Raw genomic sequence first — 55,826 nt, forward strand, 5'->3', positions numbered from 1 at the left:
GTCAGGAGTGGCTGCCACGGAAGCGGCGAGGGTGGCGAGATGGCCGGCCATCCGCTCGATCCGCGCCCGATCGAACAGATCCGTCCGATACTCCAACACAGCTCGCAGGCCGTCCGACGACTCGACCGCGGTCAGCGTCAGGTCGAACTTGGCCACGCCCCGCTCGATTTCGACCGGCTCGACGGCCGTGTCCGCCAGCTCCCACCCGTCGCTGTCCGCGCTCCCCGGAGCCTGGAGGACGAACATGGTCTGGAACAACGGATTGCGTGACAGATCCCGCTCCGGCGCCAACTCCTCCACCAGCCGCTCGAACGGCAGGTCCTGGTGGTCGTAGGCGCCCAGTGCCGTGTCCTTGACCCGGTTGATCAGCTCGGCGAAGGTCGGGTCGCCGGACAGGTCCGTCCGCATCACCAGCGTATTGACGAAGAAGCCGACGACATCCTCGATCTCGGCCCGGTTGCGGCCCGCGATCGGGGTGCCCACCGCGATGTCGTCCTGGCGGCAATAGCGGGCCAGCACGATCTGGAACAGCGACAGCAGCGCCATGAACAGACTGCCTCCCTGCCGCCCCGCAGCCTCCCGCAACCGCTCCGCCACCTCGCTGGGCACCTCGAACGTGACCACGTCGCCGGCGCCGCTCGCGTGCGGCGGACGCTGGTGATCCGTGGGCAGCTCCAACGGGGTGGAGTGGACGAGGCGATCGCGCCAGTACCCGAGCTGCCGCTCCAGCGCGGGGCCCGTGAGCCGGTCACGCTGCCAGACAGCGAAGTCCGCGTACTGCACCGGAAGTTCCGGCAGCGACACCTCGCGCTCGGCCAGCGCCGCGGCGTACAGCTCACGCAGCTCGCGCGCCAGAATGCCGGAGGACCAGCCGTCAGAGACGATGTGATGCAGCGTCAGCAGCATGTACTGGTCGTCCTCGGCGATACGTACGACGTCCGCCCGCAGAGGCCGGCCCGTCGTGAGGTCGAAGGGGCGCTTCGCCTCAGTGCGCAGCACCTCGCGCCCTCGTACCTCGGCGTCCGCGTCTCCCCGCAGGTCGTGGACCGAAACGCCCACCCGCCACGGCGAGTTGATCTCCTGCCGCGGCGTGCCGTCGTCGCCCGCGGTGAAGGCCGTCCGCAGCACCTCGTGCCGTGCCACCAGGCCGGACAGCGCCGTCTCCAGCGCTGCGACGTCCAGCGGACCGCGTATGCGCAGCGCCGTCGGTACCAGGTAGTCGGGGCTCTCCGGGGTCAGGCGGTCCAGGAACCAGAGCCGCTGCTGTGCGAACGACAGCGGCAGCGGTCCGGTGGCGTTCCTGTCGCTCCGTGCGATGCGGTCCGCGTCCGCACGCCGCCGCATGCGGGACAGCAGCCGCGCCTCGATCGAGTTCTCGCCCATGATGATGCCTGTCCTCTACTCTTCGTGTGGGCAACGGGTCTCCGCGTGTGGGCAGAAGCCGCTGAATTCAGGAAGCCTGGTCCTGCACGTCGAACAATTCGATGAGCTGTTCTCTGACACCGGTGACCGTCGGCGCCTGGAAGAGCCGGCGCAGACCGATACGGACCCCGGTCGCCGCCTCTATGCGATTGACGAGCTGGATGGCGAGGAGGGAATGCCCGCCGATATCGAAGAAACGGTCGTGGATTCCGACCCTTTCGATTCCGAGCACTCCAGCCATGATGTCGGCGATCTCCGCCTCGATGTCGTCCCGGGGCGCCACGAACCCCGCCGTGATGTCAGCGTCGTCGGGGGCCGGCAGCGCCGCGTGGTCGACCTTGCCGTTCCGGTTGAGCGGGAGCTCCGGCAGTTCCATGAACGCGGACGGCATCATGGCCCGGGGCAGTCGCTCGGCCGCCCATCCCCGCAGCGCGCCCGTGTCCGCCGTACTGCCAGGTCCGGGCACGTAGTAGGCGACGAGCCGTTTGTCGCCCGGGGCGTCCTCGCGGACGGTCACCGCACACACCCCGACCGCGTCGTGGTTGAGCAACACTGCCTCGATCTCGGCCAGTTCGACCCGCACGCCGCGCAGTTTCACCTGCCGGTCGATACGTCCCAGCAGGTCGAGCCCGCCGTCGGGGGTGAAGCGGCCGACATCACCGGTGCGGTACATACGGCCGCCGGTGAACGGGTCCGGTACGAAGCGCTCCGCGGTGAGTTCGGGTCGCTTGTGGTAGCCGCGCCCCACGCTGTCGCCGCCGAGATACACCTCGCCCAGCACCCCCGCGGGTACGGGGCGGCGGTCCGGGTCGAGAACGTACACGGTCTGGTTCGCCATGGGCCGCCCCGCGAGGACCGGCCCGTGGGGGTCGGTGCGCGACGCCCGCCAGTACGTGGTGTCGACCGAGACCTCCGTCGCCCCGTACAGGTTGACCAGGTCTCCGGGAAAGCGGTCGAGGAAGCGCGCCACCAGGGTCGGCTGAAGGGGTTCGCCGCTCGCGAAGGCGTAGCGAAGGCCCACGCAGTCCTCGGGCCTCACCTCCGAGACGAACAGGTCCAGCAGGCTCGGGACGAAGTGCAGGCCGACCACCCGGTGGGTCCGCATCAGGCGTGACACCTCGGCCATGTCCAGCCGGTCGGAGCCGGGTACGAGCACGACCTTCGCCCCCTGCCACAACGGCCAGAAGATCTCGTAGGCCGACACGTCGAAGGACAGTGGCGTCGCCTGGAGGAAACCCTCGCCCGGGGCGATCGGGAACGCGTGCTGCATCCCGGCCAGGTAGTTCACCACGCCCCGGTGCTCGATGCGGACGCCCTTCGGCCGTCCGGTCGAGCCGCTGGTGTAGATCAGGTAGGAAAGGTCCCCGGGTCCGGCGACGGGCTCGGGGGCGGTGACCGGGAGGGTGTCCGGCAGGTCCGACGCGCGGTCGACGGCCAGCAGGCGCAGCCCCTCGGCCAGCAGGCCGGCGTGCGCGGTGTCGGTCACGACCAGGGGTGCACCGGAGTCCTCCACCAGGTACGCGAGCCGCTCCGCCGGATGTTCCGGGTCGAGCGGTACGTAGGCCGCACCGGCCTTCAAGATGCCGAGCAGCGTCCACACCAGGGCGGGGGAGCGCTCCAGGCAGACGCCCACCGGGACGTCCGGCCCGATCCCCGGCTCGGCGCGCAGCCGATGGGCCAACTGATTGGCCCTTTCGTCAAGTTCACGGTACGTCAGCTCGTCCGTGCCGCAGACGACGGCGACGGCGTCCGGGGTGAGCGCCGCACGTTCCTCGAACAACTGGTGCAGGGTGGCCGCGGCCGGGACCGGCGCCGAGGTGGCGTTCCACTCGGTCACGATCCGGTGGCGCTCGTCCGGGCCCAGCATCTCCAGCTCGGACAGCGCGGCACCCGGGCGCGCGGTGGCCGCGTCCAGCAGGTTGCCGAAGTGGTCCACGAGGCGTCGCGCGGTGGCCTCGGTGAACAGGTCGCCGGCGTAGACGATCGCGCCGTCCAGGGTGCCGTCGTCCGCCTCTGCGAGGTACATCGACAGGTCGAACTTCGCTTCGCGGACAGGGGACTCGATGGGCTCCGCCGTTAGCCCCGGCAGGCTCCACGCGTCCGCGCCGGGCGTGTTCTGGAGCGCGAACAGAGTCTGGAACAGTGGATTGCGGGACAGGTCGCGGTCGGGTGCCAGCTCTTCGACGAGGCGCTCGAAGGGCAGGTCCTGATGGTCGTACGCGCCCAGCGCCGTGTCCTTGACGCGGGCCAGGAGCTCGGTGAACGCCGGGTCGCCGGACAGGTCGGTGCGCAGGACGAGCGTGTTGACGAAGAAGCCGATCAGGTCCTCGGTCTCGGCCCGGTTGCGGCCGGCGATCGGGGTGCCCACCGTGACGTCCCGTTGTCCGCTGTGGCGGGCCAGCAGCAGCTGGAACACCGACAGCAGCGTCATGAACAGGCTCGCGCCGCCCTCGGCGGCCACCGCCTTGGCACGTGCGGCGACATCGGCGGGCACCGAGAACCGGACGACCTCGCCCTTGCCGGTGCGCTCCGCGGGGCGCACCTGGTCCGTCGGCAGCTCCAGCGGCTCCAGTCCCGCCAAACGCGTCCGCCAGTAGTCGAGTTGGCGCTCCAGCGGTTCGCCGGTCAGCCAGCCGCGCTGCCACAGCGCGTAGTCGGCGTACTGCACCGGCAGCGGAGCCGGGACCGGTCCCTTCTCCAAGGCCGTCGCGTACAGCGCGGACAGCTCACGTACCAGCACGCCGACCGACCAGCCGTCGAAGGCGATGTGATGCACGGTGACCGCCAGGACCGCTTCCTCGTCGGTCAGCCGCACCAGCACCACGCGCAGCACAGGGCCGACGGTGAGGTCCACCGGGCGCAGTGCGTCCTCGGCCAGGATCTCCGCACAGGCGTCGTCCCGGTCCTGGGCGTCGGCGACGGCACGCAGATCCCGGACCAGCACCGTCACCGGCTCCTCCGGCGAGATCGACTGGACCGGGGAGCCCGCGTCGTCCGTGCCGAACCGGGTGCGCAGGATCTCGTGGCGGGAGACCAGCGCGGTGAAGGCGGTGTCGAGGGCGTCCCCATCGATCAGGCCGTGGACGCGGAAGGCGAAGGGAAGCAGGTATTCGGCCCTGCCCGGCTCCAACTGGTCGAGGAACCAGAGGCGTTGCTGGGCGAAGCTCAGCGGCAGGGGGTTGCCGTCGCGCGGTACGGCGGGGATGCGGGAGATCCCGACGTCATCGAGGTCCGCCACCGCCGCGGCCAGCAGCGCTGGGGTCGGCGCGCTGAACAGGGTCCGTACGGGGATGTCGACGCCCAGCCGCCGGCGCAGCCGCGACACGACCTGCGTGGCCAGCAGCGAGTGGCCGCCCAGCGCGAAGAAGTCGTCGTCGACGCCGACCGTGTCGATGCCGAGCACCTGTGCCCAGACCTCGGTCACCGTCCGTTCCGTCCCGGTACGCGGGGCTGTGTACGCGGCGCCCAGCCCGGACCGGTCCGAGGCGGGCGCGGGCAGTGCGCGGCGGTCCGTCTTGCCGTTCGGGGTGAGCGGGATGCGGTCCAGGGGCACGAACGCGGCGGGAATCATGTAGTCCGGCAGATCGCGCTGGAGGTAGGCGCGCAGCGTGCCCGCCTCGACGGGCGAATCCGCGACGACGTACGCCACCAGCCGTGGGTCGCCCGGTACGTCCTCGCGCAGCAGGACGGTGGCGAGCGTGACCGAGGGGTGGGTGAGCAGCGCCGCCTCGATCTCACCGGGCTCGATGCGGTAGCCGCGCAGCTTGACCTGGCCGTCGCCCCGGCCGGTGAACTCCAGGTGCCCGTCCGGGTGCCACTTCGCGAGGTCACCGGTGCGGTACACGCGCCGTGGCGTGCCGTCCACGGTGACGACCGTGAACTTCTCGGCGGTCAGCTCCGGCCTGCCCAGATACCCTCGGGCCAGGCCGGGGCAACTGATCCACATCTCGCCCGGGACACCCACCGGGACCGGCCGGCCGTGGCGGTCCACCACGAACACCTTCGCGTTGGCGACCGGGCGCCCGATCGGCACATGGTCGCCGGGCCCGGTGATCCGCGCTGTCGCCGCCTCCTGTGCCGCCTCCGTCGGCCCGTAACCGTTGACGAGTGGCACCGAGGTGTGGCGGAACCACTGGCGTACCTGCTCCCGCGGGAGAGCCTCGCCGCCGAGACGCACCAGCCGCAGTTCCGGGCCGAGGGAATCCGGCCCGTCCAGCTGGGCGGCGAGCGCGCCGAACGCCGACGGAGTCAGCCAGGCCACCGTCACCTCGTTGGTGCGCAGCGCCTGCCCCAGCATCCCCGGGTCCCACGCGTCGTCGCGCAGCACCAGGGAAGCGCCCGAGACGAGCGGCGCGAACAACTGCCCCACCGAGGAGTCGAAGGAGATCGACGCGAACTGCAGTACCCGGTCCTCGCAGGTGAGGTCGAGCTGCCGCCGGGTCTCCCGCATCCGCGCGCGCAGGGCGCCGTGGGTGATCTGGACGCCCTTCGGTCGGCCCGTCGAACCGCTCGTGTAGATCACGTACGCCAGATCGTCCGGCCCCGCCTCGGGCGCGGAGCCGTCACCGGGGCGGGCGGGCGGATCCGACGGCCAGGAGTCCTCCAGCAGCAGGAGCGGCGCAGCGGCGGGCAGCCGCTCGGCGTGCGAGGACCGGGTGACGATCAGAGGGGCCCCGCTGTCCTCGACCATGTAGGCGAGCCGTTCGGTCGGATACGTCGGGTCCAACGGCACATACGCGGCGCCTGACTTGAGGATGCCGAGCAGCGCGCTCACCATGTCGGTGCCCCGGTCGAGGCAGATGGCGACCAGTGTCCCCGGACCGGCTCCGCGCTCGCGCAGCTGGGCGGCGATCCACTCGGCCCGCTCGTCCAGCTCGCGGTAGGTCAGATGATCCGAGCCGCAGGTGACCGCGGGGGAGTCGGGGCGCTCGGCGGCCCGGTCCTCGAAGAGCCGGTGCACGGTGACGGCGTCGGGGGCGTCGGTGTCCGCCCCGTTCCACGTGGTGAGGATGTCCCGCCGCTCCTGGGCCGTCAGCATCTCCAGGGCGGACAGCCGGGCGTCGGGAGCGTGAGCAGCGGCGCCGAGCAGGGTCTCGAAGTGCCCGGCGAGCCGTGCCATCGTGGCTTCGTCGAAGAGGTCGGTGGAGTAGACGATGGTGCCGTCCAGACCGCCGTCGGCGGCCTCCGTCGCGTAGAACGTGAAGTCGAACTTCGACTCCTGTGCGGCCACGTCCAGCTGACGGACACGGAGGCCGGGCAGCTCCCAGGAGTCGTTCTCAGGCGTGTTCTGGAGGACGAACATGGTCTGGAACAACGGATTCCGCGAGAGGTCCCGCTGCGGCGCCAGTTCCTCCACCAGCCGCTCGAAGGGCAGGTCCTGGTGGTCGTAGGCGCCGAGTGCGGTGTCCTTGACGCGGTCGATGAGTTCGGTGAACGTCGGGTCCCCCGACAGGTCGGTACGCATGACCAGCGTATTGACGAAGAAGCCGACCATGTCCTCGATCTCGGCCCGGTTGCGGCCCGCGATCGGGGTGCCCACCGCGATGTCCTCCTGGCCGCTGTAGCGCGACAGCACGACCTGGAACACGGCGAGCAGCGTCATGAACAGACTCGCGCCCGAGTCGTGCGCCAGCCTGCGGGCCCCGTCGGCGGTCGCGGCGGGGATACCGAAGGTGAGCATCGCCCCGTTGCCGCTGCGCCGCGCCGGGCGTCTGCGGTCGGTGGGCAGCTCCAGCGGTGCCGTGCCCGCCAGCAGTGAACGCCAATAGCCCAGTTGATCGGACAGCACATCGCCGGTGAGCCACGTTCGCTGCCATACCGCGAAGTCGGCGTACTGCAGAGGAGGTTCGGGCAGACCGGCGGCGACGCCCGTGACCCGTTCCGTGTACAGGGTGGTGAGCTCCCGCGAGAGCACTCCCGCCGACCAGCCGTCGAAGGCGATGTGATGGATCGTCAAGGAAAGGAGGTGATCCTCCTCATCCAGCCGGACCAGCAGGGCGCGGACCATCGGACCGGTGGCGAGATCCACCGGCCGGAAGCCCTCGGTGTCCACGAACGCGATGGCGGCCTCCTCCCGGGCACCGGCGTCCGTGACGGACCGCAGGTCGTGCACGGCCAGCGGCAGCGGCCGGGGCTCGTCGACGATCTGGCCGGGAGTGCCGTCCCCGTCGGTGACGAAGCGGGTCCGCAGCACCTCGTGCCGCGCCACCAGCTCCGACAGCGAAGCCTCCAGCGCCGGTACGTCCAGCTGACCGCTGATGCGCAGCCCCATGGGGATGAGGTATTCGGCACGGCCCGGCTCCAGCTGGTCCAGGAACCAGAGGCGGCGCTGCGCGAACGACAGCGGCAACGGCCGCCCGTCCCTGGCGGCGACGGGGATCGAGGCCGCGTCGTCGGGAGTGGACGGTGAGGCCAGATCAACCGCGTCCTCATCCATGCCCTCGTCGATGGACTCGAACAGCCGACGGGCCCGTCGCATGGCTTCGTCGGCGAGGAACGACGCCACGGTCCGTACGGTCAGAGGTTCCGGTGCCGAAGGGGCCTGGAATTCCGAGCCGAACTCCACCGCCACCCGGCGGGCCATTTCCGTCGACTGTTCCCCGGTGCCGCCCAGCCGGTAGAAGTCGCAATCGGCCGTCGTCACCTCGGTGCCGAGAACGGACCGCCACACGTCGGCTATGCGGGCCTCGGCCGGCGAGAACGGCTCACGTCCCGCTTCCCGGCCGGGTGCCGGCGCCGGTGGCACCATCGGATTCGTAGTCATGCGTCCACCAGTTCCTCGTCGTCGACCCGTAACGGAAGGCCCTCGGATGCTCAGCCGAACTCGATGCTGGCAGAGCGATCTTGACGAGATAACTGGTTACTTCTGCCCGCGGAACGTGGACACTTCTGCCCGCACGCGCAGCAGCCGAGGCAGGGTGCCCCGGCCGCCGCGCTCGTGCCGCGCCGTTCCCGCGCCGGTTCAGGCCCCGGCCGGGACCGAGGTCTCCTCCTGCGGCACGGCCTGCGCCGTCGCGTTCGAGGGACCCGCCCCGCTCGCGTCGTCGGCGGCGTCGGCGGAGGCGCGTTCGGACACCGTCCGCTTGCGCATCCCGGCCCATTCCCGGCTCATGCCGGGCACGCCGATGGCGACCAGGTACATCCCGCCGACGATCCACAGCGCCGTCGACGTGCCGGTCAGGGTCACCAGGCCCGCCCCCAGCAGTCCGCCGAACGGGATGCCCGCCCAGGTCACCGCCTGCGCCAGTGTCTTGACCCGGCCCAGCAGCGGTGTCGGGATCAGCTCGTACGTCACCGCGCCCACGATCGGGTTGACGAACCCGGACCCCAGGCCACCCACCGCGAGCACCGTCAGCACCAGCCACAGCGGCGCCCCCATCGCCATCGCGGCGAACCGGGGCAGACCGCCCAGGGAGAAGCCGATCAGGTAGACGGTGCGCCGTGGCAGCCGCTCGGCCACCCCGGCGGCCACCAGCGCGGCGATGATCGACGTCGCGGCGAAGACACTCACCACCAGGCCGATGGCCTCCGCGCCGTTCCCCGACTCCTTCGCCCACACCGGCAGCAGCACTGACATGAACGCCTGGTCCAGGAGGTTCGTTATCGCCAGCATGCCCACGATGGACCGCAGCAGCTTCGCGTCCCGCAGGAAGGCGGCACCCTGGCGCAGCTGAGAGAAGTAGCCGCCGCTCTCCTCGATCGGGATTTCGTGCGGCTCGGGCACCGGGTCGGTGAGGGTGGTCGAGACGATCAGCGCCGACAGCGCGAACAGTGCGGCGGTGATCCACAGAGCGGACAGGCTGCCGAACGCGGTGACGACCACACCCGCGAGGGCCGGCCCGACGGTGGTCGCGGTCCGTTCGACAGCGGCCGAAAGACCGGTGCCCCGCTCGATGGGTACGCGGGCGGCGCGGGTGGCCGACGGCACGAAGAGCCCCTTGGCGCCGTTGGCCGGCCCGTCGGCCGCGCCGACGACCGCGAGCAGGCCCAGCAGCAGGCCGAAGGGCAGGCTGCCCGTCAGGTAGAGCAGCGGGGCGGTGGCCATCGCGGCGGTGGACAGGAGGTCGCCCGCCACACTGATCCGCTTGGGGCCGATACGGTCGATGAGCGGGCCTGCCAGTGCCTGCGAGACCACGTACGGGACGATCTGGCAGAAGGCCACCAGGCCGGTCTTGCCGACGCTGCCCGTGGTCGTCAGGACGAACCAGGGCAGGGCGATGGACAACACCCGGTTGGCCGACAGGGCCGCCGCGTTGGCCGACAGCATGCCGACCAGACCGCGCAGGACCCTGGGGCCCGCGTCCGGCACCGTTGTCGGTGCGTCGTTGTCCGCCGCCGTCTCGGCGGCTGTGTGCTGAGTGGCCATCGGTCTACTCCATGTCGGTGGGCTGGGTGACGTGCCGGTCCTCGCTGGTCGGGAACAACTGGAACTGGAAGGAGACCCGTGCCGCGTCCTGCGGCGTCTGCGCGTCGGCGGCCGCCGCGGCGGACGTACGCCTGCGGAGCAGGGCGTGGATCTCTGCCGTCAACTCCGCGGCTTCGGCGGGGGTGAGGGTGAGCGCGTAGTCCCCGAAGTCCTGCGCGTCGCGCCACTCGGGCGTGAGCGAAGGGGTCGTCTCGATCGCGGCCGTCAGGGCGTCCGACCAGACCCGGCCGAGGGCCTGGAGGTAGGCGATGCCGAGCCCCTCGTTGCCGTCCAGCGCCTCGCTGTCGGGGGCGACGGTGTTCGCGTGCGACGCCTGCCACCACCGATCACGTCGGCCGCCCCGCGAGGGTGCCTCCGTGATGAAGCCGTACTCCGCGAGCTGGCGGAGGTGGTAGCTGGTCGCTCCGGTGTTCAGATTCAGCCGGCGAGCCACCGTGGTGGCCGTGGCCGGGCCTTCTGTCCGCAGGCTGGTGAGGATCTGAACCCGCAACGGATGCGCGATCCCGCGCAGATTACGGGCGGTCAGATGTACCTGGGAGGGCTGCTGCGGTAGTTCCATGAGGTTCAAGCTAGACCACACAGGACTCTGTGCATAGAAGTCTGTGCACAGAAGTCTGTGCAATGTTTCGGCGCGCAGCGTCGTGCAACTCGTCGGACATTGCTGCGGAGTTGGTTCTCAACCTTCGATGCGGGCCGTAGCCGTTCCCGTCCGGCGGGGTCTGTCCAGCCGGTCCCTGGCCTCCTACCAGCGCAGTACTCCCTCTCCTGCAGATGCAGGTAGGGGACCCGCGCTCTGCACCGAGAGCATCAGCGCTCGGTCACGGCGGGCGTACGACGACGCGGAGGGGGCCGGAGGCGAGCAGTTGCGGGCGGACCCGCGGAGATGACCGGCACGGGCATCGCCGCAGTCGTTCTGCTGATCACCTTCGGCTCTCTGGCCGCCGCGGGCCTGCCGTTGCTCACCGCCGTCATCGGGGTCGGCATATCCACGGCAGGAATCATCGCCCTGGGTGGTCTGCCGTCATCGGCGTGCCGTTGCTCACCGAGATGGGACTGTGCGCCGCGGGTGCCGTCGCCGTGGGAGTGCTGGTAGCACTCACTCTCGTGCCCGCCCTCCTGGGCATGTGGCCGGACACGGTGCTCTCACGTGGCGTCCGCAAGCGCCGGGCCAAGGCTCTGCGGAAGCAGAACGAGGAGAACGACGGCGGCTCGCTGGGCGCGGTTCGTGATGCCGGCAAGGACGTCACCGCCGAAGCGCTCCCCGTGGGCATCCGGACCGTCGCAGCGGGCGGCTCACTTCTCTCCGGTCGCCACCAGGTCCCTGATCAGCGGGTTCCTGTCCGCACCCGAGCCCCGGCTGTCCTCACCGGCAGGGAACGTGAAGTCATGGCCTGTCAAACCGGCCCCGTGAGCGCCCGTCCACCGAGCATCGCGAGGTGCGGTGCCGGACGGGCGAGCCCGGCATGAACGGAACGAGTGGCCTCAGCGTTTGATGCCCACGCCCGCCAGCAGGCTGATCTGTGCGTCCGGGATCTCCGCCCCGTGCGCGGCGGATTCGGTGGACCGCCAGCGGTGGCAGCAGCAGATGCCGGGGTCGACCAGGTCGACTCCCTCGAAGAAGCGACCGACATCGCTGTGTGAACGGAACTGCACCGGAGAGCCGGACTTCGTGTAGACCTCCGCGACCTTGTTCCAGGTGGGGGGATCGAAGTCGGGCGTGCAGTGGTTCATGGCGAGGGCGCTGCCCGCCGGGAGTGGGTCGAGCAGCCGGTGGACGATGGCGTACGGGTCGTGCGGGTCGGTGATGAAGTGCATCAGCGCGTTGAGGGAGAGGGCGATGGGCTGGTCGAAGTCCAGGACCCCCGAGTCCTCCACGGAGTTCATCAGCGCATCGGGGTCGGTGATGTCGCCCTCGACGTAGGCAGTGCGTCCCTGGGCCGTGCTGCGCATGAGGCGTTCGGCGTACTTGAGGACGAGCGGGTCGTTGTCCGCGTACACGACGCGGGCGTCGCGCGCGACGGACTGGGCCACCTGGTGCAGGTTGGGCTCGGTCGGTATGCCCGTGCCGATGTCGAGCCACTGGCGGATGCCGTGCTCCTGCGCCAGGACCCGGGTGGCCCGGTGCATGAACGCCCGGTTCTCGCGCGCGGTCACGTAGATGCCGGGGTGGGCCTGGGCGGCGACCAGGGCCGCTTTCTTGTCGATCTCGAAGTGGTCCTTGCCGCCGAGGAAGTAGTCGTACATCCGGGCCGAGTGCGCCTTGCTCGTGTCGAGACCGCGGCCGGCCTGCCTGGTGGTCATGTGCTCCCCTTCGTACACGCGTCTGTCGGCCCGCAGGCCAGGGACGGGACCGGTGCCGTCGTCCCTTCCGCTCGCCGCCGCATCATCCGGCGGCCAAGTGATCGGCCAGGCCCTCTTTGACCCCGCGGACGAACGCCGCGATCTCCTCCGGCGTGTAGATCAGCGCCGGCCCGGCCGGGTCCGTGGACTGGCGTACGGCCACGCGTCCGTCGGCGAGTTGCTTCGCCTCGACGCACTGACCGCCGTTCGGCCCGCTCCAGGGGCGTTCCCAGCCCTGTTCCCCGAGATTGCAGGCCGGCATGCCGTTGTAGACGCCCTCGTCGATGATCGTCATGAGTACTCCTTGCGCATGCGGTTCAAGAGCGCCCTGCTGTCTTCGGACGACGTCAGCAGCGCCATGCGGGAATGTGCCTCAAGATGGGAGACGACGTCCGCGCGCTGGTCCAGATAGACCGAGGCGGACAGGAGCTCGCTGTACACGATGTCGGGTAGTTCGGGTTCCTCGAACCGGAAATATGTGAACGGGGCGCACGCTCCGACGTGCGCGCCGGCGTCGAAGGGCAGGATGTCGACGCTGACGTGGGCGAGTTCGGAGACGTCCAGGAGCCGTTCGAGCTGCTCTCGCATCACATGAGGGCCGCCCACCACCCGGTGCAGTACGGCTTCCTCCATGACCACCCACAACGTGGGGGCGTCCTCCCGCTCCAGCAGGCTCTGGCGGCGCAGCCGCAGCTCCACCCGGCGAGCGACCTCCTCCTCGGTGCCGTTCGGTATCCCGCCGCGCAGCACGGCGTGCGCGTACTCGGGGGTCTGCAGGAGCCCGGTGACGTACTGGGGTTCATACGTGCGAAGGGTCTTGGCGTCGGACTCCAGGCTGACGTAGGCCGTGAACCAGCTGGGGACTGCATCGCGGTAGGAGTGCCACCAGCCGGGCTTGTTGGCCTGTTCGGCCAGATCGACGAACTCGTCGATCTCCTGGCGGTCCGCGCCGAAGGTCTCCAGGAGCTTCTCCACGTAGAGAGGCTTCAGTGCGACCTCGGCCTTCTCCAGCCGGCGGACCGTCAGTGTCTGCACGCGCAGAGCCTTCGCCGCGTCCTCCAGCGAGGCACCGGCGCCCAGCCGCATGTCCTGCAGCCGACGGCCGAGGATCATGCGCAGGACTGTCGGCGCGCTGGTGCTGGAACGGGCTTCGCTCACGCCCAACCTCCTGAGGAACCGTCAACATCAGCATTGTTACAGTGATTTGATGTTGACGCCAGCGTGATAACCGCGCTGCTGAAATTATCAGGGAGTCGGTTGCAGCGTGACCTCGATCACCCGCATAGTGGACGTGTGAGAGGTCAAGTCGCAGCAATGACGCAGGATCCGGTCCGGGGAAGGCGCGTGATGTCGATGGACGTCGTCGGCACCCCGCCGCCGGGCGTTTGCTTCGGCGTACGCCTCTCACCGCTCGAGTTGCAGCCCCGCATCCCCTCACCGCGCCCCGCCCCCCGGACGGCGCTGGAAGGCGACATCCGTGACTCTGTCCACCCCCTCGGCCTCGTCCTCGCCCCCCGCCTTAGTCAGGACCGTGCCGCGCCGGGAGTACTGGTTCGGCCTGCCCGCTCTGCGTACCAGCGCGAGAGCGGCCCGCGACACCGTGCGCGACCGGCTCTGTGCTTGGAAACTGCCCGGCGACACATGCTGTGACGCGGTGCTGCTGGTCTCCGAGCTGACCACGAACGCTGTACTGCACACCGCCAGCAGTCGCGTCCTGTGCGGCCTCATGCTGTCCGCTGACGAGCGGCGCCTGCGCATCGAACTTCACGACGAGGGCAGCACCCCGGTCCGCCCGCCCGAGCATCGCGCCGGCCCCGGGGAGGAGAGCGGGCGAGGGCTGTTCCTCGTCCAGCAACTCGCGGACAGCTGGGGCTCCGCACGCTCGACGCGGGCCGAAGGCAAGGTCGTCTGGGCAGAGTTGACGGCCCACTCCTGAGCCGAAGAAGCCGATGAAACCGGACGATGCCGAACACGGCGCCGGTCCCGGTTTCGGTCCCGGCAGCGACAGTCCGGATGGAGCGCGGCCAGGGCCGGCCGGCTGAGCGCCGGGCCCGTCGCGCCGGTCGGCGGCAGTGACCGCACAGCCCCCACTGCGTCCCTTCGCGGGGCGGGCTCCCCCTCCTCCTCGATCCGTCTGCAGAGGCGCATATGACTCCCCACGGTGAAACCGCTTCTCCCGTCGTGCTGTACGTATGCGCGGACCGAGCCCGGGGCGCGACCGGGGGAGCCACGGAGCGCGCGCAGGAGGAAGGCCGCGCGTTCGCCCGGGAGCGCGGACTGACGATCGCCGAGGTCGTGACCGACACGTTCGGTGAGCCCGACCCGGCCCAGCGCAGAGGGTGGCGGCGTGTGAGACAGCTGGCGAAGACGGGCGACGTCACCGCGGTGCTTGTCCGCTGGCCCAGCGCCATCGCCCCGGAGTCCGCACGCGAACTCCGGCACCGCGAGGCCGCTTGGCTCCAGGACCAGGGTGTGCACGTCCGCTACACCTGGGCGCCCTTGTCGTCGAAGGGCTGCGAGGCGGGTTGATCCCGACTGCGGCCCGGCGATTCACTGACCGCGTGACCGCGTGACCGCGTGACCGCCCGGCCATCGGTCCCGTCCGCCGAGTCGCGCTCCGCGATCTCCGCGGCCACGATCCCGGGCCGGGCTCCGTAGTGCCGCAGCAGGGTGCGCCGCGCCGTGGCGGCGAACCCGCGGTAGGTCCAACGCTGCTCGCGCAGGGCCACCACTTCCTTGCCGCCGGCCGAGCGGACCGCGCTGCCGAGTGGCCTTCTGAGGTGTATCGGGTTCTCTTGTCGAGCCGCGCCGGTGGTACCGGACGTGGCGACCGTGGCGACCGTGGCACAAAACTCTGAATGGTGGTTCACTTCTTGTATGGCCTACCGCAAGACCCCGGCTGAGATCAGCCGGCTCCAAGCCGCCAGGGAGCACCTCGTCGCCTGTGCCACCTCGGTGGTCACCGAAGTGGGCTGGGCGCAGACGTCCGTAACGGCCGTCGCCGACTCGGCGGGCATCGCCGCCGGTTCCGTCTACCAGCACTTCGCGTCGAAGACGGCACTGGCCGTCGAGGTGTTCCGGCGCGCCGCCGGACGCGAGGTCGACGTACTGGGTGAAGTGCTCCAAGGACCGGGAAACCCCGTCGAGCGGATCGGCCGCGGCGTCGAGGTCTTCGCCCGCCGCGCCCTGGAGAACCGCGGGCTGGCCCACGCACTGCTCGCCGCCCCGGCCGAGCCGGCGGTCGGCGCCGAACGCCTCGACTTCCGCCGCCGCTACCGGGCCCTGTTCGCCCAGGTCGTGCACGAGGGCATCGAGGACGGCCTGCTGCCCGCCCAGAACGGCGAGATCACCGCCGCCGCGCTCACCGGGGCGATCGGCGAGGTGCTCGTCGAACCGCTCGGCACCGGCGACGAGAGGGCCGCGGAGGAACTCCTCGCCGAACTCGTCGCCATGGCACTGCGCTGCGCGGGCGCCCCGCCTGCCGCCCGGCAGCCCTGACCCGGTCCGTGCGTGCCGGCCACTCGTCCCGTACTTCCGTTCCCCGTCACTCGTCCCCGACCTCCGTTCCCGGCCACTTCCCCGAAGCCCGTTCCCTTCCACCCGGAGGAATCCCGTGCCCGCGACCGAATCGCCCCGCAGCCACCCCACCGCCCTGACACACGAAGTGACCAACCAGCCGCCGCCCTTGACCGGTCATGACGTCGCCGAGGACGCGGTCCTGCTGGAGGGCGTGCACCGCGAGGGTGCGCAGTGGCACACCGAGGACCTCCACCGCCTCGGCCGTCTCGTCGGCGGCGAGGAGGCCCAGGAGTGGGCCGACCAGGCCAACCACCACGAACCCGTGCTGCGCACGCACGACCGCTACGGACACCGTGTCGACGAGGTCGACTTCCACCCCGCCTACCACCACCTCATGGACACCTCAGTGGGCGCGGGCCTGGCAGGCGCGGCGTGGGCCGACGAACGGCCGGGCGCCCACGTGGCCCGAGCCGCGGGCTTCATGCTGATGACGACGCTGGAGCCAGGACACCTGTGCCCCGTCTCCATGACGTACGCGGTCGTCCCGGCGCTGCGCCACTCACCCGACCTCGCCAAGACGTACGAACCCCTGCTCGCGAGCCGCGTCTACGAGGCCGGGCTGCGCACCCCCGCCGACAAGCGCGGCCTGCTCGCCGGAATGGGCATGACCGAGAAGCAGGGCGGCACCGACGTACGCGCCAACACCACCACGGCCACCGAGGCGGCGGACGGAACCTGGCGGCTGCGCGGACACAAGTGGTTCACCAGCGCACCGATGAACGACCTCTTCCTCGTGCTCGCCCAGGCACCCGGCGGACTCTCCTGCTTCCTCGTACCGCGTGTACTGCCGGACGGCAGCCGCAACACCTTCCGCATCCAGCGGCTCAAGGACAAGCTCGGCAACCGCGCCAACGCCAGCAGCGAACCCGAGTTCGACGACACGGTGGCCTGGCTCGTCGGCACCGAGGGCAAGGGCGTACGCACCATCATCGACATGGTGACCATGACCCGCCTGGACTGCGTCCTCGGCTCCGCGGCCGGTACCCGCGCCGCACTCGCCCAGGCCGCCCACCACGTACGCCACCGAGCGGTGTTCGGCACCAAACTGATCGACCAGCCCCTGATGCGCAACGTGATCGGCGACCTCTCCGTGGAGTCCGAGGCCGCCACCACGCTCGCGCTGCGCCTGGCCGGGGCCGCCGACCGGGCCCAGCGGGGCGACGCCGGGGAGCGTGCGTTCCTGCGGCTCGCCACGGCCGTCGGCAAGTACTGGGTGTGCAAGCGCCAGCCCGCCGCGGTGGCCGAGGCGCTGGAGTGCCTGGGCGGAAACGGCTATGACGAAGCGTCAGGAATGCCCCGCCTCTACCGGGAGGCGCCGCTCAACGGAATCTGGGAGGGCTCGGGCAACGTGAACGCGCTCGACCTGCTGCGGGCGCTGGCGCGCGAGCCCGAGTCCTTCGACGCCTTCCGCGCCGAGATCGAGGCGGCCTCGGGCGCCGACCGGCGACTGGACGCGGCCTGGCAGGAGTTGCGCGGCGAACTCGTCCTCACCGAGGACGCACCGCTGCGCGCCCGCCGTCTCATCGAGCGCGCGGCGCTCGTGCTCCAGGCCTCCCTCCTCGTCCGGCACGCGCCGGCCGCCGTCGCCGACGCGTTCTGCGCGTCCCGGCTGGACGGGGACCGGGGTCTGGCGTTCGGCACCCTCGCGCCGGGCACGGACTTCGCCGGGCTGCTGGAGCGGCTCCCCGCCTGACTCCGGCACCGTGAGGGGCTGTTACGCGGTCTGCGCCTCATCGGACTTCTCCGACGGCGGGTGTCCGGGCGGGCTCAGCGCGCCGGTGCCGGAGAGGTGCAGGCGTCGGCGACCGCCCCCGTGTCCCAGCAGAACGGACGGACCTCGGTGATCCGCCCGTCCTGGACCGTGACCGTTCGCAGGATCGGGAAGCCGAGTTCACGGCCGGTCGCACGGGCGCGCGCACGGACCTGGATCAGTACGACCGCGGTTTCACCGGTGGCGAGGAACTCCTGCTCGACCATGTCGAACGACTCCCACACCTGGGCCATCCGGAGGAAGAACTCCGTCATGCCGTCGTGCCCGCGCCACGTGCCCCCGTAGGGCAGAGCCGCTGCCTGGTGCAGTGTGACGTCCGGTGCTAAGAAGGGGGCGAGCAGGCCGAAGGAGGCCTCGCCGGGACCGCCGGCCGCCAGGTACTCGGCCTCGGCCGCGTACATGCCGGTGAGAACGGTCACGGAGTCGGTAGCTGATGACATCGTCATGCCGCCAGCATGATCACCGCGGTCCGGTCGTGCCAGCGGCAATCGGACGTCGTTGTCGAACGGCCTTTACTGGCACCTGTCCGGACGGGGGGAACAACGCCCGCACCAGTTCGTCGGCTCGGGGACAGGGGAACGGCGAGGGCGATCCGTTCCTCTCAGCTCCGCGGGACGTCCTTGACGAAGACGATCCCGTCGACTCCTGCCAGGTAGGCCGGGTCAAGTGGGGCGTAGCCGAAGTAGGGGGACACCCGAGGGCCGGGACGTGTGTCGCCGAGAGCGGTGGCCAGCCGGGGAGCGTCGACGACGCAGGGGTCGTCCGGGAGCGCGTACAGGAGCCCTTCGACGGTGTCCGGCGGCGGGGTGCCCACTCCCTGGTGCCGGATCGTGCCGAGCGCCGTGGCCAGGAAGGCGTACTCCTCACCGAGGCGGGCGCTCACGAGCGCGCCGGCGCTCCACCACTCCAGCGGCAGGCCACCCATCCGCATCGTGCTCCTGGCCCGCTGGAGATGACCGTTGTGGGCGTGGACCAGTGCCGGGCCCCGTTCGGCGATGGCGAGCAGGTTGGCCGCCATCATCGAATCCCGCAGGCTCACCAGCCACGTCATGCGGCTCGGTGACGTGTCGGCCATCCAGAAGTGGTACCGCAGAAGCCCGGCGGCGGTGCGCCCGTACAGGCGCGCCCGGTCCCAGCCGTGCCGCGAGGTCGCCGTGATCAGGTGGGGTGTCTGTGTGTCGAGCAGCGCCACCAGATCGTCGGCGAGCAGCCGCAGCTCCCTGGCCTCGTCCGACTGCCCGAAGGACTGGGCCGGGTCCCTCATCGCAGCGGGGTTGGTCCACCGGGCGTCGGCGCCGAGCAGTCGGTCGAGCGTCTCCGCGGTGCAGGGGAGCAGGCCCGCGTCCACGTGGGCCGAGAGGCAGCCGTGGAGCGCGCTGAGTGCTGCCCGGGGGCTCGCGGCGCCGGTGATCTCCAGCGGGCTGTCGAAACCGGCGAAGCGGATCCGCTCGGCCGCGGGCAGGCCTTCGTTGTGGGCGCGCATCCAGCGTACGAGTGCGCGGTTGGCGGCCGAGGCGCCCCAGCCGTGGCTGAATCCGTGCTCCATGGCCTCGTCGAGAGTGCCCGTGCCCGAGGTGACGTAGCCGTCCACGACCAGGCCCATCAGGCAGTCGCTCTCGATCGCGACCGTCCGGTAGCCCTCCTGCTCGACGAGCTGACGGAAGAGCTTGTTGCGCACGTCGAGCAGAGCGTCCTCGCCATGGGTGGGCTCGCCCAGAGCGAGCAGCCGAGGCCGGGCCGGGAGCAGCTTCATGACGGCGGAGGCCTCGACGGCATGGGTGATGTCCTTGATGTCAGTAGCCATGCCATCAACGGTATCGTTGAACCTTCGGTTGATACTTTCTCGCGATATCGGCAGGACAATGAGGCAGAACCTTCAAAACGGTGAGCGGCTCAGGCCGGTTGACCTGGCGCGCGGGCACGGCCTGTCCACGCAGGCGGTCAGGAACTACGAGGAGGCCGGCATCCTTCCGGCCGCCGGCCGCACCCCCCACGGCTACCGCACCTACACCCCGCTGCACGCGGGCGCCCTGAGCGCATTTCTCGCCCTGGTGCCCGGCCACGGCCACCGGACGGCGACGTCGATCATGCGGGCGGTGAACGAGGGCGCGGTCGACGAGGCGTTCCACCTCATCGACGAGAGTCACGCACAGCTTCTCGACGACCGCCGGACCCTCCAGGCGGTGGAGAGCGCCCTCCGTGACCTGGAACCCATGACGGCGTCCGAAACAGGTGCGGGCGCCGAACCGGGCTCGGTCCCCGGGGCCGGCGGCACGTTCATCGGGCCGCTCGCGGGGAAGCTCGGGATCCGGCCCGCGACGCTGCGCAAATGGGAGGGAGCCGGGCTGGTGAGCCCGCGCCGCGACCCGCTGACCGGGTACCGCGTCTACGACGCCGCCGCTGTGCGGGACGCCCGGCTGGCTCACCAACTGAGGCGGGGCGGCTACCTCTTGGAGCAGATCGCCCCGCTGATCGCCCAGGTTCGGGCGGCCGGCGGGCTGGAGCCGCTGGAGGCCGCGCTGGTGGACTGGCGCGGCCGGCTGTCCGCCCGGGGGCGGGCGATGCTGACCGGGGCCGCGGAGCTGGAGGCGTACCTCCTCCTCCGCGGATGAGCATTCGGCCGTCGATCGGATAGGGCGAGGGCGGGCCGGGTGGGTCAGGGCAGCATCGCTCCGTTACCTCCCTCGCCGTGGTTGACCCGCGTCAGCGGGTCCGTGGCGGGCGGCTGCGGGTAGAACCGCCGGGCCCAGCGACGGAACGGGCCGATCGGGCCGTCGCCGGAGGCCAGCCGGGGCGGTTGCAGGTACTGCTTGTGATGCCAGATCGGGAAGTCCGCCGCTGTGAACTCGCAACTGGTCCGGAAGATGACGCGGTCCAGAAGCCGGGCGGCAACGCGGCTGACCGCCCGCGCCAGCGGGGGCGGCAGCCGCCCCGGCTCGGTGAAGGCGATGCGGTTCAACTGCCGGAACTGCATCCGGTTGGGCGCGATCGCCGTCGGCATCACCGTCGTGCACATGCGCAGCCCGAGGCGAGGCGTGTGCACGTCGGCGTGGAGACAGCCGAGCCCGTATCCGTCCACCTCCACATCGACGGTGAAGCCGCCCAGGAGCGGCGCCGACTCATGGGCTCGCATGGATACGTGGAACGCGGCGTCGTCGTACGCCACCGGCCCGCCGATCTCGGCCTTCGCCCAGCCGTGCAGGGTGGCGAAGTGCCCGAGGTCCACCGAGTTCTCGATGACCTCCTGGACGTTTCCGGCCAGCTCCCAGGCGGCCGTGCGGGCCGGCCGGTGGCCGATCTCGTGCCAGCGGGGGATCAGCCAGTCGGGAGCACGGCCGTCGTGGTGGCGCCAGACGAAGACGGCACCGTTGACCTCGTGCACGGGTAACTGCGTCAAAGCGGAACGAGGTGGCGGCGTGCCGTATCCCGTACGCACGCACGTGCCGTCGGGGCCGAACGCGAAGAAGTGGAAGGGGCAGGTGAGTTCGTCCCCGTCGAGCTCCGCCAGACCGAGATGGGCACCGAGGTGCGGACAGTACGGGTGGATGGCCCGGACCGCTCCACTGCCGAGCCGGTACAGCACCACGTCCTGCCCCGCCAGCGGCCGGGTCAGCACTCTGCCCGGCCGTAGCTCGTGCGAGAAGGCCAGCGCGGACCAGCCGCTCGGGTATGGCAGGGCGGGTGCACCAGCGGCGTCCGCCGGGGTCGGACCCTCACTGATGGCGCGCCCGTACTCGGGTGGCACTTCCACGACTTCCCCTTCCACGATTCGTCGCCCGGAGGCTGCCCCGGACCTCCGCGCGATTCCCTCAACATGCCGCACGCCACCCGAACGAGGTCTCAAGCGCGCTGAGTTGACGACGCAGGTGTGTACCGGGAGAATTTCTCGACGATTCGGCCCAACGACGTGACGCACGGCCTACCTCCCCGGGCTCCCCTTCACCGAGCAGTGGCACCGCTGCCTCGCCTTCGACCTCGCCACCTCCCTCGGCTGGGACACCGGGCGGGCCGTCACCAACTTCGTCTGCACCGTGCCGGCGGGCCCCGCCGTGCTCACCACGTTCCGCCGGGCCGCCCGCCGCGCCCGCTTCCGGGCCCCGGTGCGCTACACCCGCTCCGGACCGGCGGCGCCCGACGGGAAGTGAGGGCCCGGACGGGCGGGGTTCGCGCGCCACGCTCACACGCGGACACCCCGGCCCTCCGGTCCTTCCCGGGTCAGGAGGCGGGCAGCTCACCGCGGACGGTACGGGCCGCGGCGACCAGGTTCTCCAGGGACGCCCTGGTCTCGGGCCAGCCGCGGGTCTTCAGACCGCAGTCGGGGTTGACCCAGAGCCGTTCGGCGGGGATGGCCTCCAGCCCCTTGCGGAGCAGAGCGGCGGCCTCGGCGGCGTCGGGCACCCGAGGGGAGTGGATGTCGTACACGCCGGGGCCCGCCTCGCGCGGGTAGCCGTGTGCGGCCAGTTCGCGGGCGACCTGCATGTGCGAGCGGGCGGCCTCCAGGCTGATGACGTCGGCGTCGAGGTCGTCGATGGCCTGGACGATGTCCCCGAACTCGGCGTAGCACATGTGGGTGTGGACCTGGGTGTCCGGACGTACACCGCTGGTGGTGAGCCGGAAGGACTCGGTGGCCCATTCCAGGTACGCGGCGCGGTCCGCCGCCCGCAGGGGCAGCGTCTCGCGCAGTGCGGGCTCGTCGACCTGGATGACCGAAGTGCCTGCGCTCTCGAGGTCGTTGACCTCGTCGCGCAGTGCGAGGGCGACCTGTCGCGCGGTGTCCCCGAGGGGCTGGTCGTCGCGGACGAAGGACCAGGCGAGCATGGTGACGGGCCCGGTCAGCATCCCCTTGACGGGGCGGCCGGTGAGTGACTGGGCGTACGCGGTCCAGCGCACCGTCATCGGTTCGGGGCGGGAGATGTCGCCGGCGAGGACCGGCGGGCGGACGTAGCGGGTGCCGTAGGACTGGACCCAGCCGTGCTGGGTGGCGAGGTAGCCGGTGAGCTGTTCGGCGAAGTACTGCACCATGTCGTTGCGTTCGGGTTCGCCGTGTACCAGGACGTCGATGCCGGTCTTCTCCTGGAAGGAGATGACCTCGCCGATCTCGGCCCTGACCCGTTCCTCGTATCCGGCCGTGTCGATACGGCCCTTGCGCAGGTCGGCGCGGGCCGTGCGCAGCTCGTCGGTCTGCGGGAAAGAGCCGATGGTCGTCGTCGGCAGCAACGGCAGCCCGAGGTGGGCCCGTTGGGCGGCGGCCCGCTCGGCGTAGGGCTGGGAGCGGCGGCAGTCGGCGCCGGCTACGGCGGTAGTCCTGGCCCGTACGGCAGGGTCGGTGGTGATCGGGGAGTCGGCGCGGGAGGCGAGGTCGGCGCGGTTGGCGGAGATCTCGGCGGCGACGGCGCCGGTGCCCCGGGTGAGTCCCTTGGCCAGGGTGACGACCTCGGCGCACTTCTGCTCGGCGAAGGCGAGCCAGCGCAGGATCTGGGGGTCGATGTCCCGCTCGGGTGCCGTGTCGAGGGGGACGTGCAGGAGGGAACAGGAAGCGGCCACGTCGACGCTGTCGGCGAGGCCCAGGAGGGTGGCGAGGGTGGCGAGGGACTTCTCGTAGTCGTTGATCCAGATGTTGCGGCCGTTGACGACACCGGCGACGAGCCGCTTGCCGGGCAGTCCGCCGGCGGCGGCGAGGTCTTCGAGGTTGGCGGCGGCCGGGCCGGTGAAGTCCAGGGCGAGGCCCTCCACCGGGGCCTTCGCCAGGACGGGCAGGGCATCGCCGAGCCGGTCGAAGTAGGAGGCGACGAGCAGCTTGGGGCGGTCGGTGAGGCCGCCGAGGTCACGGTAGGTGCGGGCCGCCGCGTTCAGCTCGGCAGGGGAGCGGTCCTGGACGAGCGCGGGTTCGTCGAGCTGCACCCACTCCGCGCCCGCGGCACGCAGGTCGGCGAGCACCTCGGCGTAGACCGGCAGCAGCCTGTCCAGCAGGGTGAGCGGTTCGAAGCCGGCCGCTGCTCCGGGGGCGGGCTTGGCCAGCAGGAGGTAGGTGAGGGGGCCGACGAGTACCGGCCGGGCGGTGTGCCCGAGCGCGAGGGCTTCCTTGAGCTCGGTGACCTGCTTGGTGGAGTCGGCGGTGAAGACGGTGTCCGGGCCGAGTTCGGGGACGAGGTAGTGGTAGTTGGTGTCGAACCACTTGGTCATCTCCAGCGGCGCCACGTCCTGGGTGCCGCGGGCCATCGCGAAGTAGCCGTCGAGTGCGTCGGCGTCGACGGCCGCACGGTGGCGCTGGGGGACCGCACCGACCATGACGCTGGCGTCGAGGACGTGGTCGTAGTACGAGAAGTCGCCGGTGGGCACTTCGTGGACGCCGGCGTCCGCCAGCCGTTCCCAGTTGGAGCGGCGCAGGCCGGCCGTCGTCTCCCGGAGGGCGTCGGTGGTGACGCGGCCCTTCCAGTAGCCCTCGATGGCCTTCTTCAGTTCCCGGTTCGGGCCCTGGCGGGGGTAGCCGTACACGGTGGCTCGTGCTGCCGCGGCTGCGGGCTTGGGTGTCACGGAAATCTCCTTCGCGAGATGACTCCTGAACATCCCGGGACGGGACACGGACGCGAAGGGATGACGTACCGGACGGACCTCGCGCACGCCTTCGGCGCGGACTTGCGTCTGGTATGTACGCCGACCCGCCCACGAGGTCACCGGGATATCCGCACACGAGGGGTCGCGTGCGGGCAACGGGCAGGTCTTCGGACTCGCGGGCACATCTGCCGGGGGCAGACTCCTACTGGCCGTCGCTTCCCAGATCCGACCGGATCCAGTGCGTATGACGGCGGTCGTTCCCACTCACCGCTGCGGGGCAGTCCCGGAATTCCACCGGGTTCCCTCTTACGACGCACCTGCCTGGCGGACAGGGCGAACCAACTGCACCTGCCAGCCTAGACGGTCGTCCACTGCCCAGGCACCGCTGTTCACATTCCGGAACGTGAAACGGGACCCCGGCCCCACGTTCTCGGTGAGCGTGATCCGCGCTCCTGTGGGACGAATGTATTGCCCAACCTGGAGCAGGCCGTGCACCGTCGGGGCCGGGCGGCGGACGGGTACGGACGGGGACGGACCGGCCGGGGTAACCGGCCAGGAGCGCGCGACCGTTCACCGCGGTAACCATCCGTTACCGCGCCGGCCATGCATCAGCGCCGGTCACCCGGGTACCCGCACCGGGCACGACGCCTATGGGAGGAAGCGAGAACACCGTGAACGACCTTCACCCGAAAGACCCCGGAACGAGTGGGGACCCGATTCCGCGGGACCCGCCCGATCAGCAGGCCACGGCCGACGAGGACCCCTTGGACGTGGTCGGCGGCTCGATGCGGCCGACGGCCGACGAGCACCCGGACCTGGAGATTCCCGATACGGACGAGGCAGGTACCGGCCGGCGCGGCGCTCCGCCCGCAGCCCCTCGCCATGCCGACCACCCCGTGCCCGACGAACCGTCCGGCTGACCCGGCTCCCCGAAGGCACGCGCCGGACGAAAGCGCTCTTCACCCTTGTGCCGACGGCGGAGGCCGCGGGCGTGGATCATAGGCGTATGACCCGCGTGGGGAGCGCCCCGTCGCTGTCCTCCCCGGCCCGGTTCGGCCGGGCCGGGGAGCATGGTGCGACGACGTCATGGAAGGCGAGGCCCGCTGATGAGTACCGGTGCGGTGAGGGTGCGCCACGCACGTCCCGCCGATCTCCCGCACATCGCCCGGCTGGTGGCCGAGCACGCCCGGTACGAGCAGGCCGAGCCGCCGCCCGCGGACCTGGCCGGGCGTCTGGAGTCACTGCTCTTCGGCACCGCGGCTCCGCGACTGCGTTGTTTCGTCGCGGAACGGGACGACGCAGGGATCATCGGTTACGCCACCTGCGCCCCCGAACTGTCCACCTGGGACGGCGCGGAATACCTCTCCATGGACTGCCTCTTCCTGCGGGACGGCCACCGCGGTCAGCGGGTCGGCCCGTTGCTGGTGGAAGCCGTCCGGGGCGAGGCGCGCGTCCTGGGGCTCAGCCAGATCCAGTGGCAGACCCCTTCGTGGAACGCGGACGCGATCAGGTTCTACGACCGGCTGGGCGCCCGCGCCAAGGAGAAGCGGCGTTTCTTCCTGTCCGCGGACTGAACCCGCTGCCGCCGCCCGCCTGCCGCTGTTTCGGTATCGGTGACCCCGTCGGTGTCCCCTGCGCCGCTGCTCGTTCGTCGTGAGGGTGAGAGCCCGCTGATTCCGGAGGCCGTGATGCAGTACGCCCTGATGATCTACACCGAGCCCGGCCGGGAGGAGACGCTGTCGGAGGAGGAACGCGAGACGGCGTACGCCGAGTATCTGGCGCTGGCCGACGATCCGCGGTGCGTCGGCGCCGGGCAGCTGCAGTCCGCCGAGACGGCGACGAGCGTGCGCGTGGTCGGCGGCCGGACGCTGATGACCGACGGCCCGTTCGCGGACACCAAGGAGGTACTCGGGGGCTTCTGCCTGATCGAGGCGGCTGATCTGGACGAAGCGATCGAGCTGGCGTCGCGCGTCCCGGCCGCCCGGCTCGGCGGCGCCGTCGAGATCAGGCCGGTGGTACGGCGCTGAACGTGCTGGAGGAGGTCTTCCGGGACGAGTGGGGCCGGGTGCTGGCGTCACTCGTCGGGTACCTCGGCGACTTCGACAGGGCGGAGGACGCCGCGCAGGAGGCGTTCGCCGTCGCGGCACGGAACTGGCCCGCCTCGGGCGTACCCGCCAACCCGGGCGCGTGGCTGGTGACGACGGCGCGCCACCGGGCGATCGACCGGATCCGCCGGGAACACACCCTTGCCGAGAAGATCCACCTGCTGCCCGCACCCGAGGCCGTCATGGACGAGTTCGACGACACCGTGATCAAGGACGAACGACTTGAGCTGATCTTCACCTGCTGCCACCCCGCCCTGCCGCTGGAGGGACAGGTGGCACTGACCCTGCGCGCCCTCGGCGGCCTGGAGACCGCTGAGATCGCACGGGCCTTCCTCGTCTCAGAGGAGACCATGAAGCGGCGCCTGACACGCGCCAAGAACAAGATCAGGGCGACCGGGATCCCGTTCGCGGTTCCCGGCGTGCAACTGCTGCCGGAACGCATCGACGCGGTACTCGCGGTCATCTACCTGATCTGCAACGAGGGCTACCGCGACCGGGTCGACCTCGGCGCCGAGGCCGTCCGTCTGGGACGGGTGCTCGTGGCGCTCATGCCGCACGAGCCGGAGGCGCACGGGCTGCTCGCACTGATGATGATCCACGGCGCCCGGCGGCGGGCCAGGTTCTCCGGCGAGGACCTCGTGCTGCTGGGCGATCAGGACCGGTCGCTGTGGGACACCCGGCGGATTGCCGAGGGACGGGTGGTGCTCGACCAGGCACTCGCGCTGGGCGGGCGCGGCGCCTACGTCGTCCAGGCCCTGATCGCGTCCATGCAGACGCGGGAGCGGATCGACTGGCCCCGGGTCGCCGCGTTGTACCGGCGGCTGGTCGAACTCACCGGCTCCCCGGTGGTCGAGCTCAACCACGCGGTGGCGGTCTGCCAGGCCGGCGACCCCGCCGCGGCGCTGCGCACCGTCGACGGTCTCGACCTGGACGGGTACCTCTACTTCCACTCGACCCGCGGCGAGTTGTTGCGGCGTCTCGGGCGTGACGCCGAGGCCCGGGACGCGTACCGGCGGGCGCTCGAACTGGCCACCTCGACCCCCGAGCGACGGTTCCTGACCAGACGGATCAAAGAATTCTGACCCGGGCTGTCCCCTGGGCGGGTGCTCGTTCGTCGCTTCGGTAGGAGGACATACCAGCGGTCAGGCCCACGGCGGTTCGTGGCGGCCGCGCGCCGGGGCCCGCGTACGGGCGGGCCCCGCCGTGGGTGCCCCGCCCGCGCCGCCAGACAGCGGCACCACCACCTTGGAGGAAGCCATGAGCTCCGCACCAGCGACCGGCACGGTCCCCGGCTATACGGCCGGCACCTGGAAGGCCGACCCGGCGCACTCCGAGATCGCCTTCACCGTCCGGCAACTCACGGTCAGCAAGGTGTGCGGCCTGTTCACCTGCTCCGACATCACGATCGTCACGAGCGAGGACCCACTCGGTTCGTCGGTCACCGCGACGATCGACACCGCGTCCCTCGGCACAGGCAAAGAGCGGCGTGACGACCACCTCCGCTCCGCCGACTACTTCGACGTCGCGAAGTACCCGACGATGAGCTACCGCTCCACCGGCATCCGCCGAAGCGGTGACGGCTGGGCCGTCGACGGTGAACTGACGTTTCGCGGTGTCACCCGGAAGGTGCCGCTGGCCGTCGGGGCGAACGGGTTCGGTCCGGCCGAGTCCGGTGCGCGGCGGGCCCGCTTCTCCGCGACCGCGCAGATCAGCCGGCGTCACTTCGGCCTCCGCATCCCGATGGACGGCATCGGCGGCGTGGTCGGCGACAAGGTGTCGATCACCCTCGACGTCGAGGCCGTCCTCCAGAAGTGATCCGACCCGGACGCGCTGCCGCACACCGGCGGCCACACCCTCGCCGCGATCGGCGGCAACCACCCGAATGCTCGTCCCGACCCGAGGTGAAACCAGATGTCCACAGCCCGGTCAACCGACAACAGAGCGACGCTCGGCCGACTGCACGAGGCCGTCAACCGCGGCGACGCGGAGCTCATCGAGAAGACGATCGACGAGCTGTTCGACCCGGACGTGCTGATCCGCACGCCTCTGCCGGTCGAAGCGACGGGGGCGCAGGCACTGAAGGAGGTGTTCACGACACTCTGCCGGGCCTTCCCCGACCTCCACATCGAGGTCGAGGACATGATCGCCGAGGGCGACAGAATGGTCTCCAGGAACACGGTCACCGGGACCCACCTGGGCGAGTACATGGGCCTCCGGCCCACCGGAAGACCGGTCACCTACAACGAGATCTTCATCTTCCGCTTCGTCGGCGACCGGATCGTTGAGACCTGGGGAGTCGTCGACGTCCTCGCGCAGATGCGACAGCTCGGCGTGGCTCCCGGAGGAACCTCGTGAGCACAGCGGCGTGACCGCCGCGGTGGACGTCCCGGTGCGCCCCGCTCTCCTCAGACCTCGCCGAGGTCCGAGCTGAGCCAGCGCTGCGGCCGCATGTGGATGACCACCTGCTCGCCGTGCTCCTTCCAGGCGAAGTCGACATAGCCGTCGACCTTCTCGGCGGCGAGATAGCGCGACGACATCTCCACCAGGCGTTCGCGCGTGGCCGCGACCGTCGAGATGACGGGGCCCTCGACCGAGACGTAGCGGATGGTCGGGGAGACACGGTCGACCATCAGACAGAACCGGCCCGCCGCGGCGATCGCTTTCCCCTTGCGGGAGTTGAGCCCCGTCATGATCCAGACATCGCCGCCCGGCCGGTACTGGTACCAGATCGGGACCGTCAGCGGTGACCGGCCCTGCTCGGCGGCGTTCACGGCCAGCGCGGCGATGTGCGGCTCCGTCAGAAACTGCTCGCGCTCGTCACGGGTCAAAGCCACGGGGGAACTCCTTCGTGGGGGTGTCGTGAGTTCTTGATGCTGCATTATGTAACGCCTGTGCCGGTTCGTCCCTCGTGCCGCGACACGGGCGGTTCGTCAATCGCCCCCGGTGCCGGAGCGAGGACCGGGGATCGGATGTCAGGGGGTCAGGACGATCCGCTGACCGGGGGCGGTCGTGGTGTTCCACGCCTGCTCGACCTGGCTCAGCGGGATGAGCAGCGGGTCCACGGTCAGTGTTCCGGCGACGATCTGCTCGGCGAGGGACGGCAGTTCGGCGACGATGCCCGCGGTCGTCACGGAACCCTGGCCGCTGCCCATGATGTTCAGGTTCGCCGCGCGCAGCAGGGACGAGGGCAGTGTGATGTTCTGGCCGGCCATGGACCCGATCTGGATCCAGGTCAGCGCCTTCGCACGGTCGGCGCGGGCTGTCAGCAGTGCGGGCATGGTCTGCTGGGTGACCTGGCCCCACAGGTAGTCGATGACGACATCCACGTCCGCGGCCGCCTGCCCGAGCCGGTCGGCCACCGTCTTGTCGTCGCCGGTCAGGCTCACCGTCTCGTCGGCTCCGATGCCCTCCAGCAGGCGGAGGCGTTCCGGGTCGCGGCCCGCGCCGATCACCCGGCCGGCCCCGAGGTGCCGGGCGATCTGGACGGCCAGCTGTCCGGCGTTGCCCGTGGCACCCAGGACCAGGACGGAGCTGCCGGGCTCGAAGGAGATACGGGAGCGTAGCGCCACCCAGGAGGACATGCCGGGGTTCATGGCCGCGGCCACGTCGGCCGGGTCCGTTCCGGGCGGCAGGGAGATGGCCCGGCGGCGGTCGACCACCGCCTGCTCCGCCATGGTGCCCAGGGCCGTGTCCGTGGCGACGAAGTAGAGCAGTTCGCCCTCCTCGGTGCGGCCGACCGCGTCGAAACCGGGGATCAGCGGCAGCGTGCCGTCGGACGTGTAGTGGCTGCCCTTCGCGGCCGAGCGCACCCGGGGGTGCAGACCGGCGGCGAGGACGTCGACAAGGACCTCGTGCTCCCCGGAGGCGCTGGGGGTCGGGAAGCTCTCGAACCGGGGCGGGGCTCCGAAGGACCGTACGACTGCGGCGTGCATGGGGTTCTCCCGTTCCGATCGGGCTGCCGCCACCCTGTGGATTGCGGCATGGAGTGTGCGGCACGTACTAGATTCGACCAGATCAGGCTGCTCGGCATCCCGCGCGCCCGGCGGGGCGGGACCGGTCGACCTCGACCGCCCGATGACCGCGCTCACCGAAGTGGCGTCCGCCGGTCAGTGCACCCGGCTGGCCGAGCTCGCCACGGCGCGGGCAGCCGCCGTGGCGGGAGGTACTCTCGGCGCATGGACGATCAGCATCTTGCCAACCTCGCGCACCTGCGCCGGGCGCGGGATCTCGTCGACCGGGAGTACGCGCGGCCGCTCGACGTGCAGGCGATGGCGAGTCGCGCGCTGATGTCGCCGGGTCACTTCTCCCGTGCGTTCCGGGCCGCCTACGGCGAGACGCCGTACAGCTACCTCATGACCCGGCGGGTCGAGCGGGCGATGGCGCTGCTGCGCGCGGGCATGAACGTGACCGACGCCTGCATGGCGGTCGGCTGTACCTCCCTCGGCTCGTTCAGCTCACGGTTCACCGAACTCGTGGGGATGACACCGAGCGCGTACCGGGCCGGAGACCACAGCGCCGTGCTGGCGATGCCCGCGTGTCTGGCCAAGGCGCACACCCGGCCGGTCAAGGACCAGCCGGTCAGGATCGGGGAAGGGGCCCCCACAGCCCCAGGAACAGACACGGGCGCAGGCACTGCCGAAGGCCCGGCGACCGGCACAGGCGCCGTCTAGCCGGGCTTGCCCGGAGCTGCTCCGCCCAGGGCTCGTGGAGCGGAGGGGCGCCGGAGGGCGGGTCTGGTCGCGTCGGGTGTGTCAGCCGAAGGAGAAACGCGCGGCGGCCTCGGCGGCTGTGGTCGCCTGCCGCCGTCCGGGGACGTCGTGGACGCGGGTGGCGCCCTCGGAGCGGAGCCGGTCGGCGCCGGCGTCCCGGCTCATGACCACGGCGTAGGCGCGGACGTCTTCAGCGGTGAGGTCGGTGCGGCCCCGCTCCGTGTACTGCTGCAGGAGGCCGGCGACGTCCGGAGCGAACCGCAGCATGGTCACCGGGGCACGGAAGCGTCCGGCGAGGGCGATGAGCCGTTCGCGCGCCTGTGGCGTGACGTTCGTCGACTCGGCGACCGCGCTGTGCCCGGCGGCGAGCCTGGCAGCGATCCTGTGGTCACGTTCCTCGAAGATCCGTGCGTCCACCGCGTCGGAGTCCACCTGCGCGGGAAAGGGACCGGAGAGTTCCGCCCGGATCTCGTCGCTGGACACCACGGCTTCCGCGTCGATCCGGCCTTGCGCGATCAGTGCCCGGACGAAGCTGGTCTTCCCCGAGGCCGGGGGGCCGACGAGGACGACGAGTCCGGCCGGCACGTGGACGGCAGGCGGGGGAGTGCCCGGGTGGCGGGCGCCTGCGCGGGTCGTGCTGCGTCGATTGCGGGGGTTCGTCGGCACGGACTCATTCTGCCGGGCGCGGGCGCGGGCGTGGGCGAGGGACGGAGCAGTGCATCGTCATGCCGGTCGGCAGCCCTGATGGCGACAGCCCGCCTGACTGGTGAACTGTCGGCGAATGTTCCCCGTCGGCGGGCAGCAGCACATGTGCGGGCCATGTTCCGGACGCGTCGGGTTCACCCGGAACGATCATGATGCGAGCGCCCGACCGATACATCCCGACCCGAACCGGTGAATTCATGCAGAAACGAACCGTCGCCGTCGCTCTGACACTTACCGCCTCGGCACTGCTGTCGACAGCAGTGCCGGCCCAGGCGAGCTCCTCCGGCTCCTACGCCACCAAGACCCCGTACGCCCCGCAGCAGAACATACGGGCGTACCAGCAGGCCCCCAAGGGGTTCGTCCCGGTGTTCACCGAGAACGTCTCCCGCCACGGCTCCCGCGCGGCGTCCGACAGCGAGGACGGCGACCTGATCCTGGCGCTGTGGACGAAGGCGGCGAGCGAGGGGCAGCTCACCCGCGCCGGTGAGCGATTCGGCGGCGAGACGAAGTCGCTGCTCGCGGCCATGGACAAGGTCGGGTACGGACAGCTCAGCGGCCGGGGCGAGCGTGAGCTCGCGGACACGGCCGCGCGGCTGGAGAAGCGGCTTCCCACGCTCTTCAAGAAGATCGCCAAGGACTCCGAGCGGATCAACGTCGTCAACTCCGGCAAGGACCGCGCCGTCGACAGCGGCAACCTGTTCGCGGCGGCCCTCGCCGACAAAGACCCCGCCCTGAAGCCGCTCATCACACCGGCCAGGACCGACGCCGACCTGCTCTACTTCCACAAGTCGGCCGGCGGCGCGGAGTACCGGGACTACGTCGACAACGACAAGCGGCTCGCCGCCACGCTCAAGGGGATCACCGACCAGCGGGCCACCCGCACCGCCGCCCGCAACGTCCTCAAGAAGATCTTCAAGCCGGCCTTCGTCCAGCGGGTCACGGCCGGGGAGTTCTCCTCGATCGGTACCGCGACGGAGGCCGCGCAGGCGGTCTACGCCCTCTACAGCATCGCCCCGACCATGGCCGACGAGGGCAGCTGGAACATGGGGCGCTACATCGCACCGCGAGACGCCCGGTGGTTCGCCTACCTCAGCGATGCCGAGGACTTCTACGAGAAGGGTCCCGGCTTCTCCGACAGCGACATCACGTACAGGATGGCCAACGTCCTGCTCGACGACTTCTTCGCGAAGATCGACGCCAAGAGGGCCGGGACCGGGAACGTGGGCGCCGAGCTGCGCTTCACACACGCCGAGGAGATCACCCCGCTGGCCGCGCTCATGGGTCTGCCCGGCAGCACGAAGGCGGCGTCACCGGCCAGGCCGTACACGTACGCCAACAACGCCTGGCGAGGTGCGTCGGTCGCGCCCATGGCCGCGAACATCCAGTGGGACCTGTACCGGAAGGGGAACAAGTACCTGGTACGGATGCTCTACAACGAGAAGCAGACCGCGTTCAAGCGGGGCTGCGAGCCGGTGGCCAAGGGCAGCTACTTCTACGACGCCGACGAGCTGAAGCGCTGCTTCGGCCGCGCCACGTCCTGACACCCCGCGAACGGGAGCGGGGCCGCGGAGGTGGCCGACGTACCCGCGTCTACCCCCCGGCCGCCGTGTCGTCGGAGGCGGCCCCGGCAGCCCCCGCGAGCATGGCGATCAGCCCCCGTACCTGCTCCCGGGGGTCCGGGGCACCGGACCAGCCCGTCATCAGGAGGTGATGGGTGGTTCCGACCACGGCGAGCGAGACCGCGGCCGTGTCTGTACCTGCCGCGAGGCGGCCCAGGCGCTGTTCGGCGTCCAGGTACCGCGTGATCGACTCCTGGATCGAAGCGAAGCCCGGCTCCCCGGCCTCCAGCGCCCGGCGCAGCCGCAGGGAGGCGGCAGGGCGCGTCATGGCCAGGCCCGCGATCGTCGGGCCGCCGGAGTCCAGCAGCGCGAGCGCGACATCGCGGAGGTTCCCGGCCACCGTGCCCTCGCCCGCCCGTCCGGGCAGCGCCTCGGCCTGCCGTGCGGTGTACGCGAACCTGTCGAGCACCAGATCGGCGACGAACTCGTCCAGGCCGGCGAAATGGGCGTGCAGTACTCCCTTGGCGCAGCCCGCCTCGCCGGTGATCGCCCTGCTGGTCAGGGCGCCCGGCCCCTCGCGGGCCAGCACACGCTCCGCCGCGGCGAACAGCCGCTCCCGAATGTCCGGCATCGCTACTCCACGCGGTGACACGAGGGCCCTCCCGAGGTGATGTCGCGGCCCGGCAGGGCAACAGGGGTTGGCCAGTATGGGCGAGCGCCCATACTGTATGGGCACGCGCCCATCATAGGTCCGGCGTTCCCGTACCCAGCAGGAGGCACCCGATGCCCGGCATCGTCAACACCGAGCAGGCGCAGGCATGGAACGGCTACGAAGGCACGTACTGGGCGCGCAATCAGGACCGCTGGGACGCGGTGAACGGGGGCTTCGACGAACCGCTGCTCGCCGCCGCCGCGATAGGCGAGCGGGACCGGGTGCTCGATGTCGGCTGCGGGGCCGGCAAGACGGCACGGCTGGCCGCACAACGAGCCTCCCGCGGGCGGGTGCTGGGGGTCGACCTGTCGGCCCCCATGCTGGAGCGCGCCCGGGTGACGGCGGCGCGGGAGGGCATCGGCAATGTGACGTTCGATCACACGGACGCCCAGGTCCACCCCTTCGAACCCGCCGCCTTCGACGTGGCGGTCAGCCGCTTCGGGGTGATGTTCTTCGGCGACCCCGTCGAGGCCTTCACCAATATCGGCCGCGCCCTGCGCCCCGGAGGCCGCCTGGCGTTCGTCTGCGCCGCGGAAGCCGGGGACAACGAGTGGATCCAGGCCATGTCCGTGCTGCGGGACCACCTGCCCCTCGGGGAGTTCGGGGCGCCGGGCGGCCCGGGGATGTTCTCCCTGGCGGATCCGGACCGCATCCGCACGGTGCTCTCCTCCGCGGGGTTCGTGGACGTCAGCCCGGTGGGGGTGGAGGCGTACGGGCACTGGGGGCGGGACGCCGAGGACGCGGCGGACTTCCTGCTGGACAGCGGCCCCGGACGCCATCTCACGGGCCAGGTGGACCAGGAGACCCGGGGCCGCGCTCGCGAGGCGCTGGTGAACCGCCTGCGCGACCACGAGGAACGGGGCGCCGTCCGGCTTCGCAGTACCGCTTGGCTCGTCACCGCCGGCCGCCCGGCGTGAACGTGCCCGGCCGGCCGGAGGCAGTACACGTGCCGGGCGGTTGAGCGCCCGTGGTGCCGTCGCCGTGTGACGCGTGCCTCGCTTGCGGCCGGGAGGCAGGGGCGGCAGGGTTCGGGGGTGTGGCCACTCTACTGATCGTGCATCACACGCCCTCGCCGAACTGCCAGGCATTGTTCGAAGCCGTCGTCTCCGGCGCGGCGGCGGAGGGGATCGAGGGTGTCCGGGTCGTGCGGCGCGCGGCACTCGCCGCTACGGCGTCCGACGTGCTCGCCGCCGACGGCGTTCTGCTCGGCACCCCGGCCAACCTCGGCTATATGTCGGGCGCCCTCAAGCACTTCTTCGACCAGGTCTACTACCCCTGCCTGGATGCGACGCGCGGCCGGCCCTTCGGGTACTACGTGCACGGTGGCAACGACGTCACCGGGGCCGTGCGGGCCGTCGAGTCGATCACCACGGGTCTGGGATGGCGCCGTGCGGCGGACGCCGTGACGGTGACGGGCGAGCCGGGCAAGGCCGACACCGAGGCCTGCTGGGAGCTGGGGGCGACGCTCGCGAGCGGCCTGATGGACTGATACCTCCCAACGGCGCCGTACGGCAACGAGCCTCCCGGCGACCCGTCCATTGCGGGGCGCGCACGGGCGGTGCCGGAAGAGGAGGGGTTCACCGTCGGCTGCCGCCGGTCCGAGCCGTCACGGTCAGCGGGGCCTCGCGAGTCCGGTCCGAGGACGGGCCCGTCCCGATCGCGAACTCTCCCGGCTCCACCGCCCGCTCCAGCGCACGGGTGACGGAGGCCAGGGTCCGTGCCCCGAGCGGGAAGGAGACCTCGGCCCGCGCTCCGGGCGCCAGATCGACACGGGCGAAGCCACGCAGCTCCCGTACCCGCGGCCACGACGTCCCGCCGAGTACCCGGCGCACGTAGAGCTGCACCGTCTCCCGCACGGGCCGGCCGCCCGTGTTGTGCACCTCCACCGTGCACACGAGCGGCTCCGCCGGACCGTGAGGCGCGTCCGTACCGAACTCCTCCGCCGCGGCGGACGCGCGGGACAGCCGAGGGACGCCGTACTCGACCGACGTATAGCTCAGACCGTGGCCGAACGCGTGGCGCGCCGTGGCGGGCTGGTCGGCATAGCCGCGGTAGCCGTGGTCCTTGCCGTTGTAGAAGACCGGCAACTGCGCCGCCGACCGGGGGACCGAGACGGGCAGCCGGCCCATGGGTTCCGCCGTGCCGAACAGCACGTCCGCCAGCGCGCGCCCGCCCCACGGGCCGGGATACCAGGCGCTCAGCACCGCGCCCGCCCGGCCGGTGAGATCCGGCAACGCGTGCGGACGGCCCTGGACCAGCACCACGACGACAGCGGTCCCGGTCGCGGAGACCGCGTCCAGCAGGGCCGACTGCCCTTCGGGGAGGCCCAGTTCGGCCAGGTCGACGCCCTCGCCGCAGGTCATCTCCACGGGGTTGCCCGAGGTGACGACCGCGGCCCCGTTGGCATCGAAGCGCGTCCCCGACTCCCGTGCGCTCGAACCGCCGAGCACCACCACCGCGACATCGGCGCGGGCGGCAAGGGCGACCGCCGCGGGCACGGCCGACAGGTCGCCGCCGACGAGTTCGCAGCCCCGGGCGTACATGACCTCCGTGCCGGGCGGAGCCGTGGCCATGAGGCCGTCGAGGACGCTGATGCCGGTGCCGGGCCGCTGGGGTGCGGTGTAGTCGCCGATCTGCTGCGGTACGGAGTCGGCGTTCGGGCCGATGACCGCGATCCGCCGGACCTCGCGGCCGAGCGGGAGCGTGCCCCCGTCGTGTGCGAGGAGCGTGACGGACTCCCGGGCGATCCGCTCGCTCAGCAGCTCCGGCCCCGGAGCCGGCGCACGCTCGCCGGTGTACGGCCGCTCGAAGAGACCGAGCCGGAACTTCAGCGCGAGGACCCGCCCGACGGCGGTGTCCAGCGTGCCCTCGTCGACCAGGCCGCGTCCTACGGCCTCCTCCAGGCGCGGGAAGCAGCCGTCCCACAGGCTCAGGTCGGTCCCCGCCTCCAGTGCCAGCGCGCCGGCCGCCACCGGGTCCCCGGCCAGCCGCACCAGCCGGTCGAGCGCCAGCCCGTCGGCCATCACCAGACCGGTGAACCCCCACCGCTCGCGCAGGATCCCGGTCAGCAGCTCCCGGTTCGCCGCACACGGGATGCCGTCGAACTCGTTGTACGCCGCCATCACACCCGCCGCCCCGGCCCGGACCCCTGCCAGCGCGGCTTCCAGATGGATCTCGTGCAGCTCGCGGGCGCCCAGCTCGGTCGCGGCGCTGTTGCGGCCGCCGGCCGTCGCCCCCTGCGCGGCGAAGTGCTTGAGCACGACAGCCGCCCGCTCCGGGCCGAACTGCCGGTCCGGGGGCCCCTGGACGCCGCGCACCAGGGCTTCGGTGAACCGTGCCGCCAGGTACGGATCCTCACCGAAGCACTCCTCCGCGCGGCCCCAGCGCGGATCGCGCACCAGGTCGAGCGCGGACACCAGCGCCACATGGCCGCCGCGCGAGCGCAGTTGCGCCGCGGCGAGGGCGGCGGCCTCCTCGTACAGCTCCGGGTTCCAGGTGGCACCGACCGACAGGTTGACCGGCAGCAGGGTCCCGTCCAGTGCCTGGAGGCCGTGCGGCATCTCCTCGACCAGCAGGACCGGGACACCGAGCCGGGTGTTCTCCACGACATGCCGCTGCACGGCGTCGGAGACCCGCGCGCCGTCCGCCGCACCGATACCGGTGGCCGCCGTCACGCCCGACCAGGGATCGGCACGCTGCAACCCGTAGAGCGCGCCCATCCCGTCGTACGCGGCCACCTCGGAACGGAACGCCTCGGTCAGCCGGTGGCCCGACGAGGTGCGTTCGTACGCGTCCCACCCGTACATCCGCTGGTTGACCTGACCCACCTTCTCGGTGAGCGTCATCCGCGCCAGCAGATCGCGCACCCGGTCGGCGACGGGCGTCGCGGGGTCGCGGAAGAGCGGCTCGGTCATGGGTGGCTCACTTTCACGGTGCGGGCGGGACGGGTGCCGGGTGCGCGGGTTGTGGCGCTCAGTCGGTCAGCGCAGTTCGAGGACGCGCACCCCGTACGGGGCGATCACCACGTCCCGCACGGAATCGCCGCCGGTCAGCTCGTGCAGTTCACCGTCGGCCGACGGACGGACGGTCAGCTCCTCGGCCGACTGGCTCACCAGCCACACGAAGCGGGCGCCGTCCTCGCGGACCAGTGTGTCGGCGGCCACGTACGGCGTGCCGACCGTCACCGGCCTTGCGACACCGGCCAGTTCGGCGAGCGCCGCGTACAGCCGGTGCGTCTGCTCCGGGTTGGCGCGGGCCGTGCGGGCGGCCATGTGCTCCAGCGGGTAGGTCGCCAGGACCGTACGGCCCTCGCCCGTCTCGTGGCGGAGCAGCGCCGGGCGGCCGTGCGCGTCGGTGGCGACGACCCGTGCGTCCACCGGGACGACCGGCAGGTAGGCGCGGCTGTCCTCGTTGCCGGCGACCGGGAAGGTCAGGGTCTCGCCCGCGGCGATGGAGCCGAAGTCCTCGGTGAACGTCATCTCCAGGACGTCGTCCTCGATCGGCTCCGCGACCCCGTAGGAGAGCTGGAGTTCGACGCCGAACAGGCCGTCCAGGTCGTGGAACCACGGACCGCGCGTCGTCGGGTACTCACCCGAGCAGAACGACAGGTAGACCGTGGCACCGGCGCGGGCCCGTTCCTCCAGCACCCGCCGGGTACGGGTGGTCAACTGCCGTGTCGACGGCAGCAGATACAGCGCGGCGTCGGCCGGCAGCCCGTCCGCCTCACGGGCGAGGGCCACGGGCAGGTCCGCGCCGCGGGCGGCCACGTACCCCTGGTGCAGCGAGGTGAAGATCAGCGGCCGGTCGGAGGGCCGGCTGTAGGGGTAGCCGCGTTCCAGGAAGGCGGGCACGACCAGGGCGGTGTCGGCGTCCGAGCGGCGGCACCGCGCGAAGTCGACCCGCTTCAATACCTCGGCGAAGTCGGCCAGTTCCCGCAGCGGCTCCTTCGGCCGGCCGGTGCTGTCGGTGATCCCGAAGTGCATCTCGAAGGGGTGGTGGTCGTAGGGGGACTGTTCCCAGAGGTCGTCGTAGTCCGTGTTGTTCCAGGCCATCCAGCCGGTGGCGCCACCGAGCAGCGAGTTGTGCAGGGTCTGCCGGTAGAACACACCCGCGTTCGCCGCCGAGACCGTGTCGGTCGAGAGCCCGAACTCCTCCAGCACGACCGGCTGTCCGGTGACGGCGGCGAGTTCGCACTCGAACGCGGCGCGGTAGTGCTGGCGCGGCCGGTCGGTGTCCGAGCGGTAGACGTGCGGCCCCACGAAGTCCACGTACTCGGCGGTGTCCCGCAGCGAGAAGCCGTTGTCGCGGCCCGTCACCTCGATGCCCCACGCGCCGTCGCCGAGCGACACGGGCTGGGTGCCGCCCGCCGCGCGCACCGCGTCGCACATGAACTGCGCCCAGGCGGTGACGACATCACTGGAGGGCGGGTCGACCTGGTAGATCCGGCCGTAGCCCGGCATCTCGTTGGTGATCAGCCAGCCGGTGACCGCGGGGTGGTCCTTGAAGCGCCGGGTCATCTGGGAGACGAACCAGGCCTGCCGCCCGACGAGCCACACGTCCTCGTACAGATCACGGTCCCCGCGCCAGGCCGGGTCCCAGTTCTCGCCCGACATGTGGCCGACGATGAAGGTGGGGACCGTCCCCATGCCCGCCTCGCTGTGGGCGTCCAGGAAGTCCCGGAAGCGGTCGCACAGTTCCTCGTCGATCCGGCCGGGCTCGGGGTGGAAGTCGGGCCAGTAGAAGAATGACCGGGTCATGTTCAGCCCGTGCTCCCGCAGGACGGCCAGCTCCTCGCGGACCGTCTTCGGCTCGTAGTTCCGCCACATCAGCGGACCACCGGTGCGGGACCAGAAGTTGGCGCCGAGCCAGGGGAGGACGGCGGAGTCATGGGTGAGCTGGGCGCTGTGGCGTCGCATGGTCGTGTCCTGACCTGTTCGAAGTACGGGGGTGGATCGGTGCCTTGAGGCCTTGAGGCCTTGGGGCCTTGGGGCCTTCAGGGCGAGGTGGGCAGTGGGCCGGTCGACTCCCGGACGACCAGGCGCGGACGTCCGTCGAGCACCGGCGGGGGGACGTCCTCGCCGCACTGGACGAGCAGCGCGCGGGCGGCGGCCGCGCCGACCCGTTGCACCTGCTGGTCCACGGTGGTGAGCCGGGGGTGCAGCCAGCGGCCGAGCGGCAGGTTGTCGTAGCCCACCACCGACACGTCCCCGGGCACCAGGAGCCCGGCGCGCTGGGCCGTCCCGATCCCGCAGACGGCCATGGAGTCATTGGAGAAGACCAGCGCGGTCGGCCGGTCGGGCAGGGCGAGCAGTTCCTCCGTGACGGCGACGGCCGCCTCCTCCGTGAAGTCGGTGTGCCGCACGGCGACGGGCCGCAGTCCCGCCTCGGTGAGGGCCTCCTCGAACGCGGCCCGGCGCAGCCTGGTGTGCACCAGTTCGGCCGGGCCCGCGACGTACGCGATCCGCCGGTGGCCGAGCTCCAGCAGGTGCGCGACGGCCTCGCGGACACCGGCGCCCTGCTGCCCGAGGCCGACGCCGGGCACCGGCGCCGCGGCGTCCGGTGAGCCCAGCAGCACCGCGGGCAGCCCGAGGCCGTGCAGCAGTTGCGGGCGCGGGTCGTCCGCGCGTGCGTCGGTCAGCACCGCGCCGTCGATCCGGCCCTCGGCGACCAGCCGTTCGTACAGTGCGCTCTCCTGGGCGATGTCGGCGACCAGGTGGAGGAGCAGTCCGTAGCCCCGGGGGGCCAGTTCGCCCTCCAGGCCGGTGATCAGCTCGCTGAAGTGCGGGTCGGCGCCGAGTACGTCGGTGGGGCGCCGGACGACGAGGGCGATCGTCCGGGTCCTGGCCCGGCGCAGGGCCGTCGCGGACGCGCTGGGCGACCAGCCGAGTTCGGCCGCCGCCTCCAGGACCCGCCGGCGGGTGGCCTCCGAGATCCGGCCCCGGCCGTTGACCGCCTGGGAGACCGCGGCGGTGGAGACCCCCGCCGCGGCGGCCACGGCCTTGATCGTGGGCCGGACGGCTCCGTCGGAGCCCGCGCGGGCGCCCCGCCTGCCGGTCGGAGCGCCGGGGCCGCGGCCCGAAGGCGGATCCGGGAGCCCGGACCCCGACGGCGTACCCACGACGCCTTCCCCGAGATGTTCCCTCACATCTTCACCGCCCCGTTCACGAGAGCCTGCTGCATGCGCTTCTGGAGCACGGTGTACACGACCCAGACCGGGACCAGTGTCAGCACGGTGCCTGCGGTCAGAATGCCGTAGTCGGTGCCGGTCAGGGACTTGAGGGTGGGCAGGGCGACCTGGACGGTGCGCTGGTCGGGATCGGGGCCGATGATGACGAGCGAGTACAGGTACTCGTTCCAGAACGTCAGGAAGTTCAGCAGCAGGATGGTCGCGATGCCCGGCATGCACATCGGGGTGTAGATGTGCCGCAGCACGGCGAAGGTGGACGCGCCGTCCAGCCGCGCCGCCTCCTCCATCTCGTGCGGGATGGTCTGCATGAACTGGACCAGGATCACGACCGAGAGCGGCATCGCCGTGGCCGGCAGGAACAGCACCATGAACGTACGGGTGTGGAACAGCCCGGTCGCGGCGGCGAGCAGGAACGTCGGGAAGAGCGCGGCGAACGTCGGCACCAGGAACCCCAGTGAGAACACCCGCTCCACGAACGCGCCGAGACGTCCCTCGGTACGGGCGATCGCGAAGGCCGCAGGGATGGCGAGCGCCAGGGTGAGTGCCAGCGCCAGCACCGTGACGAGCACCGAGTTGACGATGGCCGGCCCCAGATCGGCGGAGGAGAAGGCCTCGCCGAAGTTGTGCAGGGAGAACGACGTCGGCAGGGAGAACGGACTCCCGAAGATCTGGTCGTTCGTCTTGAACGCCGAGACCAGCAGGTAGTAGAGGGGGACCACCAGCAGTGCCGCGTACAGCCAGGCGAGGACGTGGGCCGCCAGCCAGGACCTTCCGAACTTCATGGAACCGCTCCGATCAGTAGTTCTGGCGGAAGACGCGACGGATGGTCAGCAGTCCGGCCAGACCGACCAGGAACAGGACCACACCGACGGTCTGGCTGTAGCCCAGGTCGGCCGCGATGAACGCCTTCTGGTAGACGAGGAAGGACAACGTTGTCGAGGAGCTTCCCGGACCGCCCTGGGTGAGCAGCAGGACGTTCTGCGCGGAGCCGAACAGTGTCCACAGGAACTGAAGCATCGTCACGACACCGACGAAGTCGCGGATGACGGGGAAGTGGATGCGCCACATGGCGCGCCAGTGCCCGGCGCCGTCGAGCTGCGCGGCCTCACCGATCTCGTCCGGCACACTGCCCAGCCGGGCGGCGAACAGCACGGCGGTGAACCCGATGCCGCTCCACACGTCGAGGACGATCAGGCAGTACAGGGCGGTGGACGGCGAGGCCAGCCAGGCGTCGGTGAGGGAGCCCAGGCCGAGCTTCTCCAGAGCGCCGTTGAACAGTCCGTCCGGTGAGAGGACCGCGTAGAACACCATCGCCTTGGCCGGCGTGGAGATCAGACCGGGGATGAAGAGCAGGTACCGCAGGACGCGGTGACCCGGCGGCTTCTGCGCGACGTAGTACCCCAGCATGTACGCGCACACGATCATCACGGGCAGTGCGACGACGAGTTGGGTGGCGGTGTTGGCGACCGAGTCCCAGAAGACCGGGTCGTCGAAGACGGTACGGACGTTGCCGAGACCGGCGAAGGAGACCGGCTGGAGCATCCCGGGCCAGTGCAGCGCGGCGATGACGAAGATGGCGACCAGCGGGCCGACCATGAAGACGAGGTACCAGACCAGCGCCGGCACGGCGAGGACGACCCCGCCCTGCTTGCGGCGCGGGGGAGCGGCGAGGGGTGGCGACGGCGGGGCCGGCCGGCGGACCGACGCGCCGTCCGGGGCGGACGAGAGCAACGTCATGAGGGACTCGCAGAGGGCTCGGGCGCGCGGATCAGGCCGTGCGGTAGGCGGATTCGAGGGCGGAGCGCACGGCGGCGGCACTCGTCCCCCGGGTGAAGGCGGTGCTGGTCGCCGTGATCAGCGGCTGGGTGGCCGTCGGCGGTACGTACAGGTCGGGCAGGAGGACCTGGCCGACCCGGTCGCCGAGCTGCTGGGCCTTGGCCACCAGGGGGAACTGCTTGCTGACCGTGTCCGTGACCAGAGCCATGTCCCGCCCGCTCTCGGTGATGAAGCGCGAGACCACCTCGGGCCGGTACATGAAGCGCAGGAACTTCTCGACCGAGGACAGCTTCTTGACGCCGTTGGGGCTGATCCAGAAACCGATGAGGGTGTACGAGCGCAGGATCGTCGGCTTGCTGTGCGAGGCGCCGGGGGCCAGCGGCCAGCCGCCGACATCGGTGTGCGCGGCGGCCTTCGGGGCGACCTTCGCGAGCGCCGAGGACATCGCGGACTGGATGGCCGCCGATTCGGTGTTGTACTGCGTGGTCATCGTGTCCGAGGTCAGCCCCTGCGCCTTGTCGGCGAAGACACCGGCGTCGCGCAGCTGGACGAAGTAGTCGATGCCCTCGCGGGCACCCCTGCTGCCGCTGAAGTCGCCGCTCGTGTACACCTTGCGGGCATCGTCGGGCGTGAGGAAGGTCTGGATGATCTGGGCCAGCAGCTTCTGTCCCGTCCAGTCGTTGCCGCCCACGGTGACGGGTGCGATGCCCTTGGCCCGCAGTTTGCGGGCGGCGCCGATGAGCTGGTCCCCGGTGGTCGGCACGGCGTCCACGCCGGCCCGCTCCAGCAGGGCGGTGTTGTAGGCGACGGGCCAGTTGGTGGCGAAGTAGGGGAAGGCGCGCAGCCTGCCCTTGCCGTCGGTCCACTCCTCCAGTGCCGCGGGCAGCACGCGTTCGCGCAGCCCCCAGTCGTCGAGGTAGCCCGACACGTCGACGGTGGCGCCGACATCGGTCCAGGCCAGCGTCTTGTCGTAGAGATTGACCATGACCACGTCCGGCTCCTTGCGGGCCAGCCGGGACGTTTCGTACACCTGTGGAAGGTCGTCGCCGTTGACGAGGTTCTTGACCCGGAGTCCCGGGTTCTCCTCGTGGAACTCCTTCACGACGGCTTTGTAGGTGGGAGAACCCGGCGCGGTGGTGCCGAGCTGGGTGTGCACGAGCAGGGTGCCGGGGTCGGAATCGGCCGAGGCGAGCGTGGAACAGCCGGACAGAGCGGGGACTGCGGCAGCGGCGGCGACGCCGGAACCGGCAGCGAGGAAACCGCGCCGACTCAGGGATGAGCGCACAGCGGGATGTCTCCAACCAGGACGTTAACCATGTGGTTAATCGATGTACCAGTGGGCTGCGAGAAACCTAGGGCCGCTTCCCGGAATGGTCAACCCCTCTGTGCCGGGGACGGCCGGAGCGCCTCTCGGTGCCGGTGGTGCGGGACGTCCGGCCGAATCCCGCCAGGCGAACGATCGTATTGAACGCAAGCGTTCGATACGCTATCCGGCGATACCGTGACCTGCGGGGAGCCGCTCTCCGCGGCCGTCCGGCCTTGCCACAGGGGGGATCCCATGCGTCTGCATGTCGGCCAGCGCCATGAGCGGGTACTCGATCTCGTCCGGCAGCGCGGCAGCCTCCGGGTCGCCGAGCTGGCCTCCGAACTCGGCGTCTCCGCCGTGACCTTGAGGCGCGACGTGGAGACGCTGGCAGCCCGGGGCAGCCTGCGACGGCTGCACGGGGCCGTGGTGTGGCCGACGGATCAGCCCTCTGAGGCGGCACGGACCCCGGGTGCCGAGGGCGCGGTGATCGGAATGATCGTACCGACCACCACCTTCATCTTCGCCGACATCGTGCGGGGTGCCCGGGAGGCCGTGGAGGCCCAGGGCGGCCGGCTGGTGCTCGGGATGTCGGGATACGTGGACACCGAGGACCCGGTGCAGGCGGACCATCTCCTGGCCGGCGGCGCCGAGGGCCTGCTCATCGCACCCAGCTGGTTCGGCGGGGTGCCCGCCGACGGCCAGGAGAAGTGGCTGCTGGAGTGCCCCGTCCCGGCCGTGCTGGTCGAGCGCTCCGCGCCGGCCGGCAACCCCGCCGCGGGACTCGACCGGGTCCGTACCGACCGGGCTCACGGCGCCGCGGAAGCGGTGGGCCACTTCGCCGAACTCGGGCACAGTGCCGTCGCCGCGGTGCTGCAGGAAGGGCCGCACGCCGCGCAGATCACCGCGGGGTACCTGGCCGCGGTGGAGTCGCTCGGACTGACACCCGTGCCGGGATCACCGGCCATCAGGGGGCACGGCGCCTACGACGAGATGGCGGAGTACCTGGTCGACGCGGTCAGGAACCGGGGGGTCACCGCCGTCCTCGTCCACAGCGACGAGGACGCGATCGTGCTGGTGCCCCGGCTCCAGTCGCGCGGCGTCAACGTCCCCGCCGACCTGGCCCTCATCGCCTACGACGACGAGGTGGCCGGGCTGTCCGACGTACCGCTGACGGCCGTCGCACCGCCGAAGCGCGGGGTGGGCGAGCTGGCGGCGAAGCTGATTCTGCAGCGCCTGGCCGAGCGCGCGTCGGGCAGTACGCCGACACCGCGCCAGCACCTCGAACTGCTGCCGGAACTGCGGGTGCGGGCATCCTGCGGTGCCGTCGGAACAACACCGTCCCCGCCGAGGAAGTAGCCGGCGCGTTCCGAGGCGGGCTGACGCCGCGACGCGATCCGGCGCCGCGGCGGGTACCCCCGCTGCCCGGAGAGGGGCGGCCTGCGGAGGTGGCCGGTGACGCCGGGGAACGTCAGGCCGTGCGGACCTTGACCCGGTGGGTCGCTCCGTAGCTGCCGCTGAGGTCGCCGAACGTGAGGGTGAGCGAGGAGCCGGTCCGGGCGCCGGTGACCGCGGGGGCCTTCGAGAGGACGGACGCGACCGGCCGCTTCCAGGTGAGGGTCAGGCTCTTGACGCTGCGGGACGGGTCGGCCACCGAGATCGTCGCCGTACCGTCCCGCCGTTCCCGGATCTGCACACTCACCGGCGCGTCGGCCGTGACTGTGCCAACCGTGCTGGCAGCCCAGAAGTTGATCCCGGTGAAGCCGAGCGAGGGCACGCGGATGCCGTGCTGCCGTGAGGTGTTGGCGAGGATCCGCAGCCACAGCGGGTCGAGGGCGCGGGCGGCGGTGCGGAGCTCACCGGCGCCGGGCATGAGGATCTACGCGTACGAGGCGTCCCGAGGGTCCGTTCCGTGGTCCTGCCACAGGGTCAGGTAGCGCCGGGTGAACGGGGTGGGCGAACTGCCGGCGTCGATGTCCTTCCACGCGCCGGTGCGCTCCTCGCGCAGTGCGCTGATCCGGCTGCCGCCCGACTGCGGGAACACGTAGCCGGCGTGCCCCTGGATGTGCGCCCACCTGGTGCGCGTCCGCGTGGTGCGCCAGCCCTGGGCGCCCGGTTGCGGGATGCCGTTGAGGCCTTGACCGTGTCGTCGCCGAACAGCTTCTGCAACAGGGCCGTGTTGGCCAGCCTCAGCTTCGGATTCCTGAGGGCGGGGCCGTACGAGTCTCGTTGCGGCCAGCCCTTGACCATGGAGTTCCAGCGGGACCGCTCCTCGGCGCTCGCGCCCCGGCCGACGAGGACGACCGAGGCCATCACGCTGTGCGCGCGGGTGTACTTCGCCATGGCCGAGTCCGGCAGGAACCTGTCCACGGACCGGCGGTAGGTGGCCAGTTGCTCGGCCGACAGGTGCTCGTGGAGCAGTACGGCGGTGTCGAGGAGCGCCTGCGGCGAGCCGATCTGGAAGTTCCACCAGTTGCCGAACGGCGCGGCGTCCGCGCTGTAGACGTCCGAGCAGAGGTGGTCCAGTCCGGTGATGACGGCGTCGCGCAGGGCCGTGTCCCCGGTGACCCCGGTGCCCGGCTGGGCGCACGCCTGGGCCATGGTGCTCAGCCGCGTGAAGCTGTCGTTCATCCGGGCCGAGTAACCGTACGACTCCTGGTCGGTGTCCCGGGACGGATCCGCGTAGCTCAGGCCCGGCCAGAGCGAGCCCGCCGCCGGAGCCATGGTGTCCCGGTGCCGAGCGTGGCCAGCTTCGATCGGAAGGGTTCAGCGGTCGGGCTGAAGCCCTCGCCGAGGATCAGCGTGCGCCACTTGGCACGCAGCGCGGCGAACGCGTCGGCGGCCTCGGTGTCGGCCGATGCCCGGGTGACGGGGGCGGCCGAGGCGGTGCCGGTCTCGGCCAGGCCGGCCGCGAGTGCGGTGCCGCCGGTGGCCGCGAGGAAGGTGCGGCGGGACCAGGGGGACGGGGGAGGGTGCGTCATGGGTGCTCCGGGGGCCGGGAGAGGGAAGAAAGAGCGCGCTGAAGTCAGCCGGTTTCTCACACGCATGCGCTCAACCGCTCAATAGGACCGGCGTAATTGATCGTTTCGATCGCTACGAGCGCCGCTGTCGGTCCGCTTTGTCGTGGACACCATGCTTCGTCTCCCCCTGCCGGGGCGGCCCGCTCGCTCCCGGCGGCCTTCATGGACAGGCCTTCACCGGCGGCCGGAAGCGGTCCTGCTCCCTTTGGCGCCGAGGCCGGGCCGGCACCGGCGGCGGCTTCTCCGACAGGAGTCCGGTGGAACCGGCCACCGTCGCGCCCGGTGTCAGGCCGTGGCCCGCAGATGCCGCTGTGCCCATTCCTCGAACGTGGTGAGCGGGATGCCGAGAGCGCGTGCGTACTCCGGGCGGGCGGGCTGGCCGACCACGTTGATCCGCTCGTGCGAGGCACCCATTCCCGGCATTCCGGCGGCGGTCGCCTCCTGTTCGGTCATGTCGGGCGCGGTCAGCTCGGCGCTCAGGGCGCGGGAGAGGATCTCGGCGATATCCGTCATGGACAGATAGTCGCTCGCCAGCTCCAGCTCCACCCCGTCGAACCTCTCCGGTGCGGCGAAGGCCGCCGCGGCGGCCGCGCCGATGTCGTCCACCGCGGCGAGGGACAGCCGGGTCCCGGGCTTCAGTACGCTCACCAGGCCGCCCTCGACGCCGCGCGGGAACAGGAAGGCCATGGAGGGGAGGAAGTTCTCCATGAAGAAGCCCGGCTTGAGGAGCGTCCAGTGCGCGAAGCCCGCTTCACGGACCCGGTCCTGGATCCCGGCCTTCGTGCCGAAGTACGGCTCCATCGCGGCCCAGCGGCCCTCGGCCCAGCCGGGCGCCGCCGTGTGCTGCCCGGCACCGGAGACGGACGTGTGCACGAACTGCGCTACGCCTGCGGCCGTCGCGGCCTCGATCAGGTTGACCGCCTGGGCCGACTCGCCCTCGAAGCCGCGTCCGTTCATGTCGGGCATCTGTACCGAGAAGACGGCGCGGGCTCCCTCGGTGGCCCGGGTGACGGAGTCGCGGTCGAGCAGGTCGCCCGTGACCAGTTCGGCCCCGAGCGCTTCGACGGCCCTCGCCCGCTCGGTGGCCGGGTCGCGGACCAGCGCCCGGACAGGAACGCCCGCCGCGAGCAGGGCGCGCGCCGTGGCGCCCCCTGCCGGCCGGTGGAGCCGGTGACGAGTACGGGCGCGGATGCGGATTCCGTGGACATGACGCTCCTCGAATGGTGTGCGGAGGCTAAACGGTGGACCCCGCCGTTTCAGGTTCGGTACGATACGGAGGGCCCCGCCACTTGGCAAGCGGGCGGGGACAGTGCGGTGACGCCCGGTGTGAGCGTTGCCGACCCGCTCGCGCTGATCGCCGGTATCGCCCTGGCGACGGAACACCACAAGGACCCGGCAGCCGAGGCGGACCGGCTGCCGGGCCTGACCGTGGCGGGAGTCAGCCCGCAGGGGTGAGAGGCGAGCCCGGCGGCCGGGGCTGCTCACAGCGTCACGATCGTCGCCTCGGTCGCCTTGACGCTGGTCCACACCGCGACCCCGTCGGCGAGGCCGAGTTCGGCGGCGGCGTGGGGGGTGATCTCGGCGACGAGATCCGGTGCCTGCGGTGACGTGATGAGGACGCGCAGCCGGCTGCCGCTGGTGGTGATCTCCCGGACGGTGCCCGCCCAGATGTTGCGCGGACTGCCGCCCGGCTCCGTGCGGTGCACGGAGACGGCCTCGGGGGCGATGACCGCGAGTGCGGCGGTGCCCGCCGGCAGCGGTTCCGCGATGACGAGTCGGCCGCCGCCGTGCAGTTGGAGTCCGTCGGCGGTCGCGGTGCCGGGCCAGGCGTTGCGGCCGAGCATGCGCGCGACCCAGGGGGAGTGGGGGTGCCGGGTGACCTCGCCCGGCGGGGCGTCCTGGAGGACGCGCCCGTCCTCCAGGACGAGGACGCGGTCGGCGAGGGAGACGGCCTCCACCGGGTCGTGGGTGACGATCAGGCAGACGCCGCCGAAGCCGTCGAGGTGGGTGCGCAGCGTGTGCCGCACATGCGCGCGGGTGGTCTGGTCGAGCGCGGCCAGCGGCTCGTCGAGCAGCAGCAGCCGGGGCCGGGTGGCGAGCGCCCTGGCCAGGGCGATGCGCTGGGCCTGTCCGCCGGAGACCTGGGACGGCTTGCGGGCGGTCAGCTGTCCCACGCCGAGGCGGTCGAGCCATTCCTGGGCCCTGCGGCGGGCCTCGGCGCGCGGTACTCCCTGGGCGCGCAGCCCGTAGGCGGTGTTCGCGAGCGCGCTGAGGTGCGGGAACAACGCGCCGTCCTGCGGCACCCAGGCGACGCCGCGGCGGTGCGTGGGCAGGGCGCTGACGTCCAGCTCCCCGAGCCGCAGCGCGGCGTGGGCCCGCGGGGTGAGTCCGAGCAGGGCGCGCAGGAGCGTCGTCTTGCCCGCGCCGTTGGGGCCGACGACAGCGATGGTGGTCCCTGCCTCGGCGTCCAGCGTGAGCTGGTTGAAACCGGTGACCTCGGCGTGCAGCGGCCAGTTGCCCCGTCCGGTGTCTGGCCCGGCGTCGTGCGGCAGGGTCGTTCTGAGGCCCTCCGGGGGGAGGGAGGCCGGTTCGTCGGCGGAGGCGCGCGGCCCCGCGGTCGCCGCGGTCGGGGTCCCGGTCCATCGTCCGCGCAGCCCGAGGAGGACGAGCATGGCGATCGCGAGCAGGAGCAGGGAGACCGAGGTGGCGGCCTCCGGGTTGTCCTGGAGGAGCAGGTAGACCTGGAGGGGCAGAGTCTGGGTGGTGCCGGGGAGGTTCCCGGCGAAGGTGATGGTCGCGCCGAACTCACCGAGTGCCCGCGCCCAGGTGAGTGCGGCTCCGGCGGCGAGACCGGGGGCGACCATGGGCAGGGTGACGGTGAAGAACACCCGTACCGGCGAGGCCCCGAGGGAGGACGCCGCCTCCTCGTAACGGGGGCGCAGTCCGCCCAGCGCTCCTTCGAGGCTGATGACCAGGAACGGCATCGCGACGAAAGTGGCCGCGAGGACGGCACCGGAGGTGTGGAAGGGCAGGGTGATGCCGAACGTGTCCTCCAGCCACGGCCCGAGCAGACCGCGGCGCCCGAAGGCGAGCAGGAGGGCGACACCGCCCACCGTGGGCGGCAGCACCATCGGCAGGAGCACCAGGGAGCGGACGAAGGTCTTGCCGGGGAAGTCGGTACGGGCCAGCAGCCAGGCCAGCGGCACCCCGAGGACGAGCGAGAGCCCGAGCGCCCAGAAGGAGACGAGCAGCGACAGCCTCAGCGCCTCGGTTGTCCCGGGGCTGGTCAGATGGTCGCCCAGCTCGCCCCAGGACGTGCGGGCGAGGATCCCGGCCAGCGGCAGCAACAGGAAGGCGATGGCCAGCAGCGCGGGGATCGCCAGGGCGATCGGTGCGCGGGGGCCGGTGGCGCGGCTGCGAAGGCGTCTCATCGAAATCCCTGAAGCTGGAAGTGCCGTGCGGGCGGCCGGGACCGAGGCCGGGCCCGCCCGCACGGGGTGGTCACGGGTTACGGCTGCTGGAAGCCGGCGGCGGCGAGGATCTTCTGGGCCTCCGGGGTGGAGAGCCACTTCACGAACGCGTCCGCGGCCTCGCTGTTCTTGGTGGCCTTCAGGGTCGCGGCCGGGTAGGAGGCCACGGCGTTCTGGGCGTCGGGGATGTCGACGGCGTCCACCGTGGCGGTGGCGGTGGCGGCGTCCGTCTTGTAGACGAGACCGGCGTCGGCCTCACCGAGTTCGACCTTGCTGAGGACGGATCGGACGTCGAGCTCCTGGGAGACCGGCTTCACCTCGATCTTCTGGGCGTCCAGGATCTGCTTGCTGTAGCGGCCCACCGGGACCTCGGGGGCGGCGAGCACCACCTTCAGCTTGGTGTCGGAGAGGTCCTTCAGGTTCTCGATCTCCTCCGGGTTGCCCTTGCCCGTGGCGATCACCAGACGGTTCTTCGCGATGACGGTCGGCGTCCCGGTGTCGGACTTCAGCCCGTCCATGGTCTTGGTGTCCGCGGTGACCAGAGCGTCGGCGGGCGCACCCTGCTTGACCTGGGCGGCGAGCTGCTGCGATCCGGCGAAGGAGAACGTCACCTTCGTGCCGGGGTGCTCCTTCTCGTACGCGGCGCCGGCCGTCTTGAAGACATCGGTGAGCGAGGCGGCGGCCAGCACCGTCAGGTCTGCCTTCGGCGCCCCGGACGCGGAGGCGGTGGCGTCGGCGCCCGAGTCCTTCTTGTCGTTGTCGCTGCCACAGGCTGCCAGCGGGACGAGGAGAGCCGCCGTGAGGATCGCGGCTGCGGTACGGCGTCTGGTGAAGGCGAGGGACATGAGGGTGGGAACTCCTTGGGAACGCGGTCGGCTGGTGCCGCCCGAGCGGATGGTGGTGAGCCGCGCCGGGGACGGGCGACGCCGCTTGGTGGAGCTGTGGAGCTGTGGGGCTTGTGGGGCGGTGGCTCAGGTGCGGTCGATGCGTACGCCGGTCGGTGTGACGAGAGTGGTGGTCACCGGGGCCGCGACATCGCCTATGGCATGGGACTGCATGTGCCACACAATAGGTGTTCTGAGTTTGCATTTACAACGCTTAATGCGAAGCTCCATAGCAGATGCGTTTTCGTTCGGAGGAAACTCCGAAGGGGGTGTCGCGCGGATACGTCGAGGTGAGAGGCGGTCCGCGAACGCGCTGCCTCCGCTTTGCCGGGCGAGGTGCCGCATCCTCCTCGCGCCTGCGGCAGGCGATCGGCCGGCTGTGCGGGAAATGTTTACAGTGAGAAATGCAGACCGGGAAATACCCGGCATTTCACCCTGAATTCGAGGCGCTTCTCCATGAGCCTGAGCATCCGTAACCAGATCCCCGGCACCGTCACCGCCGTCACCGCGGGCAAGGTGATGGCCACCGTCAAGGTCCGCCTGGTGGGCGGCCAGGAGATCACGGCCGCGATCACGCTCGAAGCCGTCAAGGAACTCGGACTCACCGACGGGAGCCCGGTCCGCACACTGGTCAAGTCCACCGAGGTGTCCCTGGCGACCGGCGCCGTCGAGGGCCTGAGCATCCGCAACCGGATCTCCGGCACCGTCACCGAGGTCGCCACCGGCGGTGCCATGGCGAGCGTCAAGGTCTCCGTCGAGGGCGGAGAGCTGACCGCGGCCATCACCAAGGACGCCGTGACCGACCTGCGACTCGCGCCGGGTGCGTCCGTCACCGCACTGATCAAGTCGACCGAGGTCTCCCTCGCCGCGGCCTGAGCCGCGGACCAGGCGCATCGCCCCGGTCACCCGCACCGCGCGGACCGTCCCGGCGCCACGAACCCCGTGCACCGTCCCGCCTATACGCACCGGGCCGGCTGTACGGAGACCGGCAGCACTCCGGCCCACACGTGGGTGATGGCACTGATGTAGCGCGCGCCGCACCGGTCGGCGGGCATGACCAGCCGGCTTCCCGCCGCGTCCAGGCCCCGGCCGTCCATCCCGGTGGCCAGGAGCGCGGGGACATTGCCGAAATCGGCGTCGACCTCCGCCCGCGACAGTACCGTGTGGTGCCCGTCGCCGCCGGTGACCGCCACGAGGTAGCGGGAGCGGTCCTTGCGCCCGCGGGCGCCGAACACCGGATGGGCGTCGAGGACCACGTCGCGGAGCAGGGGCCCCTCGAAGCTGTGGTGCTGCGGGCCGTTGGTGGCGCAGTCGAACACCACCTCGGCCTGCACCCCGAGGTGCGCGGCCGCGAAGGTGAGCAGGGTCTCGGCGAGGGCCTGGGAGGCACGGAGTGTCGCCTTGCCGGCCCCCCACGGTTCCGGCGGAGCCGAAGGCCCCGGTGTCGTGCTGCACGAGACAGCCGATGTCCTGGCCCAGCACCGGTACCGCACCGCCCCCCGGGAGAACGCGGCACGCCGCAAGGGCGACGAACTCGTCTCGCTGATCGACGCCCCCCACGCGGACGGGACGTCGCTGCGCCTCGCACTCCACAGCTTCGGCCTCTCCGACCAGGGCCCCTACCAGGTCATCACGGCGCGGCCGGCCCACGAGGACGACGCCGGCGCGGCGGCGGACGCCCTGACCGAGGCCCTGCACCACGACCCCGACCGCCCCTTCACCGTCGGCAGGCTCACGGGAGGCACGGCCGTGGCCGTCGTCCAGGGCGAACCGGGCGACAGCCAAGGCCGGCTGCACGCCCTCTGGCCCGTTCTGGAGGGCTGCTCCACGGCGGGGTGGGGGCGCCGGCCACCGGTCCCGAGGGCCTGCACGGCAGTCTCGTGCAGGCGCGCTACGCCCTGACGGCATCCCGCACCACGGAACCCGCGGCGTCCCGGCTGACGTCTGCGACCTGTCGCGCCTCGGTCACAAGCTCGATCTGCAGGCCGCTCTGATGTGCCGCTGACCACTGGGTGTACCGACCCGCAGCGCCAGGGTTCAGCCGCGGCCGTCAGGCCGGTCGATGTGCACGTTCGTCGACTTCACCCGCGCCGTGGCCATGACCCCGACCTCCAGGCCGAGTTCGTCGACGGACTCGCGGCTGATCAGTGACACCAGCCGGTGCGGCCCCGACTGGATCTCCACCTGCGCCACGACGTCGTCTGCCCGTACCGCGACGACGATCCCGGCGAACGAGTTCCGAACCGACGTCAGGACCTCCCCGGGTACCGGATGCAGCCCCGCGGCACGCTCCGTGGCGAAGCCCGCGAGGCTGACACCGTCGATCACCCGGTTTCCCGAGCCGCCGCGGTCCATCACGAGGTGACCGCCGTCGGCCCAGCGGCGGACGGTCTCGGGACTCACGGCCAGCAGCTCAGCGGCCTGGCCAATACTGTACGAAGGCACCCGCGTACTCTAGGGCCTGTACGGGGTTGTGCCGCGGCGTCCGCCGGGCTCAGGCCTGTCCGTCCCGCGGCGTCGGCCGGTCCCGGGCGGGGGCCCCCGCTCGCAGCCCGTCCATCACGAGATCCAGCAGCCGGGCGGCGCGCGGCTGCCAGTCGCTGTGCGGGTCGATCTGCCAGAGCCCGGCGATCGCGAGGAGGAAGTCCTCCGCGGTCAGCCCCGGACGGATGGTGCCGGCCTTCTCGTTGGACTCCAGCAGGAGCGTGACGGCCCGGGTCACCGGGCCGTGGCCCAGCTGGGCCAGACCGCCGTGCCGGCTGACCGTCGTGCGCAGCGCTTCGGCCAGACCGGCCTTGGCCATGGCGAACTGCGCGAGCCGGTCCATCCACTCCCGCAGCGCCCGGTCCGGATCACGGGTCAGGAGCAACTGGGCCGCGGCGTCGGCGACCTGCTGCATCTCGTGGCGGTAGACCTCCAGGACGAGCGCCTCGCGGTTGGGGAAGTTGCGGTAGAACGTCCCCTGCCCGACGCGGGCCTTCTTCGCGATCACGCTCACCGGGGCGTCCGCGGCGCGCGTCAGCTCGGCCAGCGCGACGTCCAGGATGCGCTCGCGATTGCGCTGTGCGTCCGGACGCAGAGGAGCGCCCTTCTCTTCCTGCACAGGTCCTCCTTCCGAGCCCACGGCCACGGCCGCTCTTGATAACCGGACAACTGTCCACTAGGTTTGATCACTGGTGGACAGTTGTCCGCTTAGTCTCACCTTACCGGTAGAACCAGCCAGTTCGGCCGACCGGTACCCCATCCTCACCTGCGCAATTCATCTGAATCGCCTCCCCCGGGTCGACTGCCGGGATCGTCTCGTTCGACGCGCATCAGTAATGCGAAAGAAGGCTGATCATGGCCCCATCGACGTCCAGTGCCATCACCCTGAACATCAATGGCGAAAAGTACACGCTGCCCGTCGACCATCGCACCACCCTGCTCGACGCCCTGCGTGAGCATCTCGATCTGACCGGCACCAAGAAGGGCTGTGACCAGGGCCAGTGCGGCGCCTGCACGGTACTGCTCGACGGGCGCAGGGCCGTGGCCTGCCTGCAGCTCGCGGTCGCGGCCGAGGGGCGCGCGATCACCACCATCGAAGGAGTGGCCGACGGCGATCGGCTGCACCCGGTCCAGCAGGCCTTTCTCGACCTCGACGGCTATCAGTGCGGCTACTGCACCCCGGGCCAGATCTGTTCGGCTCTCGCGGTGATCGAGGAACACGCGGCGGGCTGGCCGAGCGCCGTGACCGGCGATGTCAGGCCGGAGGCGGGGGTGCCCGCACTCACCGCCGAGGAGATTCGTGAGCGGATGAGCGGCAACCTGTGCCGCTGCGGCGCCTATGTGTCGATCGTGCGGGCGGTCGCGCGGGCGGCGGAGGCCTCCGCGTCCGATGCCTCCACGTCCCGTGCCGACACGTTCCAGGACAAGGAGCCGGTGGCATGAGGGAATTCGGCTACGAGCGCGTCTTCGACGTTCCCGGAGCGGTCGCACTGCTCGGCACGGACCCGGATGCCCGCTTCCTCGGCGGCGGCACCAACCTCGTCGACCTGATGAAGGCCGGCGTCGAGCGGCCCGCACTTCTCATCGACGTCCAGGAACTTCCGCTGGACACCGTCGAGTTCACGCCGGACGGTGGCCTGCGCATCGGCGCGACCGTCACCAACAGCGATCTCGCCGCCCACCCCGAGGTGCGGCGCCACTACCCGGCGCTGGCGCAGGCGCTCCTGGCCGGGGCCTCCGGACAGCTCCGCAACATGGCCACGGTCGGCGGGAATCTGCTCCAGCGGACCCGCTGCGGCTACTTCAGCGATCTCGCCAAGC

General features: G+C 71.3%; 51 protein-coding genes, 4 pseudogenes and 1 riboswitch (1 of these 56 running past the window's edge). Of the genes and pseudogenes, 23 read left to right on the top strand and 32 right to left on the bottom strand.

Features of this window, described 5'->3' with window-relative positions:
- The 4 genes from ACIQM0_RS13825 to ACIQM0_RS13840 form a co-directional block, all read right to left on the bottom strand.
- On the bottom strand, positions 1-1,383 hold a 1,383-nt coding region (locus ACIQM0_RS13825), incomplete at its 3' end, for a condensation domain-containing protein (protein WP_401286148.1).
- 67 nt (positions 1,384-1,450) lie between these two features.
- Complete coding sequence (locus ACIQM0_RS13830; protein WP_401286149.1) at positions 1,451-8,185, bottom strand: amino acid adenylation domain-containing protein; 6,735 nt, start codon at positions 8,183-8,185, stop codon at positions 1,451-1,453.
- Positions 8,186-8,383: 198 nt separating this feature from the next.
- Positions 8,384-9,787 (bottom strand): MFS transporter, encoded by a 1,404-nt coding sequence (locus tag ACIQM0_RS13835; protein WP_401286150.1) that lies wholly within the window; start codon positions 9,785-9,787, stop codon positions 8,384-8,386.
- A gap of 4 nt (positions 9,788-9,791) precedes the next feature.
- Positions 9,792-10,406, bottom strand: a complete 615-nt coding sequence (locus ACIQM0_RS13840; RefSeq protein ID WP_401286151.1) for a helix-turn-helix domain-containing protein — start codon at positions 10,404-10,406, stop codon at positions 9,792-9,794.
- Between the two features lie 234 nt (positions 10,407-10,640).
- Between ACIQM0_RS13840 and ACIQM0_RS13845 the strand changes: the two are divergent.
- Positions 10,641-11,078, top strand: a pseudogene (locus tag ACIQM0_RS13845) (MMPL family transporter); the annotation flags it as partial.
- A gap of 251 nt (positions 11,079-11,329) precedes the next feature.
- Here ACIQM0_RS13845 and ACIQM0_RS13850 read toward each other — a convergent pair.
- The 3 genes from ACIQM0_RS13850 to ACIQM0_RS13860 all read right to left on the bottom strand — a co-directional run bounded on the left by ACIQM0_RS13850 (position 11,330) and on the right by ACIQM0_RS13860 (position 13,345).
- The gene (locus ACIQM0_RS13850) at positions 11,330-12,148 is read right to left on the bottom strand and encodes an SAM-dependent methyltransferase (protein WP_401286152.1); all 819 of its coding nucleotides are present in this window, start codon (positions 12,146-12,148) and stop codon (positions 11,330-11,332) included.
- Between the two features lie 82 nt (positions 12,149-12,230).
- The gene (locus tag ACIQM0_RS13855; RefSeq protein WP_363022763.1) at positions 12,231-12,482 is read right to left on the bottom strand and encodes a DUF397 domain-containing protein; all 252 of its coding nucleotides are present in this window, start codon (positions 12,480-12,482) and stop codon (positions 12,231-12,233) included.
- A complete protein-coding gene (locus tag ACIQM0_RS13860) occupies positions 12,479-13,345 on the bottom strand; it encodes a helix-turn-helix domain-containing protein (protein WP_401286153.1) in 867 nt (288 codons plus the stop codon). Before ACIQM0_RS13860 ends, ACIQM0_RS13855 begins: the two co-directional genes overlap by 4 nt.
- A gap of 373 nt (positions 13,346-13,718) precedes the next feature.
- Between ACIQM0_RS13860 and ACIQM0_RS13865 the strand changes: the two genes are divergently transcribed.
- Positions 13,719-14,123: an ATP-binding protein gene (locus ACIQM0_RS13865; RefSeq protein WP_401286154.1), complete on the top strand. Its 405-nt coding sequence runs from the start codon at positions 13,719-13,721 to the stop codon at positions 14,121-14,123.
- 212 nt (positions 14,124-14,335) lie between these two features.
- The gene (locus tag ACIQM0_RS13870; RefSeq protein WP_401286155.1) at positions 14,336-14,716 is read left to right on the top strand and encodes a recombinase family protein; all 381 of its coding nucleotides are present in this window, start codon (positions 14,336-14,338) and stop codon (positions 14,714-14,716) included.
- Here ACIQM0_RS13870 and ACIQM0_RS13875 read toward each other — a convergent pair.
- On the bottom strand, positions 14,671-15,057 hold the full coding sequence (locus ACIQM0_RS13875; protein WP_401286156.1) for a hypothetical protein: 387 nt from the start codon (positions 15,055-15,057) through the stop codon (positions 14,671-14,673). The genes ACIQM0_RS13870 and ACIQM0_RS13875 overlap by 46 nt on opposite strands.
- 7 nt (positions 15,058-15,064) lie before the next feature.
- On the opposite strand from ACIQM0_RS13875, the gene ACIQM0_RS13880 reads away from it, so the two are divergent.
- Both ACIQM0_RS13880 and ACIQM0_RS13885 read left to right on the top strand, forming a co-directional pair.
- Positions 15,065-15,685 carry a TetR/AcrR family transcriptional regulator gene (locus ACIQM0_RS13880; RefSeq protein WP_401286157.1) on the top strand — a complete coding sequence of 207 codons (621 nt, stop codon included), beginning with the start codon at positions 15,065-15,067 and terminating at the stop codon, positions 15,683-15,685.
- Between the two features lie 115 nt (positions 15,686-15,800).
- Positions 15,801-17,459 carry an acyl-CoA dehydrogenase family protein gene (locus ACIQM0_RS13885; protein ID WP_401286158.1) on the top strand — a complete coding sequence of 553 codons (1,659 nt, stop codon included), beginning with the start codon at positions 15,801-15,803 and terminating at the stop codon, positions 17,457-17,459.
- A 74-nt stretch (positions 17,460-17,533) separates the two neighbouring features.
- Here ACIQM0_RS13885 and ACIQM0_RS13890 read toward each other — a convergent pair whose 3' ends face one another.
- Positions 17,534-17,983: a nuclear transport factor 2 family protein gene (locus ACIQM0_RS13890; protein WP_401286159.1), complete on the bottom strand. Its 450-nt coding sequence runs from the start codon at positions 17,981-17,983 to the stop codon at positions 17,534-17,536.
- A 155-nt stretch (positions 17,984-18,138) separates the two neighbouring features.
- Entirely contained in the window at positions 18,139-19,341 is a 1,203-nt protein-coding gene (locus tag ACIQM0_RS13895; protein WP_401286160.1) for an erythromycin esterase family protein, read from the bottom strand.
- Between the two features lie 58 nt (positions 19,342-19,399).
- Here ACIQM0_RS13895 and ACIQM0_RS13900 point away from each other — a divergent pair, with 58 nt between their 5' ends.
- Complete coding sequence (locus ACIQM0_RS13900) at positions 19,400-20,149, top strand: TioE family transcriptional regulator (protein ID WP_401286161.1); 750 nt, start codon at positions 19,400-19,402, stop codon at positions 20,147-20,149.
- 44 nt (positions 20,150-20,193) lie between these two features.
- Here ACIQM0_RS13900 and ACIQM0_RS13905 read toward each other — a convergent pair whose 3' ends face one another.
- On the bottom strand, positions 20,194-21,288 hold the full coding sequence (locus ACIQM0_RS13905; protein WP_401286162.1) for a Rieske 2Fe-2S domain-containing protein: 1,095 nt from the start codon (positions 21,286-21,288) through the stop codon (positions 20,194-20,196).
- A 166-nt stretch (positions 21,289-21,454) separates the two neighbouring features.
- On the opposite strand from ACIQM0_RS13905, the pseudogene ACIQM0_RS13910 reads away from it, so the two are divergent.
- Positions 21,455-21,682, top strand: a pseudogene (locus tag ACIQM0_RS13910) (ECF transporter S component); the annotation flags it as partial.
- Between the two features lie 70 nt (positions 21,683-21,752).
- Here ACIQM0_RS13910 and metE read toward each other — a convergent pair.
- Positions 21,753-24,071, bottom strand: a complete 2,319-nt coding sequence (metE, locus tag ACIQM0_RS13915; RefSeq protein WP_401286163.1) for a 5-methyltetrahydropteroyltriglutamate--homocysteine S-methyltransferase — start codon at positions 24,069-24,071, stop codon at positions 21,753-21,755.
- Between the two features lie 161 nt (positions 24,072-24,232).
- Positions 24,233-24,450, bottom strand: a riboswitch (cobalamin riboswitch).
- A gap of 313 nt (positions 24,451-24,763) precedes the next feature.
- Between metE and ACIQM0_RS13920 the strand changes: the two genes are divergently transcribed.
- The 6 genes from ACIQM0_RS13920 (at position 24,764) to ACIQM0_RS13945 (ending at position 28,552) form a co-directional block, all read left to right on the top strand.
- Positions 24,764-25,012: a hypothetical protein gene (locus ACIQM0_RS13920; protein ID WP_401286164.1), complete on the top strand. Its 249-nt coding sequence runs from the start codon at positions 24,764-24,766 to the stop codon at positions 25,010-25,012.
- Between the two features lie 186 nt (positions 25,013-25,198).
- The gene (locus tag ACIQM0_RS13925) at positions 25,199-25,666 is read left to right on the top strand and encodes a GNAT family N-acetyltransferase (protein ID WP_401286165.1); all 468 of its coding nucleotides are present in this window, start codon (positions 25,199-25,201) and stop codon (positions 25,664-25,666) included.
- Positions 25,667-25,780: 114 nt separating this feature from the next.
- Positions 25,781-26,119 (top strand): YciI family protein, encoded by a 339-nt coding sequence (locus ACIQM0_RS13930; RefSeq protein ID WP_401286166.1) that lies wholly within the window; start codon positions 25,781-25,783, stop codon positions 26,117-26,119.
- A 2-nt stretch (positions 26,120-26,121) separates the two neighbouring features.
- Entirely contained in the window at positions 26,122-27,279 is a 1,158-nt protein-coding gene (locus ACIQM0_RS13935; RefSeq protein WP_401286167.1) for an RNA polymerase sigma factor, read from the top strand.
- Positions 27,280-27,454: 175 nt separating this feature from the next.
- On the top strand, positions 27,455-28,012 hold the full coding sequence (locus tag ACIQM0_RS13940) for a YceI family protein (protein ID WP_401286168.1): 558 nt from the start codon (positions 27,455-27,457) through the stop codon (positions 28,010-28,012).
- Positions 28,013-28,108: 96 nt separating this feature from the next.
- Complete coding sequence (locus ACIQM0_RS13945) at positions 28,109-28,552, top strand: ester cyclase (RefSeq protein WP_401286169.1); 444 nt, start codon at positions 28,109-28,111, stop codon at positions 28,550-28,552.
- 50 nt (positions 28,553-28,602) lie between these two features.
- Here the strand turns inward: ACIQM0_RS13945 and ACIQM0_RS13950 are convergent, their stop codons facing one another.
- Together ACIQM0_RS13950 and ACIQM0_RS13955 are read right to left on the bottom strand one after the other, a co-directional pair.
- A complete protein-coding gene (locus ACIQM0_RS13950) occupies positions 28,603-29,031 on the bottom strand; it encodes a pyridoxamine 5'-phosphate oxidase family protein (protein ID WP_401286170.1) in 429 nt (142 codons plus the stop codon).
- A gap of 138 nt (positions 29,032-29,169) precedes the next feature.
- On the bottom strand, positions 29,170-30,129 hold the full coding sequence (locus ACIQM0_RS13955; protein ID WP_401286171.1) for a zinc-binding alcohol dehydrogenase family protein: 960 nt from the start codon (positions 30,127-30,129) through the stop codon (positions 29,170-29,172).
- A 243-nt stretch (positions 30,130-30,372) separates the two neighbouring features.
- Here ACIQM0_RS13955 and ACIQM0_RS13960 point away from each other — a divergent pair, with 243 nt between their 5' ends.
- Positions 30,373-30,867, top strand: coding sequence for a helix-turn-helix transcriptional regulator (locus ACIQM0_RS13960; RefSeq protein ID WP_363022732.1), 495 nt, complete (start codon positions 30,373-30,375; stop codon positions 30,865-30,867).
- An 81-nt stretch (positions 30,868-30,948) separates the two neighbouring features.
- On the opposite strand, the gene ACIQM0_RS13965 is transcribed toward ACIQM0_RS13960, so the two are convergent.
- The gene (locus ACIQM0_RS13965) at positions 30,949-31,572 is read right to left on the bottom strand and encodes an AAA family ATPase (protein ID WP_401286172.1); all 624 of its coding nucleotides are present in this window, start codon (positions 31,570-31,572) and stop codon (positions 30,949-30,951) included.
- Positions 31,573-31,808: 236 nt separating this feature from the next.
- Between ACIQM0_RS13965 and ACIQM0_RS13970 the strand changes: the two genes are divergently transcribed.
- Complete coding sequence (locus ACIQM0_RS13970; protein WP_401286173.1) at positions 31,809-33,152, top strand: histidine-type phosphatase; 1,344 nt, start codon at positions 31,809-31,811, stop codon at positions 33,150-33,152.
- Positions 33,153-33,201: 49 nt separating this feature from the next.
- Here the strand turns inward: ACIQM0_RS13970 and ACIQM0_RS13975 are convergent, their stop codons facing one another.
- Complete coding sequence (locus ACIQM0_RS13975) at positions 33,202-33,822, bottom strand: TetR family transcriptional regulator (protein WP_401286174.1); 621 nt, start codon at positions 33,820-33,822, stop codon at positions 33,202-33,204.
- Between the two features lie 131 nt (positions 33,823-33,953).
- Between ACIQM0_RS13975 and ACIQM0_RS13980 the strand changes: the two genes are divergently transcribed.
- Together ACIQM0_RS13980 and ACIQM0_RS13985 are read left to right on the top strand one after the other, a co-directional pair.
- Entirely contained in the window at positions 33,954-34,799 is an 846-nt protein-coding gene (locus tag ACIQM0_RS13980) for a class I SAM-dependent methyltransferase (protein ID WP_401286175.1), read from the top strand.
- 119 nt (positions 34,800-34,918) lie between these two features.
- On the top strand, positions 34,919-35,371 hold the full coding sequence (locus ACIQM0_RS13985; protein WP_401286176.1) for a flavodoxin family protein: 453 nt from the start codon (positions 34,919-34,921) through the stop codon (positions 35,369-35,371).
- An 88-nt stretch (positions 35,372-35,459) separates the two neighbouring features.
- On the opposite strand, the gene ACIQM0_RS13990 is transcribed toward ACIQM0_RS13985, so the two are convergent.
- The 6 genes from ACIQM0_RS13990 to ACIQM0_RS14015 all read right to left on the bottom strand — a co-directional run bounded on the left by ACIQM0_RS13990 (position 35,460) and on the right by ACIQM0_RS14015 (position 44,129).
- Complete coding sequence (locus tag ACIQM0_RS13990; RefSeq protein ID WP_401286177.1) at positions 35,460-37,796, bottom strand: glycoside hydrolase family 3 N-terminal domain-containing protein; 2,337 nt, start codon at positions 37,794-37,796, stop codon at positions 35,460-35,462.
- A gap of 66 nt (positions 37,797-37,862) precedes the next feature.
- Positions 37,863-39,797 (bottom strand): cellulase family glycosylhydrolase, encoded by a 1,935-nt coding sequence (locus ACIQM0_RS13995; RefSeq protein WP_401286178.1) that lies wholly within the window; start codon positions 39,795-39,797, stop codon positions 37,863-37,865.
- A gap of 77 nt (positions 39,798-39,874) precedes the next feature.
- Entirely contained in the window at positions 39,875-40,876 is a 1,002-nt protein-coding gene (locus ACIQM0_RS14000) for a LacI family DNA-binding transcriptional regulator (RefSeq protein WP_401286179.1), read from the bottom strand.
- 146 nt (positions 40,877-41,022) lie between these two features.
- A complete protein-coding gene (locus tag ACIQM0_RS14005) occupies positions 41,023-41,850 on the bottom strand; it encodes a carbohydrate ABC transporter permease (protein ID WP_401286180.1) in 828 nt (275 codons plus the stop codon).
- 13 nt (positions 41,851-41,863) lie between these two features.
- The gene (locus ACIQM0_RS14010; RefSeq protein ID WP_401286181.1) at positions 41,864-42,805 is read right to left on the bottom strand and encodes a carbohydrate ABC transporter permease; all 942 of its coding nucleotides are present in this window, start codon (positions 42,803-42,805) and stop codon (positions 41,864-41,866) included.
- A gap of 31 nt (positions 42,806-42,836) precedes the next feature.
- Complete coding sequence (locus ACIQM0_RS14015; protein WP_401286182.1) at positions 42,837-44,129, bottom strand: ABC transporter substrate-binding protein; 1,293 nt, start codon at positions 44,127-44,129, stop codon at positions 42,837-42,839.
- A 273-nt stretch (positions 44,130-44,402) separates the two neighbouring features.
- Here ACIQM0_RS14015 and ACIQM0_RS14020 point away from each other — a divergent pair, with 273 nt between their 5' ends.
- Complete coding sequence (locus tag ACIQM0_RS14020; protein ID WP_401286183.1) at positions 44,403-45,506, top strand: substrate-binding domain-containing protein; 1,104 nt, start codon at positions 44,403-44,405, stop codon at positions 45,504-45,506.
- A 112-nt stretch (positions 45,507-45,618) separates the two neighbouring features.
- Here ACIQM0_RS14020 and ACIQM0_RS14025 read toward each other — a convergent pair whose 3' ends face one another.
- The 5 genes and pseudogenes from ACIQM0_RS14025 to ACIQM0_RS14045 form a co-directional block, all read right to left on the bottom strand.
- Positions 45,619-46,020: a polysaccharide lyase beta-sandwich domain-containing protein gene (locus tag ACIQM0_RS14025; RefSeq protein WP_401286184.1), complete on the bottom strand. Its 402-nt coding sequence runs from the start codon at positions 46,018-46,020 to the stop codon at positions 45,619-45,621.
- Positions 46,021-46,026: 6 nt separating this feature from the next.
- Positions 46,027-46,617 (bottom strand): polysaccharide lyase family 8 super-sandwich domain-containing protein, encoded by a 591-nt coding sequence (locus ACIQM0_RS14030; protein ID WP_401286451.1) that lies wholly within the window; start codon positions 46,615-46,617, stop codon positions 46,027-46,029.
- A pseudogene (locus tag ACIQM0_RS14035) lies at positions 46,530-46,871 on the bottom strand (lyase); the annotation flags it as partial. The gene ACIQM0_RS14030 and the pseudogene ACIQM0_RS14035, both read right to left, overlap by 88 nt.
- Complete coding sequence (locus tag ACIQM0_RS14040; RefSeq protein WP_401286185.1) at positions 46,835-47,128, bottom strand: hypothetical protein; 294 nt, start codon at positions 47,126-47,128, stop codon at positions 46,835-46,837. The pseudogene ACIQM0_RS14035 and the gene ACIQM0_RS14040, both read right to left, overlap by 37 nt.
- Before the next feature lie 324 nt (positions 47,129-47,452).
- Positions 47,453-48,375: pseudogene (locus ACIQM0_RS14045) on the bottom strand (NmrA family NAD(P)-binding protein).
- A gap of 118 nt (positions 48,376-48,493) precedes the next feature.
- On the opposite strand from ACIQM0_RS14045, the gene ACIQM0_RS14050 reads away from it, so the two are divergent.
- Positions 48,494-48,622: a hypothetical protein gene (locus ACIQM0_RS14050; protein ID WP_401286186.1), complete on the top strand. Its 129-nt coding sequence runs from the start codon at positions 48,494-48,496 to the stop codon at positions 48,620-48,622.
- A gap of 26 nt (positions 48,623-48,648) precedes the next feature.
- On the opposite strand, the gene ACIQM0_RS14055 is transcribed toward ACIQM0_RS14050, so the two are convergent.
- Both ACIQM0_RS14055 and modA read right to left on the bottom strand, forming a co-directional pair.
- Positions 48,649-50,598, bottom strand: a complete 1,950-nt coding sequence (locus tag ACIQM0_RS14055; protein ID WP_401286187.1) for an ABC transporter permease — start codon at positions 50,596-50,598, stop codon at positions 48,649-48,651.
- A gap of 77 nt (positions 50,599-50,675) precedes the next feature.
- On the bottom strand, positions 50,676-51,482 hold the full coding sequence (gene modA, locus ACIQM0_RS14060) for a molybdate ABC transporter substrate-binding protein (RefSeq protein ID WP_401286188.1): 807 nt from the start codon (positions 51,480-51,482) through the stop codon (positions 50,676-50,678).
- 495 nt (positions 51,483-51,977) lie between these two features.
- Here modA and ACIQM0_RS14065 point away from each other — a divergent pair, with 495 nt between their 5' ends.
- Positions 51,978-52,397, top strand: a complete 420-nt coding sequence (locus ACIQM0_RS14065; protein ID WP_401286189.1) for a molybdopterin-binding protein — start codon at positions 51,978-51,980, stop codon at positions 52,395-52,397.
- Positions 52,398-52,477: 80 nt separating this feature from the next.
- Here the strand turns inward: ACIQM0_RS14065 and ACIQM0_RS14070 are convergent, their stop codons facing one another.
- On the bottom strand, positions 52,478-53,014 hold the full coding sequence (locus ACIQM0_RS14070) for a molybdopterin-dependent oxidoreductase (protein ID WP_401286190.1): 537 nt from the start codon (positions 53,012-53,014) through the stop codon (positions 52,478-52,480).
- Here ACIQM0_RS14070 and ACIQM0_RS14075 point away from each other — a divergent pair.
- Entirely contained in the window at positions 52,923-53,423 is a 501-nt protein-coding gene (locus ACIQM0_RS14075) for a hypothetical protein (RefSeq protein ID WP_401286476.1), read from the top strand. The two genes, ACIQM0_RS14070 and ACIQM0_RS14075, sit on opposite strands and share 92 nt — an antisense overlap.
- A 135-nt stretch (positions 53,424-53,558) precedes the next feature.
- Here ACIQM0_RS14075 and ACIQM0_RS14080 read toward each other — a convergent pair whose 3' ends face one another.
- Both ACIQM0_RS14080 and ACIQM0_RS14085 read right to left on the bottom strand, forming a co-directional pair.
- The gene (locus ACIQM0_RS14080) at positions 53,559-53,966 is read right to left on the bottom strand and encodes a TOBE domain-containing protein (protein ID WP_363022699.1); all 408 of its coding nucleotides are present in this window, start codon (positions 53,964-53,966) and stop codon (positions 53,559-53,561) included.
- Between the two features lie 49 nt (positions 53,967-54,015).
- Complete coding sequence (locus ACIQM0_RS14085; protein WP_401286191.1) at positions 54,016-54,624, bottom strand: TetR/AcrR family transcriptional regulator; 609 nt, start codon at positions 54,622-54,624, stop codon at positions 54,016-54,018.
- A gap of 236 nt (positions 54,625-54,860) precedes the next feature.
- Between ACIQM0_RS14085 and ACIQM0_RS14090 the strand changes: the two genes are divergently transcribed.
- Together ACIQM0_RS14090 and ACIQM0_RS14095 are read left to right on the top strand one after the other, a co-directional pair.
- Positions 54,861-55,448, top strand: coding sequence for a 2Fe-2S iron-sulfur cluster-binding protein (locus ACIQM0_RS14090; protein WP_401286192.1), 588 nt, complete (start codon positions 54,861-54,863; stop codon positions 55,446-55,448).
- A protein-coding gene (locus ACIQM0_RS14095) for an FAD binding domain-containing protein (RefSeq protein ID WP_401286193.1) crosses the window boundary here: on the top strand, positions 55,445-55,826 show its 5' portion. Its footprint extends 611 nt past the window's final position; the window shows 382 of its 993 coding nt (coding positions 1-382); its start codon is at positions 55,445-55,447; the stop codon falls past the right edge of the window. The genes ACIQM0_RS14090 and ACIQM0_RS14095 overlap by 4 nt, the downstream gene beginning before the upstream one ends.

Source organism: Streptomyces sp. NPDC091387 (genome assembly GCF_044756945.1).
GTDB lineage: Bacteria > Actinomycetota > Actinomycetes > Streptomycetales > Streptomycetaceae > Streptomyces.

Coding starts and splice junctions, on each gene's coding strand:
- ACIQM0_RS13945 (WP_401286169.1), top strand. CDS start 28,109: ATGTCCACAGCCCGGTCAACCGACAACAGAGCGACGCTCGGCCGACTG.
- ACIQM0_RS13835 (WP_401286150.1), bottom strand. CDS start 9,787: ATGGCCACTCAGCACACAGCCGCCGAGACGGCGGCGGACAACGACGCA.
- ACIQM0_RS13980 (WP_401286175.1), top strand. CDS start 33,954: ATGCCCGGCATCGTCAACACCGAGCAGGCGCAGGCATGGAACGGCTAC.
- ACIQM0_RS13970 (WP_401286173.1), top strand. CDS start 31,809: ATGCAGAAACGAACCGTCGCCGTCGCTCTGACACTTACCGCCTCGGCA.
- ACIQM0_RS13830 (WP_401286149.1), bottom strand. CDS start 8,185: ATGACTACGAATCCGATGGTGCCACCGGCGCCGGCACCCGGCCGGGAA.
- ACIQM0_RS13840 (WP_401286151.1), bottom strand. CDS start 10,406: ATGGAACTACCGCAGCAGCCCTCCCAGGTACATCTGACCGCCCGTAAT.
- ACIQM0_RS14090 (WP_401286192.1), top strand. CDS start 54,861: ATGGCCCCATCGACGTCCAGTGCCATCACCCTGAACATCAATGGCGAA.
- ACIQM0_RS13895 (WP_401286160.1), bottom strand. CDS start 19,341: ATGGCTACTGACATCAAGGACATCACCCATGCCGTCGAGGCCTCCGCC.
- ACIQM0_RS13850 (WP_401286152.1), bottom strand. CDS start 12,148: ATGACCACCAGGCAGGCCGGCCGCGGTCTCGACACGAGCAAGGCGCAC.
- ACIQM0_RS13925 (WP_401286165.1), top strand. CDS start 25,199: ATGAGTACCGGTGCGGTGAGGGTGCGCCACGCACGTCCCGCCGATCTC.
- modA (WP_401286188.1), bottom strand. CDS start 51,482: ATGTCCCTCGCCTTCACCAGACGCCGTACCGCAGCCGCGATCCTCACG.
- ACIQM0_RS13990 (WP_401286177.1), bottom strand. CDS start 37,796: ATGACCGAGCCGCTCTTCCGCGACCCCGCGACGCCCGTCGCCGACCGG.
- ACIQM0_RS14020 (WP_401286183.1), top strand. CDS start 44,403: ATGCGTCTGCATGTCGGCCAGCGCCATGAGCGGGTACTCGATCTCGTC.
- ACIQM0_RS14040 (WP_401286185.1), bottom strand. CDS start 47,128: ATGACGCACCCTCCCCCGTCCCCCTGGTCCCGCCGCACCTTCCTCGCG.
- ACIQM0_RS14010 (WP_401286181.1), bottom strand. CDS start 42,805: ATGACGTTGCTCTCGTCCGCCCCGGACGGCGCGTCGGTCCGCCGGCCG.
- ACIQM0_RS13890 (WP_401286159.1), bottom strand. CDS start 17,983: ATGACGATGTCATCAGCTACCGACTCCGTGACCGTTCTCACCGGCATG.
- ACIQM0_RS14005 (WP_401286180.1), bottom strand. CDS start 41,850: ATGAAGTTCGGAAGGTCCTGGCTGGCGGCCCACGTCCTCGCCTGGCTG.
- ACIQM0_RS13880 (WP_401286157.1), top strand. CDS start 15,065: ATGGCCTACCGCAAGACCCCGGCTGAGATCAGCCGGCTCCAAGCCGCC.
- ACIQM0_RS13870 (WP_401286155.1), top strand. CDS start 14,336: ATGACTCCCCACGGTGAAACCGCTTCTCCCGTCGTGCTGTACGTATGC.
- ACIQM0_RS13960 (WP_363022732.1), top strand. CDS start 30,373: ATGGACGATCAGCATCTTGCCAACCTCGCGCACCTGCGCCGGGCGCGG.
- ACIQM0_RS13855 (WP_363022763.1), bottom strand. CDS start 12,482: ATGACGATCATCGACGAGGGCGTCTACAACGGCATGCCGGCCTGCAAT.
- ACIQM0_RS14055 (WP_401286187.1), bottom strand. CDS start 50,598: ATGAGACGCCTTCGCAGCCGCGCCACCGGCCCCCGCGCACCGATCGCC.
- ACIQM0_RS13995 (WP_401286178.1), bottom strand. CDS start 39,797: ATGCGACGCCACAGCGCCCAGCTCACCCATGACTCCGCCGTCCTCCCC.
- ACIQM0_RS13940 (WP_401286168.1), top strand. CDS start 27,455: ATGAGCTCCGCACCAGCGACCGGCACGGTCCCCGGCTATACGGCCGGC.
- ACIQM0_RS13955 (WP_401286171.1), bottom strand. CDS start 30,129: ATGCACGCCGCAGTCGTACGGTCCTTCGGAGCCCCGCCCCGGTTCGAG.
- ACIQM0_RS13930 (WP_401286166.1), top strand. CDS start 25,781: ATGCAGTACGCCCTGATGATCTACACCGAGCCCGGCCGGGAGGAGACG.
- ACIQM0_RS13900 (WP_401286161.1), top strand. CDS start 19,400: ATGAGGCAGAACCTTCAAAACGGTGAGCGGCTCAGGCCGGTTGACCTG.
- ACIQM0_RS14025 (WP_401286184.1), bottom strand. CDS start 46,020: ATGCCCGGCGCCGGTGAGCTCCGCACCGCCGCCCGCGCCCTCGACCCG.
- ACIQM0_RS14065 (WP_401286189.1), top strand. CDS start 51,978: ATGAGCCTGAGCATCCGTAACCAGATCCCCGGCACCGTCACCGCCGTC.